Raw genomic sequence first — 56506 nt, forward strand, 5'->3', positions numbered from 1 at the left:
AGCAACATGTGCAAAAAAATAAAATAACCGTAAATCTGTTTAAAACATCTCAGATTCACGGTTATTTGGCGTTTCTGTTTTTAATTTTAGTTGCTTCTATTATAAAATTTCTTAGTTCGGGCTTACACAGTCTGCAGGTAATCAACCTTTTATATAGCTAACAATAATAGTGAAAAGTGAGATTCTTAAAGTGTTCTGACAAGCAAACATCATTCACCCATAGGGAAAGGAGAAAAAAACATGCAAGATAAGATCATCTTAAAGAAAAATGCACGAGAGCGCTTAGTATTGAATAAGGGAGAGCTAAAACTATTGGCTTTTCTTGAACAACAACGAATGTTAACTTTACATCAATCCTATCAGTATGCAGAAAAATTTTGTAAAATGCACATGACAGATTACAGTTTTAAAAACCGAATTCGTAAACTGCAGGAGTATCATCTTATTCGTGGTTATCATTATAGTGAGGGATTTGATGGAGAACGATTTAAATACCTTTGTATCGGAAGTAAAGGTATTGATTTACTAATTGAATACAACTTATTGGAACCATCCTATACTAAGTCTAAAATTTATAAATTTGATAAAAAGAAAAATATCATGCACTTTTTAATGACGCAGCAAGTAGTGATCAATCTTTTAACACAATTAGATGGAGAAATTATTTATTATCCAAACAGCAAGGAGTTTAAATATCTATTGTTTTATGATGAACGTGTATCATCTTACTCTCCAGCAGTTCTTCCATATACAGAATGGATAAGAAAAGAGAAAAATCTACACCGACAAAACAATGGAGCATACCATGCTAAAGTTGCAAAATACATGACAGCAAACAAAACAACAACCGAAATAAATGGAACAACAATGACTATCGTTAAACCTGACTGGATTATCAAAGTAAAAGGTGAAAAAGAAACAAGAAATGCCCTTATTAACATTGAATTGGACATGGGAACAGAACCAATTCAAACAGTAATAGATAAAGTATTTAAGTATGCCATTCTTGCAGAAAAGAATAAGGACGAACTTCACATCATGGATATTGTTATAGCCGATAACAGCTTCTCAAATCGCTCAAAACTTAGCGATGGAATAAAAAGGGGAGAGAATATTGCGAAGCAATTTATATCGGATCCTGCAGTAGTAAATAGAATAAAAGAGTCTGGTTTAAAAATTAAAATTTCTCCTTTAAAATATAACAATCAGGCAGTACTTGATGCACTGCAAAAATACTGACAACTTTCCTAATTAGTATAGTCATTCATGTTGAATGACTAGCATACATAAATTTAAGGTGACAATCATTGGTTCCCCTTATTAGATACCATCGCAAAACTCTGTAATATCAATACTTACCTCTATTTTACCTCCGTTACTTTTCTTCCCAGTTTTACTATTCGTTACGAATATTAGTAACTATTATACAAAGTAATGTACTTATTCAATAGTTACTTACACTAAAAAAACAATTATCATATTAATAGTTACTAATAATAGATAGTATGACAAACACTAGCTGTTCCTGCATTTCTTTGACTTGATTGTTCCATTCTTCTACCTAGTATCTATTATAAGTTACCATTAATCGTTACCATATCCTATTTGACTAGGTGACTATCTTCATTCTTCCTCATAAACAGAATAACTAAAGTCAATATAATCCTCCAGCTTTGCATTTCCAGACTGATTCATGCCCCATCCATATCGCTGGTAATCCTTCCCTCCATCCAGAAAAATAGCCCCACATTTACATCTTTTAAAATCATAAGTATGTATTGATTCAATTATATCGTTACATTTTTTACAACGAACCTTGTTAACTAATACTCTTTTCATCAAATACCATCCTTTCTAACTACTATTTGCGTACGGCTAAATATCCATGATATTAACACTAAATATATAGAAACCATATCACAAAAAGAAGCTTCCTTTTTTGGAAACTTCCTTTTAATCAATACTTTACAGAGTATTTATTATTATGTTCATGTTTTTTAATCCATCTTTGAAATCTGTTCAAATTAGATAAAGTTAAACTAAAGTGCTGGGCAGCGGTACGAGTTCGGTTCTCATCCCAATTCCTTGTTATGCATTCAAAGATTTCATCCATTCGAATACTTTTACGATTATTTGTAGATGCCACATAGTAACATGCAAAGAGGAATGTTACATTTGCTAAGGGCATTGTTCCTCTTCTTATTTCAACCATGATACTTTGGGGAACTGCATAATATCCATATTGTTTTACCAACATAGCCGGTACTTCTTTACCATCATCAATCATATAACGGATAATATATTCACCACGATTAATGCTAACTTCCAAATCTTCAAATAAAGCTTTTGGTATTTCTAATATACTTGTACTTTTAACCATTGCTTTCTTGATATCCCCTTAGTCGATTTTTATAGTTATACGATTTGCCTTATTATAAACTGATTCAGCTCTTCTTATAGATTTCTGCGTTTCTTTTTCAATCAGTTCCAACTCAGCTCATATGCTACACCCTGATTCTCCAATGTAACTCCAAATGATTGACTGATATAACCTTTTGCTCCCAAAAGAGCCATAATCTCATTAGTTAGTTCAGGCTTAAATCCTTCATGCACTTGATCTGTCATAGTTTTTTCATCGCTAGATTTTACAGCTGTTACAATTTCTATAACCAATTTTCCTTTGTATAGATTCATTAACGACAGCATAATTCTAAACAACTCCTTTACTTTCTAGGCATTAATAAAGTATCAACAAAAAAAGAAAATGCATCTTTAAACGCAACACGATAGGTCAACTTACTCTGATGGAATACCTGTTGAAAAATATTTGATTTAAGATCTTCAATAAGGTTATTCTTTGCCTCTTCATCAAGGTCGTTTATGCTTGACGATAGCTTCTGTTCCAAATCTTTATAAATCCCTTCCATAAACATCTCATATTCTTCACTAGTAATAATGTTTTCTAAACGACTTTCAATGAGGTTATTAACCAATCTGGGGAAACCATCAATCATCTGAACCACTCCTTTTATTCATAATATGAATATATTTATATTATGAATATATCATGATATCTATTGATTGTAAAACTAGAAAATAATACGATAAAGGAAATAGAATGAGAAGGGAAATTTATTAATGGACGATTTACAAGCTGGAAAGTTGATACGTAGGTTAAGAAGAGAAAATAAATTAACAATGGTTGATTTTGCAAAGCAAATTGGTCTTTCTCAACCTTCTTTATCACGAATAGAAAGCGGCAATCAAGAGATCACCTTCTCCTTATTAGAAAAAATATGTAAGGCACTTAATATATCAATGGGTGATTTTCTATATGCACTTGAAGGGGAAAGTAAACTACAAAACATTGAATTATGTGAAGAAGACGATGTAAGTACTGAAGAGCAACTAGATACTATACTAATTAAAATGATTTCATCGTTATCCCTTGAACAGAAGAAAGGATTATATACGCTGTTGTTACCATATACTAAGGACTAGGGAGTGACACATTTTTCGTTGCTGAATCTCTACGTATATTTTAGTGTGGTATGGTTGCTAGATAATAGTCTGGTGACTATAATATATATGTCTATTAGTATTACAAGATTGATTAACGCCACGATGAATATTTCTGGTGTTGGTACAATTTGTAGTTCTAGAAAACGGAAGTGTCATAAAATGGCACTTCCGTTTTCTTTTTCAATTATAATTTCTTTTATTTAATTTTTATATTGCATAGGTACTAAAGACAAGGAACCAGATAGACCACCTATATCTTTGGTTTTATCTTTAATAGCATTTCTTTGTCTTCTTCTCTTAAAATATCATCTTGGTGTTTATTTGAATCTTGAATCCAATTTGCTTTTTTCATGGCCCATACATATTCATCTGTTGTTTCATCTAATTCAGCAGAAATGTATTCTTTTATTAGTTTAGAATAAAAATAGTTTACCGAGCTATTCAACAAATCCTGAGTTCTTTTATATTCCCTTTCTCTCCGCTCCCTGAGTAATTTCCTCTCTTGTTCTTCTATTTGTTTTTTCTCTTCTGCAATGATATGATCCCTTTCTTTTTCATCAATGATTTCTGGTAGTGAAAATATATATAAGAATACTCTTCTCAGTAAATCTTCAGGTGTTGTAGTCTTAGTTTGTTTTATTAATTTTTCGTATCTACCCCATATATACCAATAAACTTTATAACCAACTTCAACGTTTATTTTCCCAGTTGTTTCATATTCAAATGTATGATAGTCTGAATAATTTTTATCATCCGGAGAAAGCATTATCTTTTTACAAGGTAGTTTAAAATTCAATGTAAAAGTATATTTTTTATACAATACTTCTGTTTCATCATACTTACTAACAATCTTTGCTCCTGCCTTTTCAAGTGCTTTAAATAAACTATCAATAAAAGGTAAGATTTCTGGAGTAATTTCACCAGAAGCTGAATGTATTCTTAATTTATCTTCTCTATAGGACTGATTTTTTTTGCGATATTTTACTATTTCCCTATGGGGGTTACTAGATAAATTTTTATTAACCTTTAACGTGTTATAAATGTCTGTTAGGTTCTGTTTCTCATTCCCTAAGTATGAAAAATAGGTCGGCTTTTCTTTTTTCTTTATACGTGAAGTGACATTTGTTTCAGTAGAAATACTATTGGATTTTTCGGCATTTACAGTTTTTATAATTTTTCTAGGTGCTGCAGCTTTTTGCTTTTTAGCCTTTGCGAGAGCAATCATACGATTATCTTTTGGATTTGGCAACGCTGGCTGAACTGGCTTCTTTCCCATATATAAGCTACTCCAATAAGAGGCTGTAGGTAGTGGGATATCATTACTAGTACATGCATTTTTCAATTTATTATATGGAACACTTAGTTCTGTTGCTGTCTTAGTAATCCCCATATTCCACAGCTTTTCATATAAATCTTTCCTAGAGATTGATAGCATTCGTTTCCCCTCAATTCATCCTTTACCTCATTTTATATCCACCTAAAATTTCAATCAAATTTATCCAAAATCCAAATAAAATAAAAATATTTTTGATTTCCTCTTAAAATATCATTTTTTCGCGGTTATCATGTTTCAGCAAATGACGAGCCGGCTGTTATTTGTGTCTTAAAATCACAAATAGATAAGGGGAAATCATTAAACTATGATGAAAAACGAAATATTAGATTACGATAAAGATTACAGACTTAGACTTGCAACAAGTAAAGAGTTAACAAAAATAAAAGGCTATGACTTTCTAAATTACTTAACAGACCTAATGGTTAAATACTCTGATTCTATCGGAAAAGGATATTCTATTGAATTGGAGGGGGAAAGATGACAACAAAGATTGAAATGTCAGGGCTGCAAGTTAATATGTCAGTAAAATATATAAGAGCTTATGCTTATGTGCGTGTTAGCACAAACAAACAACTAGATAACACATCGATTGAACAACAAATTGAGGCAATAGAAAAGTATTGTAAGGTAAATAATATTATTCTTGTAAAAATATATGTAGAGGAACCCGCATCAGGAGAAAGCTTTTCAAATAGACCTGAGTTTAAAGAGATGTTTTATAACGTTTTCCAAAAGGAGAATAACATTGATTCCATCATCGTATTTAAACAAGATCGTATATCACGTAATTCTTTAGATTCCCAATATATCTTTAGTCGTCTAAAAAAGGCCAACAAGAACTTAATTTCTATCGCTGATAATATCGACACAAATGATCCAAATTCAAAACTAATCTATCAGATATTAGGTATTATTGCAGAAGTAGAAAAAGATCTAATCGCCTTCCGTACATCACTAGGTATGGAGAAGACATTTGAAAATGGTGACTTTAACGGTGGAATGGTATTTGGGTACAATTTAATAAATAAGAAATTAGTAATTGACGAAGAGGAAGCAAGAGTTGTTAAATACATTTTTGATTGTTACTCCAATAAAATGTGGGGTTATCGAAAAATAGCTAGTAATTTAAATATGCAAGGTATCAAAACCAAAAAGGATAATCATTGGTCAATTACCGCAGTCAGAACTATTCTCAATAATAAAATCTACAATGGTTTTGTTAAATGGAAAGGTAAATATAAAAAAGGTAACCATTATCCTATTATCAGTGAAGAGCTTTGGGAAAGAACCCAAAAACTTTTATCACTACGTAGTTATACCCAAGAAAAAATACACAATGGCTCCTTTCCATTATCGGGTCTATTAAAGTGTCCTACTTGTGGAGGTGCAATGGTACAAGGGAATGCAAACAAAAAGTACAAATATTACGTGTGTGGCCGTTTTAAAAACAGTGGTTCTAAAGCATGTAAGTCGAACCTTGTAAAAAAGGAGTATGCGGAACAAGAGGTCTTATCACAGGTTATGAATTACCTAAACGATTTAAACCTCTCTGTACCATTACAAAGAGTTGTTATTGATAATCTAAAAAGTGAACTTGAACCAATTGAAGAGGAACTTAAATTACTAGAAAAAAATTTAACTGAATTAAAAAGAGAGAAGCAGGATCTCTTGCAACTTTATACGAAAAGAATAATCGACATAGATACACTTAGTGAGGAAATGAATAGAGTTCAGAATCAAGAAAGTGAACAAAAGGAATTTATAAAACTATTAACAAAGCAGATTGAATTAAAGAATAACAATGATCTATTACCAGTAATTAACCGCATAGCTTATGATTTTAATTTACTTTATAATCTACTAGACGACTATGATAAAAAAGAATTACTCCGATTTCTTATCAAGGAAATTCAAGTAAATATCGGAGAAAAGCCTAAAGATCGAACAATCAAGGAAATAGTTTATGAGTTTGACCAAGAGTTATTTGAGGAAATTAGTCATGAACTTATTTAACCACTTGTGTGACATTACATTGTATAATTCTTTGTCTGGAACAAAATTAGCAGTCTATTATCAAACGAATAGACTGCTAATCTTCTTGTCATCAACAGGACGATGTTGATGTGATATCAAGAAGCCCCTTGAGTAAGTAGAAAAACTGAGGGACTTATCTGTAAAAAGGGATATGTACCCAGATACGCTATTCGATTAATAAAGAATTTATAAATACTGCTTCTTTAATTGAGCAATCCATTTTATTACAAGATATCCAATTGGTGAAACCACCAAAGCAGCACCTAATGAATATAAAATGTTAAAAAGAATAACTGCATCCCAGACAAGTCCGCTTCCTTCGATATGAGCAACGGCTCTCCACTGAAAATAATTCCTGATTAAAAAGGTCAGAAAACCAATTATAAAAAGTGCGATGAAGCTATTTACCCAATACACAAGTTTCGATGCATCTGGCTTAATGCGAAATGTTAGAATTACAAAAATCAAAACAGATGGTATAACAGTAGTTAAAAACACTGGGACGAATGGTATCCACGGTACTAAACTGATAATAAAAGACCCAATAAGTGAGATAATTACCCCTGATAACAATCCAAATACGATTAGCACCCTTATCCTCCCCCTTCTAGGCTACATAAACTTATAATCTCATTGGTTTTCCAAGGTGACAAATGTAATGGTAGATAGAACATTTGACATTAAGGCAGGTTTAATATCATTTAATATGACTAAATCAATTGGCTTCTGAAAAAGTTCCCCAAGGGTAATTTTTAAGTCCATGTAATTATCAGATGATAAATCCGCGTCATCAAACTCTACGATCACATCAATATCGCTAGATTCTTTTTGTTCATAACAGCTATACGAACCGAATAAACCAATACGGTTTATACCATAATTTTCAATTCATCAAGGACTTCTTGTTTCGATAACATATCTACGACACCATTCCCCCTGTATTAACTATTTCTCTTCATTAACTTCATATATGAATCCTCTTTGGAACTAATTGGAAATCAAAAGAATTTGAAATTAGTTCCATTCTATAAATAGGTATATTGAGCGTAAAAGCAATATTAACCAATCTAAGAATATGTTCCTCTTTACATTTATAGCCTATATAAATAGCTGATGGATTTGCTTCCATATATTCTGCTCTAGGTACATTAGTAGGTTTCATCACCCTAAATTCTTGTTCGTATCCCCACTTTTTCTCCTTTATATAACAGGAAAATATTATAACCCATAACAACATTAGATTATCTATTAAAATTTCGTTTTGTTTTTCTCTAATTGCCCGTTCATAATTTTCCTCAATGTTTCTTAAAAATCCCTGAAAATAACGAGTTACATCCACCCGACCTTCTAAATATTGAACAGGAAATAATGAAGGTGAAAGTTCTGGATTACTTTTAAAATCAGTTAGATAACTTACACAATAACCCTCGTGATTGTTGGAGTAGTGCGCCCACATCGGTAAATTATTTACTCCTGATTTTGAAAATGAGGCTAATCTTGTTTTATAAATGTTATCCTCTAAGAAGCTTCCATCGAAAAAATAACTAAATTTATATTGCTTCAATCTTTCAATGTCATAATAATAGGAACGATTGTCAAAGGGATCATTAAAATCAGTAGCATAGGACAAATATACCTCACTATTTTCCAATGTTGAGAATTTCATATTATTAAGTTCCTCATTATCTGTTAGAGAGTAATACTTAAAAACTTCTTTTGGCACATATAATTTAATTATTTTGTAGATTGTATTAAATGCATCATTAGAAAAATAAGCTAGGGCTTCTAAAAATTTGACATAATCAATTGGGTTTTCTTTAATATACTTTTCTCTCTGGTCATTAATATCCATAAGACTCCTCCACTATTAAAATATTCCAACTAAGTTGTCCTTTTTTAAATAAGCAAAGTTACTATTGATAATCCATATAAACTATTTGATACTAAACTTCATTTTCCCCATCTATTATTTTCATAGTATTATAAAAGTGAGAGGAGGACAAATATGGTAACAGAAATACAAAGGGTAGCTATCTACGCCCGCGTAAGCACTGAAGAACAAGCAAAAGAAGGATTCAGTATAGCAGCACAGCTTCAAACACTTCGACAATACGCTCAAATTTATAACTGGGAAGTGATTGATGAATATGTCGACGAAGGAATTAGTGGTAAATCAGTAAAAGGACGTCCGGAAATGAAAAGGCTAATTAAGGATGTAGAAAATGAAAGATTTGATGCTGTAATAGTATGGAAAATTTCTAGACTTTCAAGAAATATGTTAGAAACGCTCATGATCCTAGATAAGTTTGAAAAGTACAATGTGAAATTTATATCCTACTCAGAAAACTTTGATACCAGTAGCCCTATAGGTCGTCTAGTGCTTCAAATTATGGCTTCTATAGCTGAAATGGAGCGAAATACATTAGCGGAAAATGTAAAGCTTGGAATGAAACAGAGGGCCATGGAAGGGAGATGGAACGGCGGAGTTGTATTTGGATATGACACCGTTAAAAAGGAACTAGTTATCAATGAAAAGGAAGCTGAAGTAGTACAGTTAATCTATCATATGTATGCAAATGGCAAAGGGCTAAGAGCGATTTCTAACCACTTAAATAAAGCTGGGTATAAAACTAAGCGTAATCGTTATTTCTCCATCAATGGGGTAGCACAAATCCTAGACAATGTATTATATATCGGTAAAATCAGTTGGTTAAAATATGAAAACTGGGACTCCAAACGAAGAAAAGGGAAAAATCCAAATCCCATTCTAGTAGAAGGAAAACATGAACCTATTATTTCAGACGAACTATGGAGCGTTGTACAAGCAAGGAGAAAAAGTAAATCATTTAAGCAGCGTCAATCAAACGAACCATTTTTACTAAGTGGCCTTTTACGCTGTCCTGATTGTGGTCAAGGAATGGTGCCATCGATTACAACACATACACGAAAAGATGGAACGAAACGAAAACATCGTTATTACGTCTGTAGTGATTTCCATAATAAAGGATCTGCTGCTTGTAAAGCTAATTCCATTAAGGCATATGAAGCAGAAGAGACAGTTATCAAGAAAATTGAACAACTTAGTAATAATAAGAAGAGGTTATATAAGATTCTCACAGACATTAGTTCTAATTCCGCTCATTCGATAAGCCAACTCAATAAAGAACTAGTAGAGATTGAAAAGCGGTTAAAGGAAATTGAACAATTACAAGCAAGGTATATGGAAGCCTTTGAGAAAAACACTCTCCCCGTGGATATTCTGCAAGATAGATTGCAAAAGGTATCCAATGAGAAAAGAGAGTTAGAACAGGAGAAAAATGAGATTATAATACAATTAGGTTCTATCGATTCCAAAGTGATTCAACCAGAGTTGATCGAAAAGTTACTAAAAAAATTCCTGTCTGTTTATAGGAATACTTCTAGAGAAAATCAGAAACAATTACTTCAATTGTTAATTGATAATATTACAATCAAGCAAATAGATAAATCCAGAACTATTAAAAACATAGAACTTGAATTTGATTTTACTGAAATGAACATATCGAAGACTTATATACTAATCCACTTGATGTATCGAGAAACGGATAATGAACACACATTTTCAATACCCGCTTCCGACAAAGAATTACCACCTTATCTACAACAATTTTTGCCTCTATTTGTGGTACGGTTCCCCCCTAATAATCCGAAACCCCCGATAAACCTGTTCAAGTAGAACCAACCGCATCAACTGATGAGGAAACGTCATCTTCGAAAAGGACAGCGCATAATCACTCCGCTTCTGCACCGCCTCACTAATCCCAAGTGACCCACCAATCACAAACGCAATCTTACTCTTCCCGTAAGTAGCTAGCTGATCCATCTTATCCGCCAGCTGTTCCGAGCTGATCATCTTGCCATTAATCTCCAATGTAATCACATACGTATCCTGCTGTACATGGGAGAGAATCCGTTCTCCTTCCTTGCGCTTCACTTCCACCATTTCCGCTTCGCTCATATTCTCCGGTGCCTTCTCATCCGCTACCTCCACAATATCCACCTTCGCATAGGCAGATAACCGCTTCAAATACTCCGCGATACCTTGCTTTAAATACTTTTCTTTTAATTTTCCTACCGATATAATCGTTATTTTCATTAATTTCCCGTCCTTTTCGCGTGCTGTCTTCATTAGTGTATCAAATCCAGCCTGTTTTCACACTTATCGACCTGTCTACTTACTATCGTTTTTACTTTCCCATAATATTACGGCTACGTAAAGAATACATTAGATTGATGAAGAAAAAAGGGGAGATAATGACTTGAAGGATTATATAGAGAGTGCTTCATATGAGCATCAATTTTGGCTGCGTGTCCTGCGTGATCATGCAACCTTTATTCATGAGTCGCTATATCCAGAAGAAGAGGAGAACATCGAGAAGGCAGAAGCATTTAAGCACACATTTGATACCTTATTACAGAAGGCGGATGATCTTTCGGATCATAATGTCATTGCCTTTACTAAGGAGGCGGAGACGGGGGCTGAGAGGCTAAGGGAATTTAAGCTTTCTATTTTGAGGAGGGAGCTTTCAGGGGATATCGGCGTCCATCTTACTCCGACACGCTTGAACCATATGGTCAATGAGTTGGATGAATATGTATTGGTGATAAGCAATTTAAAAGAAGGAAAAGCTGCCCCCGTCTTTCATGAATTACATCATCACTTAATCTGGCTACCTGTTGCCTCTGGTCATGCGGGATTAATTCAGGCAGAGCTAGATGGGGTGGAAAAAGGGTTGAAGGGGAAAAGCCAGCAGTTCGCTATGCAGTTTGACCAATTTTACGTAAAGGCTATTGAGCTTACCGGATATTTGCGAACAAACCTCACCACCTTTCCTGCCTTGATGAAGTTCCATGAGGATGTGGAAGTCGAGATGAATTTATTCCGGAACTTTCTTCAAGAACTAAAGGAAATGGTACGATCGGATATGGTATTACGCACCTTCTCCGTGCTTACCGCAGACCATATGGCACGGGAAGTTGGCTACTTTTTAAACAAGCTCGCCCAATCAAGGAAGATGAGCGGTCGCGATAATGACCCAACACCTTAATCGATAAAAGAAAAAGTTTCTATTTAAGGCCATTGGCTAAAACGATTCTAATAGATTCATAGCGTAATTTATTTTAACATTCAAAATAAATATCACAAGCCTTGGTCGAAATGAAACCGAGAACCTTCTATCGTTCCCTCAAATCAGCAAATCTGCACAAAACAGGACGACTTTTAATAAGCTTTCATAGGCCAAGAAAATTAGGGATTGCCCAAAGCAATCCCTTCTAAGCAACGTTTTAATGTACAGCTCCATTCTTTCTCTTTTTCCGAGAATCCACCACCATATGAAACGCCATCGCTAACCCAAATGAAAAAAACACTACAATAACGACGTTTAATACAATGCCTACAAAACTAGTACTCGGTAAATAAGCAAACAGCAACGCCATAGGAATTAAAAATACCAGATCCAACAAGCCCATTCGGTTAAAAACATGTTTCAAATCATCCACGCTCATCACCCATTTCTTGTGAATTTACAGTACGCTTCAAGCTTTATCCTTACCGAAAAGCCCTAATGCTTGGCGAAGCTAGTGACAAACTGCACTATAATCCTCCCCACCCAACTAGGATAGCGCTTTCTTTAATAATAGAGTAAGCAAAAATGGAATAATTTTCAATACTAATGAAAGATGAAATAACGCTTTTTACTTCACTAATAGAATCTCATTTTAATACACGAATAAATACCACTATTCCCAATACCCTCACACCACTTTCCCCACCTCGCATAAGCACCTTTCCATTCCCTAATATCCATTTTACATACCAGAATCCCCCCAACACACGGTTATCCATTGACATTCATCGACATATATTTACAATGAACTTAGAGAATTCTATATTTTCCTGCCGGTATGGCTAGTATCCTAGCCATTTACTAAGCCTTCCTACAGTGACATAACGTCTTACTTCATTTTAAAAGAACCTATGCCGATACAATAGAAGTGCATTTATGAAAAGGAAGGCGCTACATACTAGATTAGGACTAATACTTGATTAGAAAGGGGGATGATCGTGCATCAAGTTAAGCTGCTCCAGTTGATCCGGATTCATAAGCAGGGTGACACACACTATTTACATATCATGCTTCATGCCAACGAGAAGACTACTTATTATTGGCAAGTAGACCGGGAGACAGCAATTCGGCTGCAAGCCATTACTGATTTTTCAAAAGGGTACTTCTACCAGCTATCATGGGAAACGACCCATCGTCAAAGTCACATCACCCAGACATATCGTAACGAAAGCAAGAATTTGGGTTTTATTTGTTCCAAGCGTTATGCAGAACAGCTTACACAGATTCAGCATGCGGAATCTACCGAACAATTGGAGGAGCTAGCCTTTTTATCTCGTAATCTAGCATTTAAACAGGAAACTAGCTTCTCCGGTTCCCGAAAGCAGCGAAAACAAAGCAAACTTCCTTGGCCACTTACTGCTACTTTCATTTTACTACTTGCTATCTTGTCTTCCTTTACTTGCCACGCGATTTTTACCAATGTGAATGCAGACTCAGAAAAACAGGAAGAGACGCCAGAACAGCCTATACAAGAAGAGCCGAAGCCAGAGACCATGCTACCTGAGGATACGATGCCCTTGGAGGAAAAAAGGGCGATTCCTGCAGTCGCATTAAATGCGGAGATTTCCTCGGGGCTTGATGAGGGAATGGTTGCCCTTACGTTCGATGACGGGCCTTCCGACTATTCGAAGCAGATTGTCGATATCTTAATGGAATTCGGCGCTGGTGGGACATTCTTTTTGATTGGGTCCAATATGGACGAGCATCCGGATAGTGTGGAGTATATCCACGACAATAACTTCTCGATTGGCACCCATTCGGTGAATCATATTAATTTTGCCAGCAGCTCTTTAGCAACGCAAAAAGGGGAACTGCAGCAATCCATTGAGATGATAGAGGCTGTCACTGGAGAAGCGGTAACCTTATTCCGTCCGCCATATGGCCAAATGAATGAAGATACAAAGCAGCTTTCGCGTGAATTAGGACAGCGAATCGTCCTATGGAATAATGACCCCAAGGATTGGGAATCACGTAATGCCAGCAACATCCTCCAACAGGTGAAATCACAAGACGTATCTGGCTCTATTATTCTCCTTCATGAGACCGAAGCAACCGTAGAGGCACTACCGGAGATTATTTCCTATTTACAAGAACAAGGCTTACAGCTTGTTTCATTACAATAGATTCAGAAATAAAAGGGAAAGGAGTACAAAAGCTTGAAAAGGAAACGTAACAAGAATCGTTTGCTGACCTTTACAATTCTATCGAATGATGCGAATCAGGTCGTCAAACGATTCCATATGAACAAAGCTTTTTTTTACAGCCTGATGGTGCTTCCCATTATTCCGGTTATCGCACTCATTTACTTCATGACGATGAATCAACATAGTCAGGCTGAAATCGAAGAGCTAACTGCTCACTTACAGCTAGAAACAGCGAAAAGTGAGAAGCTTGAACGAACGGTTTCGATATTAGAGGAAGAAACCGGGGAAACAAAGGAAAGACTCGTGGAGTTAACCGCGCTGGAGGAGCAAATGCGCCAATACATCGATGAATTGCCTACGATCGTAGAACCGAGCGGTGGTCTACAGGTTTTAGCAGATGAAACGAATATGGTCGAAACAGAAGATGGCCTAATGGTTCCGTCGTCTGAGCTACTAGAACGATATAAGCAGACACTTGCCATGGTAGACGAGATTAGTGAGGAGCTACAGTATACACCGACCGCCTGGCCTACGAACCCGAATACCATCACCTCTGATTTTGGCATTCGTAATGACCCACTAAATCGTTCCTCTTCCTTCCATAGTGGTATCGATATTCGTGGTCAGTATGGGACACCAGTATACGCTACGGCTGATGGACGGGTTACGTTAGCGAAGTATTATGGCAGCTATGGAAATACGATCAAAATTAAGCATTCCGACACGTACGAAACCTTATATGGTCACTTAATGAGCATAGACGTGGAGCAAGGCGATATGGTGAAGAAGGGCGATATTATCGGCGAGATTGGTAGTACTGGTCGCAGCACTGGACCACATCTGCATTACGAGGTACTACAGAATGGCGAGCCCGTTGATCCGAAGCCATACTTTAATATTTACGGCGAATTCGATATCGAATAGCCATTCAGAAAGGATGTCATGAGAATATTGAATAAGAAGAAAATGGAAAAGGTAATCGAGACGATTATCGGTTCAGAAACTGTCATTGAAGGAAAAATCACCCTACCGACTAGTCTACGCGTAGACGGTAAAATACTTGGTGAAATTGAGTGTAGTGGCGATGTCTACATCGGGCAAAACGCCTATGTCGAGCCAAGCATTAAAGCAAAGAATATCGTCATTGCCGGGGAAGTAAAGGGCGATATCGAAACATCGGAAAAGATTCAAATCGAGGCAAAAGGAAAACTAACCGGTACTGCCACCTCACGCGGAATCATCATTGAGGATGGTGGGATATTTAATGGAAACAGTGTCATCGTCGATAGCGATGAAAAAGGAACTAATAAGAAAAAAACAGAAAAGATTGTGGCTAATTCATAGAGGGGAGATTGGTAGATGTCAGAAGCTCAGTTTATCGCATTGCAGAATGAACTCTTTCAGCTTTTTCAGGAGGGGAATATCGCTCGCGTTTATCCGCTGATTGAAAAGGCAGAGCAAACCTTTCCCAATCGATTAAATAAAATTATCTTTTGGAAAGCATGTGCCTATGCGACGGAACATAAGCTTACCGATGCCCTAACCGTGCTTCAAGAAGGGTTAGCGAAGGGAATTTGGTGGAATCCCATCCTCCTTACGCACGACCCAGATTTGAAAGAACTGCAAGCATTAGATGAATTTCAAACCATTGTTAGCAGATGTAAAGCGATCGTGGAAAGTACGAAGCAAGTCGCTACTTCTCCACTTTTTACCTATGGGAATGTACGGGCAGAAATTGGCTTATTTTCATTACATATGAGGGGGACGAATGCCGCTGACTTTGCACCGTATTGGCTAGATGAACAGACGTCACAGGACTACTTTTTCGGCTTTCCACAATCCTCACAAGTCTTTGGCTATAATGCATTTTGTTGGGACAATCAAGAGCTCATGCTAGAAGACCTAACAAGGACCTATGCAGAATACAAGGCAAAAGGGAATACAACGGAAGATATACTAGCAGGCGGTTCACAAGGTGGCAAGCTAGCGATTGAATTATCGCTAAAGCAAACATTTCAGACGAAGGGATTTATTGCCGTTATCCCAGCAATACAAGACCTCTCCGGGTTCGAGAGGATAATTGCGGAAAATTCGCGTGACACCGTGCGTGGTGTAATCATTACCGGTGACCAGGATCCATTCTATGAGAAGACGGTTCAATTAGCGGAGCTGTTTAAGCAGCATGGTATACCGTGTAAATTGATTACAATTAAGGGGCTCGGGCACTTTTTCCCAAGTGATTTTACGGGATTGCTGTCCGAGGCAGTGGATTATGTGCTGGATAGATAGGCAGTGGGAAGGGGGAATTTCTATTATTAGGGATTCCTTCCTTTCAGGTCTTTACTAAAATTATTCTCCAACTAATCGTGATTTGCCTTTCCATAAGTCTTTCTAATTCAATATTCCCTGTTTCCGTTCCTACATATTAACATAGTATATGTTTCATGCCACTTACTATAACAGAAATATTACAGAACACGACTTTATATAAGCCTAATAGAAAAGCTGTGATAATAAATCTGACTCACAGTTCATATTATTCAAGATTTTCTGCAATCCTTTTTAGTTCTTTCGCACGAGAGATAATAAAATTTGTCATATACTTTTCTAAAAATAATTTGTCTGCAATAATACCAACTATACCAAGAGGTGACTTATACTTAAAGATATCTATCATTATAGTCCCGCCATTCTCTTCTACGAACCGATGGGTATGTGTAAAAGAATTAAACGCGCCTTTTACCATAACATCAACAAACATGGTGGGCTTTTCCATATGAGTTACTTTTACTGTTAATTTTTGTCTAATACCAAAGTGAGTAGCTTCCCAAGTAACAGTATCTCCCTTTTTTAATAAACCTTGTGTAACCCCACCAACAGCTTTTTCCTTTGTTTTAGAAGTAGTTAGAGTATGTATTTCTACGTTTCTAGCAAGGTCAAAGCATACATCCAGCGATGCTTGAATAAATTGCTCATGCTTAATAATAGGCATTAGCTAGCTCCTTTATAAGAATATTATTATTACCTATATTCATATCCTCTTTCACTTAATTGGATAAGAATACCGAAATCTTATAATAAATGTAACTCTTGCTAAGGCAGATTAACAGTTACATATTCTAGATACCCAATGAAAATCTTTAACAACCTTATATAATCCCAAAGTATCACTATGAGCGATAGTTTAAGAATGGTCAAGTGTGATTGATATTACTATTAACTTTATGGAAACGGTTGAATTTTTACTCAATACCCTCTCTATCGTTTCACCTACTAAAGTAAATTGCGGATAAGTAAAAAGTTAATAAAGTGTGGAAGGCAAAGCGTGTCATATGATGCCTCCAATTAATTCTCCCCTGCGTTTTCATTCCCTCTATAATTGCTAATACATGCAGGAAAAAAAACGCTAGAACAAAGGATATGACGACGTTTGTTTTATTGGGTATCCACATGATGAAAAGCATACTAATGGATACCAATAAGAATAAGCATCGCTGGATTTGAAATCCCTTTTCCTTCCATTGCGCAATTGCTGCTACCCCTGTTAATACGGCATACAGCCCCGCTAAGCTATATGTAATGACTACCATGGAGTTCACTCCTCTCTTTTATTTCATTTATCATAAAAGATGGAGTGAACTCCATGTCAACCTAGGAATATGAACTGCTTTACGATAATTTCCAAACCGGAATTAACGAATGGAAATCAAAAAAATAACTCATGATGATATGAACAATCGTTTGAACTACCCCCACTTAACCTCCTTTCAGGATGTTTGAAGTGGGGGATTCTTGGGAACAGAGCGTACTTGTTCGTGGTCTTTCTTAACTAACAGCGGTTTCTCTTCTTTACCAAGCTATCCCCGTAGTCCCTACGGTTTTATGGGTTGTTTAAGGTGAAGCTACGATTCGTAATCCTTCAGCTAGAATATTTTTACTCGCATTGATATCTCGATCATGATGCATGTGACAAGCTGGACAAGTCCATTCCCTTACCCCAAGCGACTTCTTGCCAGTTTGATGTCCACAAGCAGAGCATCGTTGACTGGATGGGAACCACCTACTTATTTTCACCAGGGTTTTACCATACCAATCCGCTTTGTACTGTAATTTCGTCACAAAACTAGACCATGATACGTCAGCGATAGATTTCGCTAGTTTATGATTGCGCAACATTCCTTTCGTGTTCAAGTCTTCGATACAGATGACATCGTGGTTTTTGATGATGGCTGTACTTAACTTATTCAGGAAGTCGGCACGTTGATTCAGCACTCTTTCATACAATCTTGCTACTTTTCGTTTTTGTTTTTGATAGTTTTTGGCATCGAGTAAGTTGATTCCGTTGTTTCTCGCATGCAAAGCACGTCTGGATAGTTTGCGTTGTTCTCGTTTTAACTTCTTTTCCATGTTGGAAGTAAACTTGTTATTGTCAATCTTGCGACCATCAGAAAGAATCGCAAAGTCCGTGATGCCTAAGTCGATTCCGATAGCCGATTCTGTTTTTGCTAATGGTTGTATGTCTGTTTCTGCCAGTATAGAGATGAAATATTTTCCGCTTGGATTACGTCTAATGGTAACATTGATGATACGACCATGTACTTCACGGCTTTTGGCAAAGCGAACGAGCCCTAATTTAGGTAGTTTGATTTTGTTCCCTTCCATGGAGATATTTCTGTTGGTCTGCTTCGTTGTGTAGGATTGAACCGGATGCTTTTTGGACTTAAATCGCGGGGCTTTATTTTGCTTTTGAAAGAATCTGGAGAAGGCATCAGAGAGGTTTCGGAGGGAAGTTTGGACTGCGATGCTGTCTACTTCTTTTAACCAGCTTAATTCCTTTTTCAATTGAGGTAGTTGAGCAGAACAAGCGTTATACGTCAGTCCTTTTCCTGTTTCTTTGTAGGTGTCGTTCCACTTAGCTAAAAAATGGTTGAAGACAAAACGAGAACAGCCAATGGTTTTCGCAATCTGTCTTTTCTGTTCATTTGTTGGGTAGATGCGGAATTTGTAGGCTTTTTTGACGAGCATTGCTTTCACCTCTCTCGGTATCTGATACCTCTATTATACCATATGTTGCATGGTGGATAGGCCATTTCAGGGAAGAATGGAAGCACTTGAATAGTCGGACAAGAGATGGCGATTCATCTCCCACCTACTCATTTCCCATTCCTTGAGGTGGGAGTCTTCTCGCCTATTGATGATAAAGGCTACCAATTTATTATACGTATTCTAATTGCCCCTTTACTTGCTTAACGGCGATTATTGAGACGTCACTTCCATAGGAAAAACGGAACTTCTTCCTTGCTTCTGCAGGTGATCGTGCTATAACCGTTTTTAACCATTTGGTTCCATTAAGCTCCGCTTCGACTACATACCTTTTAGCACCACATTTCATGTAACTCCCACCTTTTCAGCTATTATCTCGTGAATAATCAAGTTGGTCAAAAGTTTGGATTAAAATGCTGAATGGTAAGTGTTTTACACTACTTCACCTTTAAGGCAATTGCATAGATTGCATTACCATTGGAAACATCTTCGTTACTTTCATCCATCCACCAAACACCAATATCATAATAATAGACTCCTTCTTCTTCCGGTGCTGTAAAAGTAAAATTCGTAACAGCGACATCGTTACTTTTCTTATTACTCGTTTGTGTAAGATGAACTTCATTCGGTAGCGGTTCGAAGTCCATTCCGAATGTCACGGTTTCACCTGCCTCTATCTCAATTGGTTCCTTATCTTTTAGTAATATTTCAGCTCCCGCAACATCCACACATTCAGCAGTTGTCGTCTTCTTCCAGCAATAGGCACCAAGTACCGTTTCATATTGTTGACCAGCAATTTCAACCCACATTTTAGGCGGTTTATCAACCTCCACTCCCTCTTTACTAGCGGCACTAGTATCACAACCCGTGAGTACAATAGCTAACACCACAAAGTAAAATAACAACCTTTTCAATTGAAATCCTCCTTTTTTTATCTATAGGACGTCAGGATGAACGGATTTGTTTCAATAAGCCATTGCTAGAGTAGGTATCTACTTTGTTAGGAGTGATTTCACAGTTTCAGGAAACTTCGGTGAGAAAAGTTAATTCAATCAGGACTTTTATCCTATATAGTCATGTTATCGATTTTTTCCCAGAATGATGGAACATTCCTTAAATCATCTGCATTGACTGGGTTATAAATTTACTATCTAGCATCCAAATATAGATACATTCACCTACTTTTTATGCTAAGATAATGAATGGTAATAATAAAATAAAGGAGATTTCATATGACACTCGAACAATTAAACAACGAAACATTGCGGAAAAAGAATAAAATTATACTCATTATGTTAATGCTTTCCGTTATTCTCGGTACAGTAGTGGAGATGAGCCTTAACAAACCGTTATTGCTTATATGGACAATTGCCATTGGTGGAGGAATATTGTGTGCTATTATTGCCTTCTTACATATAACGAACCGCCTAACCAAATTAATTTCTTATATGTCCATTATCGGTTTAGTCATTCTGTTAGGTGCGATTATTATAATTAGCCCTTCAGAGAATAACCTATCACTAATTTACTTTTTATTAATTTGTTCCGCCCTATATATGAATTTAATTCTATATGCCATTGGAACATGTTGTGGAATCGGATTACTAATCTTCGCTTTCACATTAAATGGTGATATTTATTCATCTGATCTTGGCACGTATTTACTACTATTTTCTTTAGCTATTATTGTATTATTTTTCCAGCAAAAAATTATGGGTAACTTGGAAAGAAACCTTGCTTCTAGCCAAGTGGCCATGCAAGAAAAATTAGAAGCAGAATCCAATCAACGTGTTGTATTAGCAGAAAACTCTAAAGTAATAGCAGATAATATGTACACCATTGAACAGCAGTCAGAAGCTGAGAAAGCAGCAACCCAAGAACTTAATTCTGCTATTCAAGAAATTGCTGCCGGGGCACAGTCACAAGGAAATGCTGTCAACGATATTATGGAAGCAGTAGAAACCACTGCGAAGCAAGCCGTTTCCATGAATGGACAAGTTGAGCAAATCAGTGAATTCACGACACAAATCACAGATCAGATTAATGAAGGTCGTACACAATCACATGTATTGAATGAGCAAATGAATGAGTTCAAGGAGTTTCTTGAGCTTACTGAAGAGAATATGAAACAATTAAGTGAGAAAATTGAATCGTCCTTAAGCTCCATTCAAGCTATTCAAGGAATTACCTCCCAAACTAATTTACTTGCGCTCAATGCTTCCATTGAAGCAGCAAGAGCTGGTGAAGCAGGAAAAGGATTCTCCGTCGTAGCAGATGAAATCCGCAAACTAGCAGAGACTTCTGATAAAACGGCTGTTCAAATTTCTACTACATTACATGAAATACATAGTAACAATGTAGAAACACAGGATAAAATGAATACCGTTGCAAGAAAAATGGATGAAAACATCGAAGGAACAAGGAAAAACCAGTCTATCTTTGATTCTATTCAAGCATCCATTGTCCAATTAAAAGAAGAAGTGAATTCCTTTGGGACACTTGCTAAAAATATCGACAAAGAGACTGTATCCATTGAACGTGCTGTAAATGAATTTGCATCCTTATTACAGCAAGCATCAGCTTCGCTTGAAGAGATTTCAGCTACTGTTCAATCACAGACTAATTATAAGGAACAGCTTGCCGAATTAATTCAAGAGACAAATAAAGCTACCCAAAATCTAAAAGGTTTATTTTAGATAACTCACGTAAAGTAATGCCTCCCAAAAGATAGTTGCTATTCTAGCATTTGAGGAGGCATTACGAAGGTGAGTTTATCTTCTGAAAGGATCTAATGACTTAATCGTTTAAAATAATGGTATATTTTCTCGAGCTTTTTGACTTGTCTGCCCTTTGAACATTCCATATTTCCAAATTCAAAAAACTTTACTCTTTTAATTCCAACAAAGCTAAATAAAGCTCTTTTCATTAACAGTTTATGTGCATTATTCAACCATAGCAATGGATAAAAAGTTGGCCCTTTCATAGTTGATATACAAATGACAGACTTTCCTTTCAATAATCCTTCTGGGAAAAGCCCCCTTTTATCTTTATAAGCAAAATTTGAGGCAAATAAACGGTCGATATACCCCATAAGCATAGCAGGTGGCCTTCCCCACCAAATGGGATATATAAAAACGATTTTATCTGCCCAAGTAATCTGTTTCCTATACTTTTCCAAGTCAGGATCAATATGCATAGCACGCCTCCGCTTTTGCTCATTAAATACTAAAACTGGATTAAATCCCTCTTCATATAAATCCAAAATCTGTATTTCATCAATGTTTGTGTTCTCTTTACTGCCATTAACAATGTGTTGTAAAAAAGCATAATTTAAACTTTTGTGATTCGGATACGTATAAATAATTAGCATTTTCATCGTCATTCCCCCTTTAATTATCATTTGATAACAAAATTATAACGCCGCTGTTTTTATTTATCAAATGATAATTGTTTATTGATAACTATTTTGTTATCTTATTTCTATGAGGTGAAGAAATGGATAAAAAGGAGCTCTTTAACCAATTTATATCATTTATGTCTTCTGTTCATCATGTGTCAAATGAACTCACTAAAGATGCAAAGCACCATTCAATTTCACAAGTTCAATATAACATTCTTGAATTCATCAAAGTAAACCAACCTGTAACCCCTACGGAGATAAATGATTGTCTAAAAATGACTATGTCTAATACCAGTCGTGAGCTTAGTAAATTAAGTGAGAAAAATATGATTGAGAAGGCACCTGATACAAATGATAGGCGTAAGCAATCTATCAAGTTATCTGAAGATGGAGAAGTATTGATGAACGAGGCATTCCACATAATTGAAGTCCGTTTTCTAGATCGAATTAAGGATGCTTCTAATGAGGATTTAAAGGAGATTGAACAAGCTTTTGATGTTTTGAGGGAGAAATTGTTTAAGTAGTCTTCCGAAGTGATTACTCATCTTCCGTAAATACTTATAAAAAGAATCCATTCTGACTAAACATCAAAATGGATTCTCTACTCTATTATCTTTCATATAATCTACTAAATCCTTCTATTCAAATGTAACCATTAACGGTTTAATTAATAAAAATAATGGCAACTAACCTACTGACCTAATTCTCCTCAACCGAAACCGGTACAAACTCAAACTTTGTCACGTCAACAAGCCCCATGTCTGTTATCTTTAATGTTGGAATAACGGCTAAAGACATAAAGCCTAACGTCATGATTGGATCTACATCATCCGATATGCCTAGAACTTCTCGTGCGGCTTTGTTTACTTTGGTTTGCTCCGCTGCTACTTCTTCACCTGATAGATTACTCATCAATCCACCTACTGGAAGTGCCATTCTGGAGATGACTTCACCATTATTAACTAAGACGACACCACCATCTTGTTGTTTTAAATTTTCAATGACGATGGCCATATCCGCATCATTCGTTCCTGTGACAATCAAATTATGGGAATCATGGGCAATGGAAATTCCAATAGCACCTCTTTGAATACCGTAATCCTTAAATAAACCAACAAACACATTTCCCGTATTGTTATGTCTCTCCACAACAGCAATTTTTGCGACTGGTTTTGCAGGATTGTATATAAACTCTCCCGTCTCATCCCGTTCAACCTCTACAATTGCTTCATTCGTCAATGCCTCTGTTGGGACATATTGAATCGCTCTTGCTTTATTAGAAGTTAATTGCAAACGTAGCTTTTCGATCGAAAAATCACCGATATGGACACTAGATTGCACAGAAGAAGTATCTGCTTTCGTATATGGAAGTACATATTCTCCTTGATCTGCTACTAGTTCCCCATTAATATACGTCTGTTCTACTACCAAATTGTCAAGATCTTGAAAAATAACCAAATCTGCTCTCAATCCTGGTGCTACTGCTCCACGATCATGTAACTGGCAGCATGTTGCCGTATTGATCGTCGCCATCTGAATTGCAGTAATTGGATCCATGTTTTCTTCGATACAAATACGGATGGAATTGTCTAGGTGCCCCTTTTCTAAAATCGTCTTTGCTTGTACATCATCTCCGCATAAACAGCAGCGATGCGCATTCTGCGGTGTAACTCCTTTTAACAATGTACGCAAATTATGTGTAATAGTCCCTTCTCTTAAGAAAACATACATCCCTCTTGAAATACGAGCTTGTAATTCCTCTACAGTAGAGCATTCGTGGTCATTTTCAACACCAGCAGCGACATATGCATTTAGTTCCTTACCACTCACCATTGGACTATGTCCATCAATTCGTTTATTTAAATTTCTAGCAACTAATAATTTATCGATAACACTATCTTGGGCTTGAATCACCACAGGAAAGTCCATAAATTCCGCAAGTCCTGCTGCTTTTCCCTCCTCCAAAGGAGCCACCATATCCGATGCCGTTAACACAGCACCAGCGTTTTCCATATTGGTAGCAGGCACACAGGAAGGTAGCATATATTGAATATCTAATGCAGTATGCTTTGCCGCCTCGATCATATAATCCAATCCTTTTAGCCCCGCTACATTCACAATTTCATGAGGGTCTGCCATTACGGTTGTGGTTCCATGTGGTACAAGTAATCGACCAAACTCTTCTGGGGTCACATAAGACGATTCTACATGGATATGCGGATCAATAAAACCAGGTGCAATGTACTTCCCTTCTAAATCAACCGTTTCCTTCCCCTCATATGCTTCACCAATCCCGGCAATCTTTCCATCTATAATTGCGACGTCACCATGTAGGACACTACCTTGATAAACATCGATAATTTTCCCATTTTTTAACACAAGATCCGCAACCTCGCGACCTGCTGCAACATTTATCAATTTTGTTAAGTCACTTTTTTTCATTTTTTCTTCCCCCATCTCTGAATTTGGATCCAATCTGTCTTTAGAAAAAATTAGAAAAACTAGCATTCACTCTTTTTTACCGGGCGTAGTAGTATTTGTTATGCTCTCAAGGAAGATTTTATACTTTCCTAACTACTAAAAAGCTCGAAAGAACACTACACTCTAAAATCTACGAGTATAGCAATTCCTCCGAGCCTTTTATGCCTGAAAAGATAGTAATAGATATGTAAATCTGTTACTATGTAATGCTACTCATAGTCAGTTCATTTACGGTAAACTGGTAGAAACTCGCAAGCCATATTCTTGCTATTATATGAGTGAATAGATGTATGCAATTATTAGTATTATAGCACTACATAATTAGATTTCAACAGAAAAATTCTTTCGATAACTAATCATAAGTAATCTCCATGGATAGATAAAAACCCATACCGAACGAATTTCAGCATGGATTTTTTAAGTTCATAAATTTATTATTGAGCTGTATAGCCACCATCAACAATTAAGCTATTACCAGTCATGAAACTAGAATCATCACTTGCCAAGAATAATACAGCTTTTGCCATTTCTTCTGGTTTACCTAAACGCTTCATTGGTGTTGAATTAGTTAAAAAGCCTCTATCTGTTTCACCTAAGATTGGTGTATCAATAAATCCTGGGCATAGTGCATTGACACGGATGTTACGATCTGCATATTCTAATCCAAGAGAACGAGTTAAGTTAACCACTCCACCTTTTGCCGCATTATATGCTGCACTACCAGGTGATCCAACCCAACCATACATAGAAGCTGTATTGACAATAACACCACTACCTGCCTTCAAGAACTCTTTAATTGCGGCTTGTGCAACTAAAAATACACCGTCTAAATCAACTTCTACTGTTTTTCTCCATTCAGCATATGTTAATTCTTCTGTCGGTTTTACAGCACCGATACCAGCATTATTAAAGAGAATATCTACTTTACCAAAGGTTGATAATGTTTTATCATAAATATTATTTACATCGTCTTCACTCGTTACATCCGCTTTTACGAAGATAGCTTCAGTGCCTTCCGATTTTAATTCTGCTTCAAACGCAGTTCCTTTTTCTTCATTGAAATCTACTAACACTAATTTTGCCCCTTCAGCAGCAAACAAGCGCGCTGTTGCAGCCCCAATTCCAGATACGCCACCAGTGATGATTGCTACTTTATCTTGTAGTTTCCCCATAATCGATGCCTCCTGTTATAATATATTTAGACAATTTTTTATTTAAATGCTTACAATTTAATTGTAGTACGTAACTTTTTGCTATCCAACCATCAATACTGTCCTTATTGTCTATTAGTTATACAGATATTAGTAAACTGTTTATTACAGGGGGTAACGTAATGACTGAACTGCTCTCCACTCCACGTAAAAACCGAACCAAAGAACATTTCCAATTAGCACTTATTGCGTTAATCAAAGAAAAGGGCTTCCAGCATGTCACAATCAAAGATATTGTGGAATACGCCAAATATAACCGAAGCACCTTCTACACCCATTATCGTGATAAATATGAGTTAGCAGAGGATTTACTAGAGACAATGCTCCTCGGGTTACAAGAAGCAGTCGGGAAACCGTTTCAATCTAAAAAAAAGATAAGCACCGTTCATCTCACTAAAAGTTCTTTTAATATTATTTCCTATATTTATCAGAATGGTAACTTCTTTGCATTGATTACCTATCAAGATACGATTCCAGAATTGCATACAAGATTTCCGCAAACCATTCTAAAAATCTATCAAGACAAGTTCCAATTCGAAACTATAGACCATTTACCAGTAGATATGGATTACTTTACACGGTATACGGCGTATGGTTTTTATGGACTAATATCCCACTGGATACATACAGGGTTTGAGGCTTCTCAGGAAGAGTTTATTGAGGAGGTTATCCGGTTAGCGCAGACGCATATGGCTTCCGTTCGATTTGTTGGGACGGATTAGTTAATGTACGGCTATTAATTCGAATTTATTTTCAACAGTACTCTAAATACTAGTGTACAGAATAAAAAAGCTCGGAAAAATGACTACACTCTAAATTCTACGAGTATAACCATTTTTCCGAGCCTTTTATGCCTAAAAAGATACGAATAAGTGACGATATAATGCTACTCATAGTCAGTTTATTTACGGTGAACTGGTAGAAAACTTACAAGCCATATTCTTGCGGCTATATGAGTAAATAGGTACAATTAATTGTTTATTATAGCACTCAATCTATAACCTTTTTCTCTACGTCCTTTGATTCTTTTTCTCTCGAACCATGATGATTAGTAGTGACACCTGCAATATGGATACGAACACCTTTCTTAATTGGAGAAGCTAAAAATCCAACCAGTGCACCAATTAAAAACAGTAAAGATGACAAGAGAATGGTTTCCCTTTTCCTCATTCATAATCCCTCCTACATGCTTTTGATAAACATTCATAAGATAAATAGTAAACAAAGGGTAATAGTTATTTGCCACTAAAGCACTATCTTTATTTAACTAGATCATGCTTAAAGGCATAAATTACTGCCTGTGTTCGGTCCTGAACCCCAAGTTTCCCAAGAATGTTACTTACGTGCACCTTCACCGTCTTTAGTGCAATAAAAAGTTCATCGGCAATTTCTTGATTGGATTTACCTTGCGCGACTAGCAAAAGAATTTCCATTTCCCGATCGGTTAATTGATCATGAAGATGTGTGACAGGCTTTTCACGCATTTTCGTCATAATCTTTCCTGTTACTTCTGGCTCTAGGACGGATTGTCCTTGGTAAGTTGAGCGAATCGCTTTAGCTATTTCTTCCGCTCTCGATGTTTTTAGCATATAGCTTGTCGCACCAGCTTCTAATGCTGGATATACTTTCTCATCATCAAGAAAACTAGTGACGATGATAATTTTTGCTTCTGGCCATTGTTCTATAATTTGTTTCGTTGCTTCAATTCCGTCCATTTCCTTCATTACTAGATCCATTAAAATGATATCTGGCCTAAGCTCTAACGCAAGCTTAACAGCAGGGGCACCATCGCTCGCCTCAGCAATCACTTCAATATCTTGCTGAGCAGAGAGATAAGATGTTACACCAATTCTTACCATTTCATGATCATCTGCGAATAAGACTTTAATCACTATGTTCACCTTCCTTCCGTATGATAGGAACCTTCACTTCCAACTGTGTTCCTTGGTTTGGTAATGAAATAATTTTAATCGTTCCACCGACTTCTAATGCACGTTCTTTCATATTCTGCAGGCCATATGACCCTGTTTTTACTGTATTCATATCAAATCCAACACCATTATCCTTTACCCGCAGAATTGCTATATTATCTCGCTTTATTAGCATCACATGAAGAGTTGTTGCCTTTGCATGTCTTAATGTATTGGACACTGATTCCTGTAAAATGCGAAATAGTTGATCCTCCACCCCTTTATCAAGCTGGAAATCCTCTGCCTTCCAGGAGATGTCCATCGGAACCTTTTGTATAAGCTCCTTCAACAATTCTTCTACACCTTCCAGAAGTGATTTTCCTTTTAGTGCTACAGGTCGTAAATGGAGAAGCAGTGCCCGCATTTCTAGCTGGGATTGTTGAATCATGTTTTCAACTAGTCTTAGTTGCTGTTTTATTTTGCTATCTAATTCGATTGCCGTATCATTTATGGCAGACATCATCATTGAGGCAGCAAATAATTCCTGACTAACCGAATCATGTAGCTCCCTTGCTAAACGATTACGCTCTTGGACAACAATCTCTTGTAAGCTTTGCTCTCTCTCTTCTGCGCGCTTTGTTGCAAGGGTTTGGAAATGCTCTGCTTGCTTATTTATCTTTTCTTGTAATTGCTTTATTTTCTGTTCTAACCTTTTTAATTCCTTGTACGAATCTGTATCTATATCCGTATGTTGACCTTTAATTACGTTATCCAGCTTTCGCTCAACATATTGAATTCGTTGCTTCCAATACCAACCAATTGATATTCCCAGAATCGCCCCAGAGATTGTTGCAATTCCAAGGACGGTTAGTAGAAAGGACACATCACCAATTTGCTTTTCCCAAAGCATGGACCAACTAAATTCATCCTGTAAGAAAAAGGTTAACCCTACCGAGAGTACTACTAATACTAAACTATACATAATCCCGATCATCATATGGCGAAGTACTGTCATCATATGCGCTTCACCTCGATATCACCGGAAAATATAGAGGTTATAATTTTCACTCTAGGATAAGTGGAATCATAATGTTCTGTTTGGAATAAGAGTGACTTATTCACCAATTTCATATCTTTCTCGTCAAAGATGTGCGCCCTACCAAATACCGAGCTATGATGAATACTAACCTCTACTTCATAAGGAACATAAATCTCGATATTGCCAACTAAATGACGGATAGAGATTACCGCTGTATCATTAGGAAGCACCGTATTACTTAGGTCGATCACCCGTTCTCCAATCCCACCATGAATATTAACATCCCGCCATTGATAAGCCATATCCTCGGTTTGCATATCATCAAAGAGCTTATTTTGAAAAAGTGGCTTCATTTTAATGAGCTTATCATTATTAATGACATGGTTAGGGAGAGTCGGTTTTAAGCTTTTACTATTTTTGGACTCATAATAATCTTTAAGCCACAGTACAATGACCACGACAATCAGAAAACGAACTGCCCACAAGTTTAAAATACAGAAGACAAACGAGACGATAAAAATCCAAAATAGAACCTTTCCCCATAAATGCTGGAAGTTTTTCCATCCTATATAAGCAAATATAGCGGAAAATATGGCAGGTATAACAGCCCCACCAAAATGGGAAATAATTTCCAATATAAGGAGGATTACTCCTACGATCATAATCCAGTTGAGTGTATCTGTTTTTAGTTTCTTGAACATAGCAGGAATCCCCCCTATCAACTCACACAGGCCCAATTGCTTGGGCCTGTGTCATGAGTATACCATTTTTAATGCGTTTTTGCGCATTTCAATTAATTCGCTTTTTCCTTTTCCTGCATTTCTTTTTCTAATTTAGCAATCTTACTATCAAATGTGCTCTTATAATAAGCACTATTAACCATGTATTCCAGATTGTCAATGTAACGTTCCATTTCAGCAAACTTAGAGAATGGTTTATCAGATACCTCTTCCATCACGCGATTAATTTGATGATTGGCATGAAGTATATTCTCACGTCCCATCAATTCCATTCGACGAAGACGCATATCTTTAACCCGGTGCTTCATTTCTTCATATTTTTGCTCCAGCTCTTCTAATTGCTCCATCGCTTCCTGGCGAGATGCCTTCATTCTTTCCGCACGCGCTTGATATTCTTCCTTTTCCTTTTGAGCAAAAGCATGCATTTGCTCCTCGCCCGCTTTTTCAGCAATAGAAGCTTGCTTTTCACGTTTCTCAGCCATTTCCGCAGCTTTCAAATATTCCCTTGAAAACTCATCCTTCAACTTATATTGACGCTCAATCAATTTACGCACTTTCTCTACCTCTTGTTCTGCTTGGCGTAAATATTGATTTAACGTTGAAACTGGGTTTTTCTTCTCCTTTTTATCCAGTAACTCATGTAAATCCGCTTCTATAGAATCTTTAATCCGTGTGAAAACATTTGTCATAATAGTTCTCTCCTTTTATTTCAAATTGTAGTCTGAGGGGGCGTGGTTTTGGTGTTTGGGTTCATGTTTGGGATTATCGGGTTCATGTTTGTTAAGCTAGGGCACATGCGCTGGTTTTCCGGGTTCATCTTTCTTGCTTTCGGGTGCATGTACCCTGGCCTCGAGTTTATTTACTCCAAATTCGGGCCCATCTTTCTCAAACTTGGGCTCATTTTCTCCATTTTCGGGCGCATCTCCACAACCCTCGGGTTCATCTTCTTCCTCTTCGGGCGCATGTTCCCAAACCTTGGGCTCATCTTCTCCCTCTTCGGGCGCATCTCCACAACCCCCGGGCTCATCTTCTCCCTCTTCGGGCGCATCCTCCCAACCCTCGGGCTTATCTTCTCCATTTTCGGGCGCATCTCCACAACCCCTGGGCCCATCTCCCCCCAATCCCAAGCACATATTCCAAGCTCCACCACTTATCTATAAATCTTAATTATTCAAATCTGCCCATTGGTGTTCAAAGTTTGTAAATGGATCACCGTCATCAGTAGGAACAACGGGGGAATCTCCATCTTTTTTCCAGTTTTTCACGATCCAATACAATGCAAATGCAGCTGCAATTCCAATGACAGAGTAAATATTGGTAAAACCGACTCCTAGAATAATGAGCCCTAGAATAACCCAACCAATTTTAGCTGCGACTGAATCACTCTTGATGAACTTTTTGAAGACGATATATAGCAACCATACACTAAGACCTAATAAAACCATTGGACCTAAGTTAACTAATAATACAAGTAGGGCAATTAGCCCTCCTACAAACAGCATAAATTTCCTCATCTGATTGCCTCCTTTCTTTATCATGAGTTAAGTTTACCGAGAAAAAGGGTTTTGGATAATGAGCCTCAGCTATATTTTGAACTAGGTCTAGGGGCTTATTTGGGTATAGGGCTTCTAAACAAGAAGAGGCAACCCTAAAGATGTGAACCTTTAGAATTGCCTCTATTACATTTGTAAACTTTCTCTTCTCTCCCGAAAAATTCATAAAATTCCCATTAAACCAAAGCCCCAAATAAAGCTATTTTGGGCTAAAGGGGGATCTAACTATCTCCTAAACCATCCCCAACTATCTCTATTAAACTAATTTGACTCTGATTCAAAAAACGTACTGGATATCCACTTGTTCCGAGACCGCTATCCACGTACAAAAATTGCCCCTGGCCCAAGTCGAATATTCCTTTCTCCCACCTTGGAAAAAGACTTCTTTCTGGGCCTACAACAGCCCCAATGATAGGGAGCCTAATTTGACCTCCGTGTGTATGCCCACTCAAGATTAGATCAGCTGGTATCCCATTGTACTTATCGACAATACTCGGCGAATGGGAAAGTAATATCGTATACTGATTATCCTTTATACCAGCAAATGCCTGGCTTAGATTTTCATGATCGGTGGATGTATTATCAACGCCCACTACATTAATTACGGTGTTATCCTTTGTAAATGTGATGTTTTGATTATCTAAGATAGTAATGCCCCGATCACGAACTCCGGACAAAAATCTCCCTACATTTTCGTTAGCCAACTCATGGTTTCCAGTTACGAAAAACACATGGGGATGAGCTCGTTTTATTTTCTCCATAAAGACATACACATTTGTAAAATCATCTGTATTCCGACTAATAAAATCTCCAGTCAATACTATCATATCAGCATTTGCATGTTTTACTGTCATTATCAACTTTTCATACTGATCTGGATAAACCTTATTGTGAAGGTCTGTTATTTGTAAAATCGATACTTTCGTTTTCACCGGAACTTTTTTCGTTCGAAATTGGACTCTATTTACTTTAAATACATTCGTATCGAAATAGGCCTTCCCCAGTGCCCCAAAGAATAATAATAGATGGAAAATCCATAGGAACCGTTTTATACTGTTGACACTCTTCCGCTTTCTTCTTTGCATTGCGTTCCATCCTTATCACATATACATTTCAACTAATTCTATACATCTATTCTTTGTCATCTCCATAAGCTTAGATGTATAAGCAAAGGATTCCATTGAGCCACCTTTGTAGTTAGCTGCCTCCGCTTCTGCCACTTCATCACGTAAAACAATCCAATTACGCTGTTCTTCTCTTAACGTTTGCATTACTTCATCAGAAAGCTGACTTTGTAAGATACCGTATAATTCATTTAAGTTATTATCCCATGCTTTATACATTTCTCCTGCTGCTTCCTCCATATCGACTTGTGTACCCGTCTCTATGATTTCACGCTGCGCTGCTAGGATAGCTTCTACTACTGCTAGTTTTCTTACGTATTCTGCTTTCGTTACTACCTTCTCTTCTTGAGCACTTACAGATCCATTCCCTTGCTCCTCATTCGTATCAGCATTCCCTTCTGGTTCTTGTTCTTCCTTCGTTTCCACATCCGCATCTTCTGATAAAGGATTATCCTTCACCTTATCTGATTCTGATTGTTCTACAGTTGAATTAGAACAACCTACTAGAATGAGTAATGGTATCATTAGTAACAATAATTTTCGCATGTCATGCTGCCTCCAATTCATTGATTCCCAAATAGTATATCAAATAATTGGTAAAAAGTTACCAAATGTTATGCGTGCAATAATCTCGAAGGCTTGTGACGTTTAGCGTTCCAATGTTGGATGGATTGGAGAATAAAGCCATTAGCACGATCATTTTTCTCCAATGCTTCTTTTGTCTTTTTATGATATTCAGTAGAAGGATTTACAGGATACTCGCCACAAATATCGACACCGATAATAGATTTAGTACGATAGAGCGCCTTTACCATGCCCATCATTTGCTTTAGTCGGAGTGTCCCATGATCCCATGCAGTCAAAGCCTCCTCCTGAAGAAGAACATCCTTATCCATGCTGATATAAATAGATTTAGTTGGTAGATTAGTTAAGATAGATTTGGTAATCGTTGGTAGGTTAGATTGGAGTGAGTGTTCCGTATAGACTGCTACTTTGTTCTGTACGTCTTCCGGGATATGGAGATAGGCGTCTTCACTCACACCAATGATAAATACCTTCTTCAGCATGGGAAGATTATGAATGGACTCCAGAACCCATGAGCCACAAGAAATCAGGCTCTCGCTTGGAGCTGGAAGTGTATCTGTATGATGATCAAATAACACTAATGTATAGGGCTCATTGATCTGGGATTGTAGAATATACGAGATATAATGATAGTTTCCACTACCTAAATAATGAATGTTGCTGCTTGGATGATTCCTCATTCTATCCGCCAGTTCCCATAAGACAGCTTTTTCACAAAACAAACTAATATTCCGCATATATTCCAAATCGATCGATGTATAATTGCTTCTTAGATAGAAAGATTGTCTACGATAAGTCCCATCGAAGTTCCATAAGGTTACACTGCTTTCCATATTCATTCCTCCATGTTCACTAGTAACCTAATCATTTGGTAGATATGATAACCTATTATATTCTTTTTACCGCTTCCTTTCCATCCCTTAAATCCACCATTTTTTGATGCCTTTCCTTAATGCGGATGCATTTATTTAAGTGCAAAAAGATATGTCTCGTAGCAGGCATTAATACCAACCCTGCTATTGTTTTTTTACTCCAATACTCCGCCAACCAGGTAGAATCCTCTGTTACTGCTTTTTCTGTAAATAACCGGTTGATTCGATCTGATTCAACCTTCAACCTGAATGTACCGGCTTCCAATTGCGATATGATTTCTTGGGTATGTTTGCCTACAGCTTGTCTATATAATAGCAGGGCCTTAAAATCGATTTCCTGACTTAATTTCGCAATATCCTCCTCACTCATATCATTTCCCGAATGTTCAAATGGAATATGAAGTTGCTCCAGCCAATTTGCTGTGCTGAGTACTTGTTTTCTACCTGCCACTAAAATATTCATCGTCATGTCTTCAATACGGGTAACATGCCATAAATGCCACGCAATCGAATTTTTTGTATCTGGGCTTTTCACAGGATACTTCCGAAATGTTGTCTCTGTTAAATCATCTAATAACGCAGCTGCTAGGCTTTTCTGATTGGAAAATGTATGTAAAAGCGAATGTTGGGTAAGAAATAGTTGAACTGCCTCCTCATGCTTTTCAGGTCTCCTTATCATTTCTTTTAGCGTTTTGTGGTTTGCATTCCAAGCCTTGCGCTCAGTCTTGTCCATAGTTGGTAATACCCCCCTTTTATTAATCTATCAGGTTAAAAAATAGAATATGTTGAACTCTAGTATAGTATGTTCAGTCAAAATAGACAAAAAACTTATAATAATCTGTTATACTAAGCATACAAATAAGCTGATAAAGGAGCTATAAAATGATTCGAACTCCGGAATCCCTATTTGAAAACATCGCCCAAGATCATGAAGTATTGCAATTGTTTAAGCATCACTCTTTACGTGTTATGTATCTCTCAGCCATGCTTGCAAAAGAAGCTGGTTGTTATGATGATGATTTGCGAGTTGCAGCATTTTTACATGACATCGGAAAAATTGGTATAGCAAAAGAAATATTATTGAAACCTGGAAAGTTAAATCCAATTGAGAGAACCATTATTGAAAGTCATAGCCATATTGGTAACCTGATTCTTCGAAAAGAGCTAGGTAAAACGCGAGCTGCTGCTTTTATTCGTGACCATCATGAAAATTGGGATGGGACAGGGTATCCGAGAAGATTAGTAGGAGAAGAAATCTCGGTTCAAGGGAGAATTATTAGAATCTGTGATTCCTTTGATACGATGACTTACGATGAGAGAAATTACAAGCTATCGAAAATGTCCCATGATGAGGCTTTTGAAGAATTAACGAGATGTGCATGGTCTCAATTTGACGGGAATCTAGTAGAAATGTTCATTCATTTGTTAACGGAGTTAGAGCTACCAGAGAACTGGTATGATACGTATAATATCAATTTTATCGAAAAAATGTATAAGCCATTCGATACGCCTTCAGATTCTTTATAATAGCTAGATTAAAGGATGTAGAGCGAACATAACCTTTTGTTCGCCCTACTTTTATTACCTATAGTCGCTTTAATGCATCTTCAACTGGTGTATCCCCAGACATGATTTCTAATGTCTTCCGGTACGTCTTTTCCTCATCTAAAGCTGCGACCACTGTCCTTGCTACATCCTCACGCGGTATTGATGTTTTTTGAATTTCCTCGCCAACTGCAATTTTCCCTGTACCAGGTTCATTGAGTAGTAGTCCTGGACCTAGGATGGTATAGTTTAAATCGCTTGCTACAAGCATTCTGTCTGCATAATGTTTAGCCACCATGTATGGTTTAATCGGACTATCTTTCCACGATTCACGATCATGCGCCTTATAAGCACTAACCATAATATATCGCTTGATTCCAGCCTTTTCAGCTGCTTCCATCGACTTCACCGCACCATCTAAATCAACGAGCAATGTTTTATCTGGACCTGTATGTCCCCCAGATCCAGCCGAAAAGATTACCGCTTCAGAACCTCGCATCACTTCTGCAAGCTCCTCTACACTACCTTCTAAATTCGCTATAGCCGCCTTCACACCAGATGCTTTCCATTGCTCTGCCTGCTCCTCGCTACGAACCATAGCAGTTAACTCGTGCTTATTACTTTCTTGAAGGAACTTCACAATATGTCTTCCAACCTGACCATTTGAACCGATAAGAAATACTTTCATGTCTGAAAACTCCCTTCACTATGGATAGTTATATTGTTTCAAAAGAAGGCAGTTTTATCAAAGATATTGCTTTCGTATTATGCCCTATCAAAAAACTTCCTGAAAATTTTAAAAAAATAGTATGAAAATAATTTTAAAGCATGTTACATTCGAAATGTACCAAATAATATATGAGGAAAGGAAGAATTAATGATGGAATATAAATTAGAAACCCTCCCCAATTATCGGATTGCTTATAAGAGGCGGATTGGTCCATATGGCCCGGAAAATATTAACGTGATGACCGAATTAAAAGGTTGGGCTAGTGCGAGAAATCTTCTTCAATCATCCATTCTGTATGCAGTCCCATTAGACAATCCAGCGTCTACAAAACCTGAAGACTGTCGATTTGATGCTTGTATCGTAATCGATAACGATTACCTATTAGATAATACCATTAGCGAACGTGAACTTCTTGGCGGAAGATACATTATGTTTAAAATCAAGCATACAACGGAAGCAATAAAAGAGGCATATACTAAGCTACATACTTGGATACAAAAAAGTGGATATCAGATGGATAACAAACCGATAATGGAACGATACAAAGCGGACCTATTGAAAAACCATTACTGTGAAGTATGCGTGCCAATTAAATAGTAGCTTGAGAGGTTTGTCTTCTCTTGACTAGATGACCTCCATACAATAAGAAATTTACCCTTGCATTACAAGATAGTATATGTTATTCTACACATATACTTTGTATTGCAAGGCATTTTTCAATTCCTACAACCCTTGTATTACAATATAGCAAAGGAGGTCACGTAATATGTCAACAACCCAAATGCTAAAAGGCATTTTAGATGGTTGTATTCTTGCCATCATAAAAGATAAGGAGGTATATGGTTACGAACTAACCGAAAAACTTGAGGAATACGGCTTTCAATCCTTCAGTGAAGGTACCATATATCCACTATTAATGCGGATGCAGAAAGAAAAACTGGTCACCTCCACATTAAGAAAATCTACAGCTGGACCTCGCAGGAAATATTATTCGTTGACGCCTAAGGGCGAACTGGAACTGGCAGAGTTTATGGAGCGTTGGGACTACTTACAGTCCAATGTAAACAGAGTACTTAAACATGAATTCAAAGGAGAAGATAACCATGCATGAACTATCAAACAAAAGCAAGACCTTCATAGAAGATCTACGGGTTTATTTATTTTCTAGTGGAAAGAAGTCCAAAGAAATCGAAGCGATTATAGAGGAATTGGAAACACATTTAATTGAAGCAGAAAAAAGAGGAAAACCTATTGAAAAAATAGTTGGTAACTCCCCGAAGGAATATATGCAGATGATTGACGATGAAATGAAGATCGACTTACGGTCATGGCTAAAATACATCTTTATGATCATCGTTGGCTCATTCTCTTTTACTATTTTTAAAGATGCATTAGCAGGGGCAGGTTCGTTATCCTATTCCATACTAGAAATAATTGGTCATATCGTAATTGCAGGAATTTTTATTGTCACTCTTTTTCTAGCATTTCGATATATCGCTAGTCATTATCTTTCAAACCTGAACCAGTTTCTCTTGTTACTGATTGTAACGTTAGTCCCTATCGGATTGTATGTTGGGTTAATTTTTCTTAATCGCTCAGTAGAAACTCCAGTTATGGAATTTGGGCAAACCGGGACAATGATTATAACAGGAATTATGGTGCTATTTATCATCTGCCTTTCCATTTGGGCTAAAACAGCAATTCTAATTGCAATTGTTGCCTTACTTGTTTTACCAGATTATTTACTTAGTAAAACGGCATTAGATGCTGAAATGCAACTAATCGTAAGTAACATTATTTTCATAGTTGGGATAGGCATTTATGTATGGATTAATAATCTTAACTATAAGCATAGCTAATTGACCAGCAATCGGGAAGGTTCCATGTCTATGGGAGCTTCCTCTTTTTCTCTTCCAAGTACATTTTCTGTATAGACAGAAACCTTATAACAAAGCATAAACTATATGTTACCAATTAAGGGGAGTCTTACATGAAAATCCGGTTTGGTTATGTTGCAAATGCACTTGGCTTATGGGATGCTAGCCCATCTAAAACACTGACCTTTAAACGATATTCTGCTCTTCCTAAGCATGAACGGCTAGCTACATTACAAGCAGTCACAGCACAGAATTTACAGCACACAAAGCGAATTCTATACTATAATATTGCACACGAAATTGAGCTCTATCGTTTCTCAAGTATGCTTGTCCCTTTGGCTACACATCCTGAGGTAGGATGGGACTTCATTACACCATTTAAGAATGAGTGGGAAGAATTAGGTCAACTAGTCAAGAAATACCAAATGCGAACAAGCTTTCATCCTGGCCAATACACCCTGTTTACCAGTCCAAGAAAAGAAGTAACCGTAAGTGCTGTGACGGATATGGAATATCATTATAACATGCTTGAAGCAATGGGTATTTTAGAGACATCCATTATGAATATTCATATTGGCGGTGCATATGGAGATAAAGCAAATACTTTAGTAAGATTTCATGAAAATTTACGGTGTCTGCCTGATGACATGAAATATTATATGACATTAGAAAATGACGACAAAACTTATAATATCAAGGAAACATTAGAAGCTTGTGAACGGGAACGAATTCCGATGATTTTGGATTACCATCATTACATGGCCAATCAAGGAGAAGCCGAGCTGGAAGACTATTTAACTCGGATATTTAATACATGGCATCATCGGGATATGCTTCCAAAAGTACATATCTCTTCACCAAAATCAGAATCAGCCTTTCGTTCACATGCTGATTATGTTGATGTTGAATTTATACTTCCCTTTTTAAAAATCGCCAAGGCCCTAAATCGAGACTTTGACATCATGATCGAAGCAAAACAAAAGAATCTTGCTATGCTTCAATTAGTTGATGATATTGCCAAAATCCGTGGAGTAAAGCGAACCTCAGGAGCCTCGATAGTTTGGTAATATATCTAATTTAACTGGGATTATATTGGTTACTTCCTGGACGTTTTTTCACTTCATTCCAAGCCTCGATCGCCTTTTCACGACTTTTCCCTTGATTTTTTGAATCAGCATAATAATCACGAATAAACCGATTGTATTCAAATTGAGGCGCTATTTCTTTTTTATAGGATGGATCTTTCTTTGTTCTTCCTCCTCATACCAAGCATCTACTACATCACGATATGTATTACCAACATTCGTCTTAAAATAGTTTTGGATATGAGTAGAGAAATGAAAATTGGGAATAATCGTCTTAAAGAATGCTCTGACAGCTTGACTACAACGATGATTTTCTGTAATAACTGTTTCTAGAGATAGCTGAGAACTGAGGACTCCCTCTGCCTTTCGTCTCGACTTTCTAACAGGCTTTAGTATCTCCCCTGTACGAAGGAAAGTTTCGATTCGATTGGAAATCTCAAGCTTAGAACCAGTTGCGCTTATCCCATGTTCTCTACAGAATACTTGTAACTCTTCCTTTAGCCAATAAAAGTCTTTAAACCTATCCACATGCAATTCTTTTGATAATTTCGGTCTCAAACTATGCACCTCCACATTTATTATAGAACATTAGTTCCCTTTTAACAATATGTTTTTACAAGAGGTGACACATCATGACACTTGTACGACTTGGTTATGTAGCCATGAGCATGGAATTAAAAAACGCATCTCCATCACAAACAATGACTTTTACGCAATTTCAAAAAATAGCGGACCGAGAGGCAGCCATTCGAAAATTAGAACGAATTGCACGCTCAAACCTAACGAACTACATTGCGATTACTAAAACATACTGTTGCATCCGAAATCCACTTTTACCGATTAACTTCAAGACTGATTCCACTAGCATATCATCAGGAGCTTTTGGACTGGGATTTTATCATGCCAATAAAAGATTTATTAAAGGAACATATATTCAAGAGCACCAGTTACGGGTCGATTTCCACCCAGATCACTTTGTGCTACTTAACACCCCTAATAAAGATGTGTTTCACCAATCCATCCTAACCTTGAAAATGCATTATTTGATTTTAAAGGAAATGAAAATAGACCCTACCCATCGCTGTGTTATACATGTTGGGGGGAAATATATGGATAAGGAAAAATCTTTGGAGCAGTTTATAGAAACCTGGATGGATGTTCCAACAGGTATCCAGAAGCTAATTATGTTAGAAAACGATGATACCTCATTTACATTAGAGGATACGCTTTACCTTTGTCAGAAGCTTAATATCCCACTTGTCTTTGACTACCACCACCATCTAGCCCTGCATCAAGATTCGAATTGGCAGCGGCAATGGGATAGTATCGTACAGTCATGGGAACATTCTCCACTGCCTATTAAGATGCACATATCTAGTCCAAAAAGTGAGAAAAGTTTTCGTCACCATGCTGATTATATCGATAGCAAGCTCTTTTTTGACTTTTTACATGAAATAAGGGGGTCCATCCCTCAAATTGATTGTATGATTGAAGCAAAGCAAAAGGATAAAGCGCTGTTTAAGCTAATGGAGGAAATTAAAAATCGGGATGATGTTGAAGTGGTTGATGGCTCTTCTTTCAACCTAAAGTAAATTGCCTCTTAAGCAATTTTGGGCATTATTTTTAATATGATGGAGCATATGCTATAGTCTAGAGGAAGGTAGGTAAATACGTTGTTCTCCTTCTACCGTTTTGGAATGGAGTGTAAATGGTGATCAAACATGTAATTTTTGACTTTGACGGAACACTTGTCGATTCACTTGGAGTATTAATATCCAGCTGGAATAGTCTTGCTAAGAAACATAATCTAAAAGAAATAAAGCATCATGAAATACCTATCCTCAAACAACTCTCACTTAAGCAAAGGATGAAGCATGTAAACTTTTCGATGTTTAAACTACCTATTATCGCACCGAAATTATATAAATTATATCAAGAATCGTTACACCAACTACGTTTATTTGATGGGATGAAGTCTACCTTACAACAGCTTGATCGTAAAGGCTATAAAACTAGTATCATCTCCTCTAATTCAAGAGATAATATTATCCGTTTCTTAAAACGCAATAAGGTCACAACGATCGAACGTGTTTTATGTTCTAGTAGTATCCTTGGTAAAGATAAGCTCATCGATAAATATCTTAGTGAACATAAGTTACACCCGTCTGAAGTAATTTATATCGGGGATGAACAAAGAGACATCCTTGCCTGTAAAAAATCAGGGATTAAAATTATCTGGGTTGGCTGGGGATATGATTCCATTGAAGCGATTGAAAAGCTAAAGCCCGACTTTCAAGCCAAAACGCCAGATGATATTTTAGCAATAATTTAAGACTTACCCTCAGAGTAGAAGCAGATATATAATCCCTGAGGGTAGCTTTTCTTTCCATTTAAAAACACGCTACATCGAATACTAGCGTGTTCCGTAAGCCCATCCTGCCATAATCTCTTTAATTTGTTCGATATGCCGTTGTTCATGCAATGGTACTGTCTCCACCCACTGGTGTAAGGAAAGTAACCTAAACCTAGGATGGACAACTGATTTTTCATTTAGTACAGCACAATCTTCCAAGCTATCCATCGTTTCATGTAATTTTTTCCTTGTAATTCTCAACATGTCAACCATCTCTTGCACCTCAAACGGTCCACCACCTGGCTCTACTGCCTTTGGTGCATGTGCCTTCTTCGATCGATCTAAAATTAACTTTATATCTTTCGGATCACTCTTCGTACTGTTATCCTCCCGTAATCCATCCTTCACCGCTTTTATCGTAGCAAGTTCGAATAATGCTAGATGATGGCAAATCTGAGCAACGCTCCACTTTTCTTCATTTGGTGTCGCATTAAATTGCTCATAGCTTAATCCTTCAATCAATTGCAGTAGCGCTCCTCTTGTTTCCTGGAAATAATCTGTAATCACCTGACTCATCATAATCCTCCTTGAAGGCGTCTAGTAAAAGTTCCTTCTTGAATCCATTCTAAAATTTTCAGGGGTGACATGATTGCCACCTACATACACATTATTCCAATTAGGATATGTATATGCTTATAAGTTGGATATTGAGTTCGGAGGAGAAAAATAGAGTAGCCCTATAGCTAAAGAGGCTGGGACAAAACTATTTCTACATAGGATAAACCGAACATGAAAGTTAGCGCATCAGACCCGCCCCTGAAATATACTACGCGTCCGTGGGCGGCTGGTGAGCCTCCTCAGAGCTAAAGCTCTTCCGGGGTCTCAGGCAGTGCCCTTTCCTCCCACAGGAGTCTCCGTATATTTCCGGGTAATGATAGTGATGGTTCGTTTTTTATTATCTTTGTTTTCGTTATGTCCCGATCCCTTCCTTAACAAATCGTAATGACAATCTTACCTTGACTATGACCTTCTTCAAAATACATGAGCGCCTCTGGGACTTCTTGTAGTGAAAAGCTTCTATCGATTACTGGCTTCACTTTCCCCGATTCAATTAGCTCCTTCATCCTGATTAGATCCCCCTGGTTCGGTTGTTGCAAAAAAGTAGCCATTTTTTTATTTCCAGTCATCGAAATAAATGGTCCGAAAAGCATGGTTTGATAATTTGGCTTTCCGTACCACCTACATGAATAAATCGGCCACCAGACTGAAGTATTTGTTTATAGGTTAAGAGACGCTGAGAACCATTGACTCCTATGACCAAATCATATAACTGTTCCTTATCGTCCAGTTTTTCCTTCTTGTAATCTATTACATGATCAGCACCTAGTTCATGTGCAATGGCTACATTTCTTGTACTGACAACCGTTGTCACCTCTGCACCCAAAGCTTTTGCAATTTGAACTGCAAATGTTCCAACACCACCTGATCCCCCATGAATTAGCACCTTATGTCCAGCTGTTATGTTGCCACTATCACGGATTGCCTGTAATGCGGTAGTCGCCGCCATCGGTACTGCTGCAGCATCTTGAAATGATAGATTACGAGGTTTATGTGCAACAGCCTTCTCCGGCGCTGTTGCGTACTCTGCAAAAGTCCCCCATCCACAGCTAGACAGATCACCATACACCTCGTCGCCAATCTTAAACTCTGTTACCCTTTCCCCAATGGCCTCTATCGTTCCAGCCATATCCCCACCTGGAATTGGGAATTTTGGCTTACGAAGTCCAAATGCAAGCCTAGCGATATAAGGCTTTCCTCTCTGTAATACAATATTGCCATAATTCACCGATGCCGCATGAATTTTCACCAGTACCTCATCCGCTTTCGGCACCGGTTTTTCCACTTCCTTTAATTCTAGCGTATCTGGTGCTCCGTATTTCGAAGTAATAATTGCCTTCATCTTCATCCACCCTCAATCCTTTTTAAATTATCATAATAGACACTCATCCATCCGGCATTGACTTAAGTTAAGATGAGGGGGATATGGAAAAAAATTATTGCATTCGTTTTTTTATTCTACTTAATGACTCTGGTGTAATCCCGAGATAGCTTGCCAGTTGATGCTGGGGAACACGGGTTATGAGGTCTGGCCTGTTTGTGATGACAGATTTGTAGCGCTCTTCTGGGGATAAACGATAGAATTGAGCAAGTTCGTTTTGAGTCTGACCAAGATATCCTTCCATCATACGCCGTGTCATCGTTTCAAGCTCCGGATAGTCAAGATACATCTCTTCTTCTCTCATAATATCAGAAACAACTAACACGGAATCCTCTACACAGGTTAACGAGTAGTTAGAAACTTGGCTAGAATCACCAAAGTTCGCTAATAATATGGCCTGTTCCTCTGTATAGAAATTGGAGGTGAATTCTCTACCGTCTTCATCAATATAGTATTGCCTCACACAGCCTGCTAGTACGAAATAACAATCCGTCGTGGTGTCTAGTCGATACCCTTGCTTCGTTAAGTCCGTTCCTTTCAAAAAGTGCTCCACCACGATTTCTTTGATAATAGCTTCTTGCTCCGCTTCACTCAGATTCGTATGCTTAGGCATATACTTAGATAGAATTTCCTTCATGGCCATTCTCCTTTACGAATATAATCTCTTCATTTATCTTATCATTATATTCCATTGCAAAATATTAAATTTATATATTTTAGAAAATTACTACGAGCTCGAACGGAAGTTTCACAATGAAACTAGCACAGCTTGATCTATCGTTAATTCGTTCTCCTTCACCACCGTATCATACGCTAAAACTTGTACTCCACATTCAGCCGCGCTTACTAATGCGTTGGCAAATGCTTCATCCATCTTAGAATGAGGGATGAGTCGGTTACATCCTTTCATTTGTATAACGAATATAATAGTCGCCTGATATCCTTCCTCCTTTGCTTTTATCAGCTCCAGTACATGCTTTGTCCCTCTTACTGTTGGTGCATCTGGAAACATGGCTATTCCCTGCTCTTCTAATGTTACTCCCTTGACCTCGATAAACCCTTTCTCACTGCCCTTTTCATAATAAAAATCAAATCGAGAATCGCCATAGGATACTTCTCGCTTCAGTACGCCTACCTTTCCAAGCTCCTTCATTCTTCCCTCCCTAATTGCCTCCAAGACAACTCTATTTGGTGCTTGGGAGTCAATGTTAACTAATCGACCATTCTTCCAAACCGCAATAAGAGAGAATTTTGTTTTTCGATTGGGATTCGTACTTAATTCCATGACTACTTCCGCTCCAGGTACAAGCAGTTCTTTCAAACGACCTGTATTTTTAATATGGACATGCTCCATCACACCATCTATGATGACTTCAGCAATGAATCGATTTACTTTTCTATGTAATACTCCTGTGATTACTGTTCCATACCGCATAACAACACTTCCGCTCCATTTTCCTATTTATGGTTTGAGTATACCATGCCTCTAGGGATAAAGAGGTATTACACATGAGGATTGTATGATGAAATGGGGCTGGGACAAAGAAATTTTTTTAAAGGAAAACCGAATGGTAAGCAAGTATCGTGTATCATTCGGCTTTACATTCTTTTCGTTATATCCCAGCCCCTAGTTATGACTACTTCCTCAACTTAAACACCATAAAGGTAGCACAATTCAAATCCTCTTCATATCCAGGATACTCCTTTAATATCTCCTTTGATGGCTTCGGTTCCACTAAATCCTCAATCGTAAATCCAGCACTTATTATAGCTTTCACATAGCTTGAAAGTGTTCGATGATAATATACGATTGGCTTATTGGACTGAATTGGTAAACGCTGATCATATACCCCTTCATAAAAGTACCTGCTCACCTTCCAGTGTTCTTTCACTCCTTGTTCATTACGAATCCAACCACTATCCGGCGTGATAAAACATGGGTGAAGGATGGAGAAGACGAAGCTTGCACCTGGTTTTAACAGTCGGTACATTTCTTGTAAGCAGCTTTCATAATCCTCTAGATCTTGAATGACCATATTCGAAACAATGGTATCAAATTGCTCATCATCTAGAAAACTAAGATTTTCACAATTTCCGTGATAATAGTCGATTTCCAAATCTTCTCGGGTTCGTGCTTTAGCCAGTTCTAACATTTTTTCTGAATAATCAATTGCCGTTATCCTTGCCCCTTTATCTGCTAAAATTCTGCTCAGATAACCTTCTCCACAGCCTGCATCCAATATCAACTTCCCATCTACGTCCCCTAACAAGGAAAAAATAGTAGGATTTAAAAATAATACACGACTCCAGTCACCAAATTCACTATATCCGGCAGTAAACCTTTCTGCATGCAGATTCCACCGCTTAATGGCTTCCTCTGTTGGCATTGTCCGTTTCATCATAGGACCTCCTTAAGTCAAATAATTTCCGTAACGTTACGTTCCTGTCGACAACTTCATTCTCCCATAGAAAAAAATTAATTATAGACTTATAATTTAATTTTTTGTATCATGTAGATAGAGGCTTACCTACTTTAGAAATGATAATTAAAGCCAGAAATCAAAAAATGATTTCTGGCTTTTTTACGTTTATATACATATCAATCATACGAATTTTACATTCACTTCACGGAAAAGCTCGTCTTAATATGCTTTGTCCAGCATATATTTTTCTTGAGGTGAAGAAAATTGAGAACATCAGTAGATAAACTACACATCTTTGTTATTATGTTTTTCGTTAGCTTGGTGATGAGTGTGCAATCCCCTATCTTTGCACCTTATGCAGCAAGTATGGGAGCATCCGGTGTGCTAATCGGAGTCATGTTGAGTATTGCATCATTTGCTAATTTAACAGGGAATTTAATAGCAGGTCCACTGTCCGATCGGTTTGGTAAGAAAGGATTTATTGCTTTGTCTCTATTCCTATCTGGCTGTCTCTTTCTCGGACATGCACTTGTTTCCGACTCTACTAGTTTACTAGTTGTTCGAACGCTCAATGGGCTATCCTTAGCCTTTTTAATTCCTTCTGCTTTGGCCTTGCTATCAGGGTATGCCAAAAATAGTCACCAACAAGGGAAAAACATCGCGATTATGGGGATTCTTGGTACGATTGCTAGTATTATCGCACCTATTATCGGTGGACAGTTAGGAGCTCAAATTGGCTATGCGAATACGTACTATGTAATCGGGACCTCCCTCTTGCTAACAGCTCTTTATACTGCTCGATTTTTAAAGGAAAAGCAGAGTATTATTAGGGTTAATCATGAACAACAACTAGGTTTTAGACAAGTACTACAGATGCCAAGTTTACAGATGGTATTTCTTACTGCTTTTGCTGTGATGTATATTCATGGGGTCATAATTTATGAGGTTCCGTATTTAACAGTTGAACAAGGGCTTTCCACTGCAACGACTGGTGTATTATTTAGTTTTATGGGGGTGGGAACCTTTGCCTCATCCGTATTATTTTTCATTAATCGCTTTGATCCGACGAAACGGATGCTGTTTGGATTATTTGGCATGGCTCTAAGTATTTTTACCATATTAAATGGCTTAGTCGCCCTTCCGTTATCGTTATTCTTATTAGGGTTCTTTTTGGGAGTGATGATGCCAGCAATGGCAACCGCCATTACTAATGCAGTCTCAAGTGAAGGACATGGTCGGGCTTTTGGTATTATGTCTGCAGTTAATTCACTTGGTATGATAACAAGCTCGTTCATTACAGGGGCTACTCGTGATGTTATTTCTCCTTATTTTGTTGCGTTTTTAATTGGGATGGTCGTACTGATTTTAGTTGGGTATGCAAGACTTAAATTAGCTAATCCTACATCATCCAAGATGCTCCAACGCTATTAATCAATCATCCCCCCTGTACGATACATACAGGGGGGATTTATCTTGTCGTTTATTTTTCTACTTTCTCCAGTTCATTCACAAATGCTGGTTTTCGCTCATAAGTATCTTTTAACTGCTGTACTACGCTAGTGAACTTCTCGTCTCCACAAGCTTCTTTATAGACGACTAGCTTCCTACATACATGACGATATTTCTTTCTATCGGTTGCATCCTCTGCTTCCGATAGGATATGTTGCATAAAAATCTCTTCCACTCTATCCCGATAATCGGCAATCAAATATGGATAAAGCTCGATAATGGTGGATGGCGCTTGCTCCACATACTTTAATATTTTATCACTACGATTCTCAAGCTTTGCGATGTACTCATATACATGGGGAAGGTAATTGGACGATTTCCCTTCCAATAATTCAAATATCTTCTCTAGGGCAGTCTGCCATTCGCTTGGAGAATACAACTCCTTTAGCTTCCCATATGCCTCATATTCATTGTCTAATACAAATTCTATCAGTATATCTTTTTGCTTTTCCATATCTTCTATAATTTCATAGACTTGTAGTCGACATTCTTTCCATTGCTTTACTAGACCTGGATATTTACTGTCATTTTCTTCGCCCTCTTTACAAAGCTGTAAGGCTGTTTCATAATTTTCATTTTCAATTGCTTTTTCAATAGCCATTTTCCGAAATTCATCATATTCTATGTGGTGATGAACAAACTGGCTAGCCTGTTCCATTTCACCATTCCGTTCCATTATCTTTAACTGAAGCTGTAGGATGGCTTGTTTATCATAATCAGATGAAAGAGAAGACATATCGGAAACTTGGCTTAACAGCTTTTCTAATGTTTCCTCTAGCTTCCTTCTTTCTGAAGAACGAGCAGAATAGATTGTACAAACATCTAATAGCTCATAACGAGTATCGTTCCATCCATCATAACGTTTGTGCATCGCTTCCTTTAGAATTAGATCAAAAGCCCTTTCCTGGCCACGATGATTTAAGGAAAGCAGTACGAGGGATGAGGCATCCTGAAGTAGGGTGATACTTTCATTTATAACAAAGCCAATCTCTCCATTAGAATCATCCGTATACTGAAGCATATCGATAACGATTGATAATACTGTAATTCCTAGTTCAATAGCTAGCTCTTCTTCCCCATTTACCAGCTTATCCCGTCCCTTATCAAGCACCATCTCAGCACCCTGTAGAGCAGCATGTACATTACGTCTGGAAATAAAACCTTGCCGTTTATTTTCATTTATATATTTACGAATTAATTGTTTACTTGCTTTTACTTCATCATTAGGCGTAACTAATTTAAATTCGATCTTCTTCGCAATATCCTGATCGCCCTCAACAAGCTCCATAATTAATTCAACTAATTCCTTTTTGGTTAGCTTTGATACTTCCTTCTGTAAATCCAAGCTCTGGACCCCTCTCTAAAACATCCATATAGTTCTAGTGTAGCATAACTCCCCTGTGTAGTTCACATGAGCAATGTAAACTTATGTTCATCACTAGTGAATGCTGTGAATAAACTGCATCCGATGCACGTTTCATTTTATGTACTTATCACTTCCAAAGAACTTATTTTTCAATGGATTTTGCTTTTAAGCAATAGGATGATTCGAAACGGGTACACTAAAGATTACAAAAGTTTGCTACATTTCGTTGACCTAAACTATAGGTCCAAGTACTGGATTAATGTTACAGTATAAAAGAAGACAAAATCTTGAGGAGAACAAATATGATTGAAATCAAAACATCTTCTGTTAGTGACGGAGAGTTTAATAGAGGAGTATTTGCTACACGTGCCATCAAAAAGGGAGAGCTATTACATGAAGCACCTGTTATCGCTTATCCTAACGACCAGCATCAATTTATTGAAAAAACATTACTTGCCGATTATGCCTTTGAATACGGCATAAATCATACAGCCATCCTTCTCGGATATGGCATGCTATTTAATCATTCCTATGAACCAAATGCAATTTATGAAATTAACTTTGATAATCATACATTTGACTTTTATGCATACAAAGATATCAAAGCCGGTGATGAAATTTTAATCAATTACAACGGAGAGGCAGATGACCAGGAGCTGCTTTGGTTTGATCGGGATTGATTAATCCTTGACTTTATAATTTTTCAAAATATCCTTTCGTCCAAATGAACCATTGCCAATATTTTTCATACTATTTTAAGAGGTGATGAAAATGGCAAGAGTGAAGTATAACGATAGTGATATTGATTTAATGGCTAGAATGATGCGTGCAGAAGCAGAAGGCGAAGGAAAGCTTGGCATGCTAATGGTCGGAAATGTCATTGTCAATCGATTAAAAGCGAATTGTTTAGACTTTGTAGATTTACGCTCGATACCGGATGTCATTTATCAAGTGCAAGGTGGAAACTACTCATTTGAAGCTGTGCAAAAAGGGAATGTTTTCTATAATAGAGCAAGAGAATCAGAAAAAAGATTAGCCAAACAAACACTAGACTATTGGAGAGAGCATCCTTCTAAGTATGCGCTTTGGTACTTTAATCCATATGCTCCATGCCCTCCTACCTGGTATGATCAGCCATTTGCTGGCCAGTTTAAACAACATTGCTATTATGAGCCACAGGCTGATACATGTGAGAGTGTTTATATATGGTGATCCCCATACTTATTGTGGGGATATACAAAAGCAGTTCAATTTAAAACAAATTGAACTGCTTATTTTGTACCATTTCCTATTCGAAAGGAAAAAAAACGTATTTATATAGAAGCAGAGTGCTTACTCGACTTCTCCTTCCCAATCCAGCATTCCGCCAACCATATTCGTAACATTATAGCCACGCTCTGTTAGAAAATCCGTTGCGTTCCCACTTCTTGCTCCAGAACGACATACCATATAATAATGGTCATTTTTATCTAATTCTTCAAGACGTTCAGGAATTTGACCTAGTGGGATATGTTTCGCTCCTGGAATTTTCCCCATTGCTACCTCTTCATCCTCACGAACATCAATTATATTCAATGCTTCCCCTGTCGTTAGCTTTTGTTCTAGTTCCTTTGCTGTAATTTCTTTCACGATTACCATTCCTCCAAGTAATTTACTAATAGGTTTATCTTATATAGAATGGAGAGGCTTTGCAATATCTCTGCTTCGTATATAATTTTGGAAATCCTGAAGAGAAGGGGAGAAATCCTGAAAGATGCCTCTCAAATCCTGAAGTGACAGTGTAAAATCCTGAAGAATATGTCAACTAGGATTTTTTTACTGTTTTCCTTGTATAATTGAAAGAACACCTAGCCCTGTAGCGTGGGTGTTCTTATATTAATCAGCCTTACGCATTGCTCTCATAATTAAACTAATCACAAAGATTAGGATAATGGCTCCAATTAGTGCCGGGATAATGTTATATCCACCTATTTCTGGACCCCAATCACCAAGTAAAAACGATCCAATCCATGCTCCAATAATTCCAGCAATAATATTACCAAATACTCCACCTGGTACATCCCTGCCGACGATAAGGCTACCAATCCAACCAAGAATACCTCCAACAATTAAACTCCAAATGAAACCCATGATGAATTCCTCCTATGTCAAAATAGAATTATATCTATTATATGTTTATCCAATATAGAAAAATTTAAACACGACATAATAAATTTTAACGTTCTACTTACTCTCTAGAGTAATTATGGTATTTCATTTTCATCACAAAAAACTACCAAATGTTAACGAAACACTTGGTAGGTAGGACTGATTTTTATATTTTCCTTAATTGCTCTAACACACGCTGTGCCTTAAAGCCGATTTCAAAATCATAAATCTCTGCTTCTTCCCCTTTTGTTGCTTTTACTAACTCATCTATTAGATTGTTATATGGTTGATGTTCAAAGGAAATTTCTTTCGGCTCTTCACCGTTTTTCCCGGCTCTAATAATACCCCAGTTATCTAAGGATAATGAACCTTCTGTACCATAGGCTGTGAATCCAATATATTCCTTACCTGGGATTTGGCTTAACCCCTCAATGAGGACTGGGGTACCATCTGCAAGTTTTGCGGTTGCTATAATACCTGTTTCACATTTAGAAGGATCCTCTGGTAGTTCTAGTTGTGTTCGGATATCATTAACATCGCCAAACATCTTTACTATTTGCTGGATAAAATGAACGCCAACCTCTAATACAAACCCACCTTGTTCACGACCACCTACCCAGTTGTTTTGCTGCCATGCTCGTGGCCATTGTGGGAAGTGCATAGAAAGCTGTAATCGACGTAATTTTCCAATGTATTTTTCTTGCATCATTTCCGCAAATTTATTGGTTGCTGGTTCGTAATTAAGTGGGAAATTCATCGCATGTACAACATTCACCTGTTTGGCAGTAAGGTACATTTCTTCTGCCTCTTCTAACGAATTAGCTAAAGGCTTTTCACAGAGGAGATGCTTTCCTGCTTTCAATGCCTCCATAACGATGGGATGGTGAAGTTTAGGTGGTACTGCCACATATACTAGCTCTACTTTCTCATCTGCAATTAACTGTTGGTAGTCTGTATAAGCGTTAATTCCACCTAAATCATTCGCTGTTTCCATTGCTAATGATTCCATTTGATCACATACCGCAACAATTTCAACTTCCTTATGTTCTGTAAAGCGCTTCATGAGTCGTTGTCCAATTGCACCAAGACCTATAATTCCTATACGCATGATCATTTCTCCTTTACCTGTATGAGACTCTATCTCTTTCGATAATAATAGTACCATAAAGCTGAAATAAGTATGAACTTTTCGTGAATTAGGCAGTACATAGACTCGTAATATAGTAAAATACGTATTAGATGATAAGCAGGAGTTGATAAACATGAAAAAAGCTCTAATCGGCATAAGCAGTATATTACTTGTACTTATACTAGCAGCTTGTGGTGATACATCGCAGGAAGATAAGAAGGATATTAAGGAATTAGTCCATGAGTATAGTGTAGGAAGTCATGAAGATGTATCTGCTTCTATCAATTCACAAGAACTGATTGTGACAGATCATAATCAAAAGAAAGAAACATATCCTCTTCCAGAAGACGAGTTTTTTGTTTCTATTGCTCCATTTGAAGAGTCAACTCATGAATGTGCGATCCATAGCTTAACAGGCTGCCAGGGAGAGTTAGTGGAAAAAGAATTTAATGTTTATATTGAAGATGAAGAAGGCAATGTCGTGGTGGATGATACCCTTACATCATTTGCCAATGGATTTATTGATTTATGGTTACCACGTGACCGAATATATCAAGTGAAGATTGAGTATGATGGCAAAGCCGCTGAATCAACAATATCTACTTTTGACGGTGATAATACGTGTATTACTACAATGCAATTATTGTAAGGTGCAAAAGTATGTAAAAAGTAAACCCGAATGAATACCACGATTTTAATATCGTGCTTCATTCGGGTTGACGACTGCTTAAGTCCTCATTATTACACTTTTATTTATCGCAACAATCTTCGGATATCCCTAACTAACTCAGGTAATCCATTCTCGAATAAATGATCGGATCCATCGAGTATCCTACACGTACTTTGAGGTAATTTCTCTGCTAATACACTATGGTGTGATAAAGGGACAATTTCTTCATCTCTGCTGTGATAAAGGAATATATGAGGTATTTCCTTGAGGTGTTGTTCAAATGTTTCTTGAAGAAAAAAGTCCTTCCGTTGCCAATCATTATCTTTTCCCCAGAATGGTGCTGCTACAATAAACAAGCCCAATACTTTCACATGATAAACTTCCTCAGAGAAATATTTTAATAGAACAGATCCTCCTAAAGAGTGCCCTACTAATACTATCCCTCCAGAGTGTTTAGCCAACGCCTTGTCCAATTCATTCTTCCAGTCACTGTATTTTGGATCTTCTGGTGTTGGCATTTTCGGAGAAATAACCTCAGCGTTATTGCCAAGTCTATTATGTACATATTTTATCAGGTTATAACTCCCTTGATTTTCCCCTTGAGGACCAGCACTATGTATAAACATTAAAGCTGGATTCATGGTTATCCCCCCTTCTTACCTTAAGCTGTTTCCCCTTTTCTCATAACCTTATCAACTAAATATTGCAAGCCGTACAATAAGTACGCTTTATAATGCAAGTAAAAAAAGAACTGTAAATTACTTAACCGCTTAAGTCCCACAATCTTATATTTCTTTAGCACTTCAATCCCAGGGAACGCGAAAAGTGCATCTACAATTGCGTTTACTAGGAAAAAACTTTTTAAAGTTACCATATGTATATTTCAAAATCCACATCGATAGTGGCATATATGGCCCAATACTAAATGGAAGTTCATCCTTATAGAAAGCATCCTTTTTATCAAAAAACTTCCACCATTTTCTGCGATTTCCATACAGATGATTCAGAATCTCAAACCCAATAATGAAAAAACCTCCTATTGCAAACCGCTTAAAACTTTTCTTGCCAATAAACAGTAACGTCATCCAAGGGAAAATAATCATCGCAAGATTAAACCATAAGTGCCGCTTCATAATCATAAACATTCACCTCAACCTACTTTTAATTTCTTTTTTAACTTGTCCAACTATCATCAAAAAAAACTAAAAAATGGTTGAGAATGAATTACCAATTCAACTTACTCCGTGCAATTACATTCAAATTCCTTAAAGTAAAATTCTTTATATAATGTAACATCACCCTTAACATCTGCCGAATTAGCTATAAAAACTTTAACGACTGGGGCGATGTCCTGTTCGGCAATTTCCGCTACTTGTTTTTCCATTTCCTTAGATGAATCGAGCAGATATTGATTCATATCTTCGTATAAGTCGTTGTGTACACATACATCATAGGTTACTGCTAGATAATACGTTTCCATTTTCACTTAACCCACCCCCTAAAGGTTGTTTTGTTCACAATCGATAGTAGTGTCAGTCTCCCTAGCACCAATAACAGAGACTGACACTGTCTAAATAGTAGAAATTAATAACTTGAACCTAACCATAAATCCGTTGCTACATTCAATTCCTCGCTGAGTTCTACTTTTCTATTATACAAATCTTGAAGATGCTGATAGTCAATTTGATCTGCAGCCATAGCTGTGTCAATGTTTTTAATCTCCCTTTCGAGTAATTCTATTTTGACTAGCAGCTTTTCTTTATCGAAAGCCTTCTCTTTTTTAACAGGTTTCCGATCCCTTTTTACTACTTGCTTCGATGGAGGTGCCGATACACCTTGGTTGCTTATTTTTTCCTTTTCCTGTTTATAATAATCATAGTTGCCTAGATAGCTTTTTAGCGCATAGTCCTCCACCACAATGATTCTATCACTCAGTTTATTAATAAAATAACGATCATGCGAGATAAAAAAGATAGTACCTTGAAAATCCTCCAATGCCTCTTCAAGGGCCTCAATGGAGTCAATATCTAAATGGTTGGTTGGCTCATCCAAAATTAATAGATTTATTTCTTGATAAAGTAAAATCGCTAGCTTCAACCGAATTCGCTCTCCACCAGATAAATGTCTAACCCGCTTATATACACTCGATTTATAAAACATAAATTTTGCTAAATACTCCCGTGCTTTTCCTTCTAGTATAGAAATATTTTCACGAAAGACTTCAATTAACATACGGTTTTCCTCTTCAAAGGTAATCTTTTGTGGCAAATAGGCTACCTTAACGCTTGCACCTAATTTAATTTCCCCAGTATCTGGTTGTTCTTCCCCTAGTAGCATCTTTAGAAATGTAGTCTTGCCACTACCATTCGGTCCAATTAACCCTACTCGTTCACCATAATGAACCATAAGCTCCGCCTCTTTAAAAATTACCTTCTCTCCATAGCACTTAGAAAGCTTGGTTGCTTTGATTGTTTCTTTCCCCGAACGTTCGACCTCCTTAAAGCCTAATCTCATATTTTTTCTATCAGTTGATGGTTTATCAAGACGTTCCATTTTCTCTAATCGTTTCTGAATACTTGCAGCCCTTCGGAAAAACTTATTATTATCAGCACGAATCGCCCAGTCTCTTAAATCCTTTACCGCACTCTCCATCGCATTAATTTTTTTCTGTTGCTGGCGATATTGCTCTAGCTGTATCCTTATATTCTCCTCCTTTTGACTGACAAATGAGGAATAGTTACCCTTGTAACTGAATGATCGTTTATCTTCTACTTCCACTATTTTCGTTGCAACATGGTCAAGAAAATAGCGGTCATGCGATACAATGAGCACAATTCCCTGATAACTTTTCAGATAACTTTCTAACCATTCAATTGATTCCATATCTAAATGATTGGTTGGTTCATCCAATAATAAAATGTCGGGATTATGAATAAGAAGTTTCCCTAAAATAACAGTAGTTTTCTCCCCACCGCTTAGGATATCAAATTCTTTATTTAGAAAGCTCTCATCCATTTTTAGCCCCGTACACACCTTGCTTAACTTTTCTCCCCTGTCATATCCACCTTTTAATTCAAAGACTTGAACGACGTTACTGTACTTATTCAACGCTTTCTCTAATGCGGTACCTTGTAATGCTTCCATTTGTTCTTCCAGATCTCGCATTTGCTTTTCTATTGCATCAATTTCTTCAAAGGCTAGATTTAAAATATCGATAACCTTCAAGCCTTTTGGATACTCGGGCATTTGCTCCAAATAAGCAGCAGTCGAGTTATTTGGGACTATCTGAATGACCCCCTCATCGTAACCATAGCTTGAGGTTTGTGGATAGCCTGGGTAATAATTCATTGGCTCTAACCCAGCTATAATCTTTAGAATGGTGCTTTTCCCACTACCATTTACGCCAACTATACCTATTCTATCCCCGTCAAATGCTTCAAACGTAACATCCTCTAATACTAATGTTGCTTCCATAAATTTTTTCAAACCGTTTACTTTAAACTCTAACAT

68 protein-coding genes, 1 pseudogene and 2 riboswitches are annotated in these 56506 nt (G+C 37.2%); of the genes and pseudogenes, 24 read left to right on the top strand and 45 right to left on the bottom strand.

Features of this window, described 5'->3' with window-relative positions; genetic code table 11:
- The first annotated feature begins 240 nt into the window (after window positions 1-240).
- A complete protein-coding gene (locus tag AAIB49_RS12405) occupies window positions 241-1239 on the top strand; it encodes a replication-relaxation family protein (protein ID WP_343458186.1) in 999 nt (332 codons plus the stop codon).
- A 384-nt stretch (window positions 1240-1623) separates the two neighbouring features.
- Here AAIB49_RS12405 and AAIB49_RS12410 read toward each other — a convergent pair whose 3' ends face one another.
- The 4 genes from AAIB49_RS12410 to AAIB49_RS12425 all read right to left on the bottom strand — a co-directional run bounded on the left by AAIB49_RS12410 (window position 1624) and on the right by AAIB49_RS12425 (window position 3014).
- Window positions 1624-1839: a DUF7695 domain-containing protein gene (locus tag AAIB49_RS12410; RefSeq protein ID WP_343458187.1), complete on the bottom strand. Its 216-nt coding sequence runs from the start codon at window positions 1837-1839 to the stop codon at window positions 1624-1626.
- Window positions 1840-1957: 118 nt separating this feature from the next.
- Window positions 1958-2380, bottom strand: coding sequence for a hypothetical protein (locus AAIB49_RS12415; protein ID WP_343458188.1), 423 nt, complete (start codon window positions 2378-2380; stop codon window positions 1958-1960).
- Between the two features lie 101 nt (window positions 2381-2481).
- Window positions 2482-2706, bottom strand: coding sequence for a hypothetical protein (locus AAIB49_RS12420; protein ID WP_343458189.1), 225 nt, complete (start codon window positions 2704-2706; stop codon window positions 2482-2484).
- A gap of 17 nt (window positions 2707-2723) precedes the next feature.
- Complete coding sequence (locus AAIB49_RS12425; RefSeq protein ID WP_146553780.1) at window positions 2724-3014, bottom strand: hypothetical protein; 291 nt, start codon at window positions 3012-3014, stop codon at window positions 2724-2726.
- 124 nt (window positions 3015-3138) lie between these two features.
- Between AAIB49_RS12425 and AAIB49_RS12430 the strand changes: the two genes are divergently transcribed.
- A complete protein-coding gene (locus AAIB49_RS12430) occupies window positions 3139-3501 on the top strand; it encodes a helix-turn-helix domain-containing protein (RefSeq protein ID WP_343458190.1) in 363 nt (120 codons plus the stop codon).
- A gap of 271 nt (window positions 3502-3772) precedes the next feature.
- On the opposite strand, the gene AAIB49_RS12435 is transcribed toward AAIB49_RS12430, so the two are convergent.
- Window positions 3773-4957: a hypothetical protein gene (locus AAIB49_RS12435; protein WP_343458191.1), complete on the bottom strand. Its 1185-nt coding sequence runs from the start codon at window positions 4955-4957 to the stop codon at window positions 3773-3775.
- A gap of 205 nt (window positions 4958-5162) precedes the next feature.
- On the opposite strand from AAIB49_RS12435, the gene AAIB49_RS12440 reads away from it, so the two are divergent.
- Window positions 5163-5339, top strand: a complete 177-nt coding sequence (locus tag AAIB49_RS12440; protein ID WP_343458192.1) for a hypothetical protein — start codon at window positions 5163-5165, stop codon at window positions 5337-5339.
- Complete coding sequence (locus AAIB49_RS12445) at window positions 5336-6871, top strand: recombinase family protein (protein WP_343458193.1); 1536 nt, start codon at window positions 5336-5338, stop codon at window positions 6869-6871. Before AAIB49_RS12440 ends, AAIB49_RS12445 begins: the two co-directional genes overlap by 4 nt.
- A gap of 207 nt (window positions 6872-7078) precedes the next feature.
- On the opposite strand, the gene AAIB49_RS12450 is transcribed toward AAIB49_RS12445, so the two are convergent.
- The 3 genes from AAIB49_RS12450 to AAIB49_RS12460 all read right to left on the bottom strand — a co-directional run bounded on the left by AAIB49_RS12450 (window position 7079) and on the right by AAIB49_RS12460 (window position 8744).
- On the bottom strand, window positions 7079-7483 hold the full coding sequence (locus tag AAIB49_RS12450; RefSeq protein WP_343458194.1) for a hypothetical protein: 405 nt from the start codon (window positions 7481-7483) through the stop codon (window positions 7079-7081).
- 39 nt (window positions 7484-7522) lie between these two features.
- Complete coding sequence (locus AAIB49_RS12455; protein ID WP_343458237.1) at window positions 7523-7780, bottom strand: nucleotidyltransferase family protein; 258 nt, start codon at window positions 7778-7780, stop codon at window positions 7523-7525.
- A 76-nt stretch (window positions 7781-7856) separates the two neighbouring features.
- Window positions 7857-8744 carry a DUF2971 domain-containing protein gene (locus AAIB49_RS12460; RefSeq protein WP_343458195.1) on the bottom strand — a complete coding sequence of 296 codons (888 nt, stop codon included), beginning with the start codon at window positions 8742-8744 and terminating at the stop codon, window positions 7857-7859.
- Window positions 8745-8897: 153 nt separating this feature from the next.
- On the opposite strand from AAIB49_RS12460, the gene AAIB49_RS12465 reads away from it, so the two are divergent.
- Complete coding sequence (locus AAIB49_RS12465) at window positions 8898-10607, top strand: recombinase family protein (RefSeq protein ID WP_343458196.1); 1710 nt, start codon at window positions 8898-8900, stop codon at window positions 10605-10607.
- Here AAIB49_RS12465 and rlmH read toward each other — a convergent pair.
- A complete protein-coding gene (gene rlmH, locus AAIB49_RS12470) occupies window positions 10548-11027 on the bottom strand; it encodes a 23S rRNA (pseudouridine(1915)-N(3))-methyltransferase RlmH (protein WP_343458238.1) in 480 nt (159 codons plus the stop codon). The genes AAIB49_RS12465 and rlmH overlap by 60 nt on opposite strands.
- 163 nt (window positions 11028-11190) lie before the next feature.
- Here rlmH and AAIB49_RS12475 point away from each other — a divergent pair, with 163 nt between their 5' ends.
- Window positions 11191-11979: a DUF2935 domain-containing protein gene (locus AAIB49_RS12475; RefSeq protein ID WP_343458197.1), complete on the top strand. Its 789-nt coding sequence runs from the start codon at window positions 11191-11193 to the stop codon at window positions 11977-11979.
- A gap of 238 nt (window positions 11980-12217) precedes the next feature.
- Here the strand turns inward: AAIB49_RS12475 and AAIB49_RS12480 are convergent, their stop codons facing one another.
- Window positions 12218-12433, bottom strand: coding sequence for a DUF6007 family protein (locus AAIB49_RS12480; protein WP_343458198.1), 216 nt, complete (start codon window positions 12431-12433; stop codon window positions 12218-12220).
- Between the two features lie 565 nt (window positions 12434-12998).
- Between AAIB49_RS12480 and AAIB49_RS12485 the strand changes: the two genes are divergently transcribed.
- The 4 genes from AAIB49_RS12485 to AAIB49_RS12500 are packed head-to-tail and all read left to right on the top strand — an operon-like array spanning window position 12999 to window position 16493.
- On the top strand, window positions 12999-14183 hold the full coding sequence (locus tag AAIB49_RS12485) for a polysaccharide deacetylase family protein (RefSeq protein ID WP_343458199.1): 1185 nt from the start codon (window positions 12999-13001) through the stop codon (window positions 14181-14183).
- A 33-nt stretch (window positions 14184-14216) separates the two neighbouring features.
- A complete protein-coding gene (locus AAIB49_RS12490; protein WP_343458200.1) occupies window positions 14217-15128 on the top strand; it encodes a peptidoglycan DD-metalloendopeptidase family protein in 912 nt (303 codons plus the stop codon).
- An 18-nt stretch (window positions 15129-15146) separates the two neighbouring features.
- The gene (locus tag AAIB49_RS12495; RefSeq protein ID WP_246521245.1) at window positions 15147-15548 is read left to right on the top strand and encodes a bactofilin family protein; all 402 of its coding nucleotides are present in this window, start codon (window positions 15147-15149) and stop codon (window positions 15546-15548) included.
- A gap of 15 nt (window positions 15549-15563) precedes the next feature.
- Window positions 15564-16493 carry an alpha/beta hydrolase gene (locus AAIB49_RS12500; protein WP_343458201.1) on the top strand — a complete coding sequence of 310 codons (930 nt, stop codon included), beginning with the start codon at window positions 15564-15566 and terminating at the stop codon, window positions 16491-16493.
- Between the two features lie 247 nt (window positions 16494-16740).
- On the opposite strand, the gene AAIB49_RS12505 is transcribed toward AAIB49_RS12500, so the two are convergent.
- From AAIB49_RS12505 to AAIB49_RS12525, 5 genes are all read right to left on the bottom strand, one after another.
- Window positions 16741-17196 carry an SRPBCC family protein gene (locus tag AAIB49_RS12505; protein ID WP_211740833.1) on the bottom strand — a complete coding sequence of 152 codons (456 nt, stop codon included), beginning with the start codon at window positions 17194-17196 and terminating at the stop codon, window positions 16741-16743.
- A 274-nt stretch (window positions 17197-17470) separates the two neighbouring features.
- Window positions 17471-17794 carry a hypothetical protein gene (locus tag AAIB49_RS12510; protein ID WP_343458202.1) on the bottom strand — a complete coding sequence of 108 codons (324 nt, stop codon included), beginning with the start codon at window positions 17792-17794 and terminating at the stop codon, window positions 17471-17473.
- Window positions 17795-18095: 301 nt separating this feature from the next.
- Window positions 18096-19229 (bottom strand): IS200/IS605 family element RNA-guided endonuclease TnpB, encoded by a 1134-nt coding sequence (gene tnpB, locus AAIB49_RS12515; protein WP_343458203.1) that lies wholly within the window; start codon window positions 19227-19229, stop codon window positions 18096-18098.
- 190 nt (window positions 19230-19419) lie between these two features.
- Complete coding sequence (locus AAIB49_RS12520; RefSeq protein ID WP_339216427.1) at window positions 19420-19596, bottom strand: hypothetical protein; 177 nt, start codon at window positions 19594-19596, stop codon at window positions 19420-19422.
- An 88-nt stretch (window positions 19597-19684) separates the two neighbouring features.
- Entirely contained in the window at window positions 19685-20161 is a 477-nt protein-coding gene (locus tag AAIB49_RS12525) for a hypothetical protein (RefSeq protein WP_339216428.1), read from the bottom strand.
- A gap of 318 nt (window positions 20162-20479) precedes the next feature.
- Here AAIB49_RS12525 and AAIB49_RS12530 point away from each other — a divergent pair, with 318 nt between their 5' ends.
- A complete protein-coding gene (locus AAIB49_RS12530; protein ID WP_343458204.1) occupies window positions 20480-21943 on the top strand; it encodes a methyl-accepting chemotaxis protein in 1464 nt (487 codons plus the stop codon).
- A 92-nt stretch (window positions 21944-22035) separates the two neighbouring features.
- Here AAIB49_RS12530 and AAIB49_RS12535 read toward each other — a convergent pair whose 3' ends face one another.
- Window positions 22036-22623 (bottom strand): NAD(P)H-dependent oxidoreductase, encoded by a 588-nt coding sequence (locus AAIB49_RS12535; protein WP_343458205.1) that lies wholly within the window; start codon window positions 22621-22623, stop codon window positions 22036-22038.
- A gap of 119 nt (window positions 22624-22742) precedes the next feature.
- Here AAIB49_RS12535 and AAIB49_RS12540 point away from each other — a divergent pair, with 119 nt between their 5' ends.
- Entirely contained in the window at window positions 22743-23171 is a 429-nt protein-coding gene (locus AAIB49_RS12540) for a MarR family winged helix-turn-helix transcriptional regulator (RefSeq protein WP_343458206.1), read from the top strand.
- A gap of 175 nt (window positions 23172-23346) precedes the next feature.
- Here AAIB49_RS12540 and ade read toward each other — a convergent pair whose 3' ends face one another.
- Window positions 23347-25089 (bottom strand): adenine deaminase, encoded by a 1743-nt coding sequence (gene ade, locus AAIB49_RS12545; RefSeq protein WP_343458207.1) that lies wholly within the window; start codon window positions 25087-25089, stop codon window positions 23347-23349.
- 235 nt (window positions 25090-25324) lie between these two features.
- Window positions 25325-25426: riboswitch (purine riboswitch) on the bottom strand.
- Window positions 25427-25562: 136 nt separating this feature from the next.
- Window positions 25563-26300, bottom strand: coding sequence for an SDR family NAD(P)-dependent oxidoreductase (locus tag AAIB49_RS12550; RefSeq protein ID WP_339216441.1), 738 nt, complete (start codon window positions 26298-26300; stop codon window positions 25563-25565).
- Between the two features lie 161 nt (window positions 26301-26461).
- Here AAIB49_RS12550 and AAIB49_RS12555 point away from each other — a divergent pair, with 161 nt between their 5' ends.
- A complete protein-coding gene (locus AAIB49_RS12555) occupies window positions 26462-27061 on the top strand; it encodes a TetR/AcrR family transcriptional regulator (RefSeq protein WP_343458208.1) in 600 nt (199 codons plus the stop codon).
- A 151-nt stretch (window positions 27062-27212) separates the two neighbouring features.
- Window positions 27213-27315, bottom strand: a riboswitch (purine riboswitch).
- 14 nt (window positions 27316-27329) lie between these two features.
- On the opposite strand, the gene AAIB49_RS12560 is transcribed toward AAIB49_RS12555, so the two are convergent.
- The 11 genes from AAIB49_RS12560 to AAIB49_RS12610 form a co-directional block, all read right to left on the bottom strand.
- The gene (locus tag AAIB49_RS12560; RefSeq protein WP_343458209.1) at window positions 27330-27509 is read right to left on the bottom strand and encodes a hypothetical protein; all 180 of its coding nucleotides are present in this window, start codon (window positions 27507-27509) and stop codon (window positions 27330-27332) included.
- A gap of 89 nt (window positions 27510-27598) precedes the next feature.
- Window positions 27599-28231: a response regulator gene (locus AAIB49_RS12565; protein ID WP_343458210.1), complete on the bottom strand. Its 633-nt coding sequence runs from the start codon at window positions 28229-28231 to the stop codon at window positions 27599-27601.
- Entirely contained in the window at window positions 28224-29267 is a 1044-nt protein-coding gene (locus AAIB49_RS12570) for a sensor histidine kinase (RefSeq protein WP_343458211.1), read from the bottom strand. Before AAIB49_RS12570 ends, AAIB49_RS12565 begins: the two co-directional genes overlap by 8 nt.
- Window positions 29264-29989 carry a cell wall-active antibiotics response protein LiaF gene (gene liaF, locus AAIB49_RS12575; RefSeq protein WP_343458212.1) on the bottom strand — a complete coding sequence of 242 codons (726 nt, stop codon included), beginning with the start codon at window positions 29987-29989 and terminating at the stop codon, window positions 29264-29266. Before liaF ends, AAIB49_RS12570 begins: the two co-directional genes overlap by 4 nt.
- Window positions 29990-30081: 92 nt before the next feature.
- Window positions 30082-30717: a PspA/IM30 family protein gene (locus AAIB49_RS12580; protein ID WP_343458213.1), complete on the bottom strand. Its 636-nt coding sequence runs from the start codon at window positions 30715-30717 to the stop codon at window positions 30082-30084.
- A gap of 170 nt (window positions 30718-30887) precedes the next feature.
- Window positions 30888-31118, bottom strand: coding sequence for a hypothetical protein (locus tag AAIB49_RS12585; RefSeq protein WP_343458214.1), 231 nt, complete (start codon window positions 31116-31118; stop codon window positions 30888-30890).
- 73 nt (window positions 31119-31191) lie between these two features.
- Window positions 31192-31542 (bottom strand): lmo0954 family membrane protein, encoded by a 351-nt coding sequence (locus tag AAIB49_RS12590; protein WP_343458215.1) that lies wholly within the window; start codon window positions 31540-31542, stop codon window positions 31192-31194.
- A gap of 260 nt (window positions 31543-31802) precedes the next feature.
- On the bottom strand, window positions 31803-32666 hold the full coding sequence (locus AAIB49_RS12595; protein WP_343458216.1) for a metallophosphoesterase: 864 nt from the start codon (window positions 32664-32666) through the stop codon (window positions 31803-31805).
- 15 nt (window positions 32667-32681) lie between these two features.
- Complete coding sequence (locus AAIB49_RS12600; RefSeq protein ID WP_343458217.1) at window positions 32682-33251, bottom strand: lysozyme inhibitor LprI family protein; 570 nt, start codon at window positions 33249-33251, stop codon at window positions 32682-32684.
- A gap of 68 nt (window positions 33252-33319) precedes the next feature.
- A complete protein-coding gene (locus AAIB49_RS12605; RefSeq protein ID WP_343458218.1) occupies window positions 33320-34123 on the bottom strand; it encodes an arginase family protein in 804 nt (267 codons plus the stop codon).
- 55 nt (window positions 34124-34178) lie between these two features.
- Window positions 34179-34895: a DinB family protein gene (locus AAIB49_RS12610; RefSeq protein WP_343458219.1), complete on the bottom strand. Its 717-nt coding sequence runs from the start codon at window positions 34893-34895 to the stop codon at window positions 34179-34181.
- A gap of 149 nt (window positions 34896-35044) precedes the next feature.
- Here AAIB49_RS12610 and AAIB49_RS12615 point away from each other — a divergent pair, with 149 nt between their 5' ends.
- On the top strand, window positions 35045-35689 hold the full coding sequence (locus AAIB49_RS12615) for an HD-GYP domain-containing protein (RefSeq protein ID WP_343458220.1): 645 nt from the start codon (window positions 35045-35047) through the stop codon (window positions 35687-35689).
- 58 nt (window positions 35690-35747) lie between these two features.
- Here the strand turns inward: AAIB49_RS12615 and AAIB49_RS12620 are convergent, their stop codons facing one another.
- Window positions 35748-36395, bottom strand: a complete 648-nt coding sequence (locus AAIB49_RS12620) for an SDR family oxidoreductase (RefSeq protein ID WP_343458221.1) — start codon at window positions 36393-36395, stop codon at window positions 35748-35750.
- A 192-nt stretch (window positions 36396-36587) separates the two neighbouring features.
- On the opposite strand from AAIB49_RS12620, the gene AAIB49_RS12625 reads away from it, so the two are divergent.
- From AAIB49_RS12625 to uvsE (AAIB49_RS12640), 4 genes are all read left to right on the top strand, one after another.
- Window positions 36588-37034 carry an AraC family transcriptional regulator gene (locus AAIB49_RS12625; protein WP_343458222.1) on the top strand — a complete coding sequence of 149 codons (447 nt, stop codon included), beginning with the start codon at window positions 36588-36590 and terminating at the stop codon, window positions 37032-37034.
- A gap of 169 nt (window positions 37035-37203) precedes the next feature.
- Window positions 37204-37548 (top strand): PadR family transcriptional regulator, encoded by a 345-nt coding sequence (locus tag AAIB49_RS12630; RefSeq protein WP_343458223.1) that lies wholly within the window; start codon window positions 37204-37206, stop codon window positions 37546-37548.
- Window positions 37541-38296, top strand: a complete 756-nt coding sequence (locus AAIB49_RS12635) for an HAAS domain-containing protein (RefSeq protein WP_343458224.1) — start codon at window positions 37541-37543, stop codon at window positions 38294-38296. Before AAIB49_RS12630 ends, AAIB49_RS12635 begins: the two co-directional genes overlap by 8 nt.
- A gap of 131 nt (window positions 38297-38427) precedes the next feature.
- Window positions 38428-39381 carry a UV DNA damage repair endonuclease UvsE gene (uvsE, locus tag AAIB49_RS12640; RefSeq protein ID WP_343458225.1) on the top strand — a complete coding sequence of 318 codons (954 nt, stop codon included), beginning with the start codon at window positions 38428-38430 and terminating at the stop codon, window positions 39379-39381.
- 10 nt (window positions 39382-39391) lie between these two features.
- On the opposite strand, the pseudogene AAIB49_RS12645 reads toward uvsE (AAIB49_RS12640), so the two are convergent.
- Window positions 39392-39957, bottom strand: a pseudogene (locus AAIB49_RS12645) (DUF6434 domain-containing protein).
- A 74-nt stretch (window positions 39958-40031) separates the two neighbouring features.
- Between AAIB49_RS12645 and uvsE (AAIB49_RS12650) the strand changes: the two are divergent.
- Window positions 40032-40991 (top strand): UV DNA damage repair endonuclease UvsE, encoded by a 960-nt coding sequence (uvsE, locus tag AAIB49_RS12650; protein WP_343458226.1) that lies wholly within the window; start codon window positions 40032-40034, stop codon window positions 40989-40991.
- 116 nt (window positions 40992-41107) lie between these two features.
- The gene (locus AAIB49_RS12655; RefSeq protein ID WP_343458227.1) at window positions 41108-41731 is read left to right on the top strand and encodes an HAD hydrolase-like protein; all 624 of its coding nucleotides are present in this window, start codon (window positions 41108-41110) and stop codon (window positions 41729-41731) included.
- Between the two features lie 81 nt (window positions 41732-41812).
- Here the strand turns inward: AAIB49_RS12655 and AAIB49_RS12660 are convergent, their stop codons facing one another.
- The 6 genes from AAIB49_RS12660 to AAIB49_RS12685 form a co-directional block, all read right to left on the bottom strand.
- Window positions 41813-42328, bottom strand: a complete 516-nt coding sequence (locus AAIB49_RS12660; protein WP_343458228.1) for a DinB family protein — start codon at window positions 42326-42328, stop codon at window positions 41813-41815.
- Between the two features lie 413 nt (window positions 42329-42741).
- A complete protein-coding gene (locus AAIB49_RS20005) occupies window positions 42742-42963 on the bottom strand; it encodes a zinc-binding dehydrogenase (RefSeq protein ID WP_445254517.1) in 222 nt (73 codons plus the stop codon).
- Entirely contained in the window at window positions 42936-43712 is a 777-nt protein-coding gene (locus tag AAIB49_RS12670; protein ID WP_343458229.1) for an NAD(P)-dependent alcohol dehydrogenase, read from the bottom strand. The genes AAIB49_RS20005 and AAIB49_RS12670 overlap by 28 nt, the downstream gene beginning before the upstream one ends.
- Window positions 43713-43806: 94 nt before the next feature.
- Window positions 43807-44388 carry a Crp/Fnr family transcriptional regulator gene (locus tag AAIB49_RS12675; RefSeq protein WP_343458230.1) on the bottom strand — a complete coding sequence of 194 codons (582 nt, stop codon included), beginning with the start codon at window positions 44386-44388 and terminating at the stop codon, window positions 43807-43809.
- Between the two features lie 111 nt (window positions 44389-44499).
- Complete coding sequence (gene sfsA / locus AAIB49_RS12680; RefSeq protein ID WP_339216480.1) at window positions 44500-45186, bottom strand: DNA/RNA nuclease SfsA; 687 nt, start codon at window positions 45184-45186, stop codon at window positions 44500-44502.
- A 202-nt stretch (window positions 45187-45388) separates the two neighbouring features.
- A complete protein-coding gene (locus tag AAIB49_RS12685) occupies window positions 45389-46150 on the bottom strand; it encodes a class I SAM-dependent methyltransferase (protein ID WP_343458231.1) in 762 nt (253 codons plus the stop codon).
- Between the two features lie 288 nt (window positions 46151-46438).
- On the opposite strand from AAIB49_RS12685, the gene AAIB49_RS12690 reads away from it, so the two are divergent.
- On the top strand, window positions 46439-47605 hold the full coding sequence (locus AAIB49_RS12690; protein ID WP_339216484.1) for an MFS transporter: 1167 nt from the start codon (window positions 46439-46441) through the stop codon (window positions 47603-47605).
- A 49-nt stretch (window positions 47606-47654) separates the two neighbouring features.
- Here the strand turns inward: AAIB49_RS12690 and AAIB49_RS12695 are convergent, their stop codons facing one another.
- Entirely contained in the window at window positions 47655-49028 is a 1374-nt protein-coding gene (locus AAIB49_RS12695; RefSeq protein WP_343458232.1) for a hypothetical protein, read from the bottom strand.
- A 323-nt stretch (window positions 49029-49351) separates the two neighbouring features.
- On the opposite strand from AAIB49_RS12695, the gene AAIB49_RS12700 reads away from it, so the two are divergent.
- Window positions 49352-49729: an SET domain-containing protein gene (locus AAIB49_RS12700; RefSeq protein ID WP_186870799.1), complete on the top strand. Its 378-nt coding sequence runs from the start codon at window positions 49352-49354 to the stop codon at window positions 49727-49729.
- 91 nt (window positions 49730-49820) lie between these two features.
- Complete coding sequence (locus tag AAIB49_RS12705) at window positions 49821-50261, top strand: cell wall hydrolase (protein WP_186870798.1); 441 nt, start codon at window positions 49821-49823, stop codon at window positions 50259-50261.
- Between the two features lie 120 nt (window positions 50262-50381).
- Here the strand turns inward: AAIB49_RS12705 and AAIB49_RS12710 are convergent, their stop codons facing one another.
- From AAIB49_RS12710 to AAIB49_RS12720, 3 genes are all read right to left on the bottom strand, one after another.
- Complete coding sequence (locus AAIB49_RS12710) at window positions 50382-50678, bottom strand: rhodanese-like domain-containing protein (protein ID WP_339216489.1); 297 nt, start codon at window positions 50676-50678, stop codon at window positions 50382-50384.
- 246 nt (window positions 50679-50924) lie between these two features.
- On the bottom strand, window positions 50925-51179 hold the full coding sequence (locus AAIB49_RS12715) for a GlsB/YeaQ/YmgE family stress response membrane protein (protein WP_186870796.1): 255 nt from the start codon (window positions 51177-51179) through the stop codon (window positions 50925-50927).
- 184 nt (window positions 51180-51363) lie between these two features.
- Window positions 51364-52305 carry a Gfo/Idh/MocA family protein gene (locus tag AAIB49_RS12720; RefSeq protein WP_339216491.1) on the bottom strand — a complete coding sequence of 314 codons (942 nt, stop codon included), beginning with the start codon at window positions 52303-52305 and terminating at the stop codon, window positions 51364-51366.
- A 154-nt stretch (window positions 52306-52459) separates the two neighbouring features.
- Between AAIB49_RS12720 and AAIB49_RS12725 the strand changes: the two genes are divergently transcribed.
- The gene (locus AAIB49_RS12725; RefSeq protein WP_339216493.1) at window positions 52460-52975 is read left to right on the top strand and encodes a CueP family metal-binding protein; all 516 of its coding nucleotides are present in this window, start codon (window positions 52460-52462) and stop codon (window positions 52973-52975) included.
- Between the two features lie 104 nt (window positions 52976-53079).
- On the opposite strand, the gene AAIB49_RS12730 is transcribed toward AAIB49_RS12725, so the two are convergent.
- The 4 genes from AAIB49_RS12730 to abc-f form a co-directional block, all read right to left on the bottom strand.
- Window positions 53080-53637 carry an alpha/beta fold hydrolase gene (locus AAIB49_RS12730; RefSeq protein WP_343458233.1) on the bottom strand — a complete coding sequence of 186 codons (558 nt, stop codon included), beginning with the start codon at window positions 53635-53637 and terminating at the stop codon, window positions 53080-53082.
- A gap of 162 nt (window positions 53638-53799) precedes the next feature.
- Window positions 53800-54135 (bottom strand): hypothetical protein, encoded by a 336-nt coding sequence (locus AAIB49_RS12735; RefSeq protein ID WP_343458234.1) that lies wholly within the window; start codon window positions 54133-54135, stop codon window positions 53800-53802.
- A gap of 98 nt (window positions 54136-54233) precedes the next feature.
- Complete coding sequence (locus tag AAIB49_RS12740; RefSeq protein ID WP_343458239.1) at window positions 54234-54476, bottom strand: hypothetical protein; 243 nt, start codon at window positions 54474-54476, stop codon at window positions 54234-54236.
- 104 nt (window positions 54477-54580) lie between these two features.
- Complete coding sequence (gene abc-f / locus AAIB49_RS12745) at window positions 54581-56506, bottom strand: ribosomal protection-like ABC-F family protein (RefSeq protein WP_343458235.1); 1926 nt, start codon at window positions 56504-56506, stop codon at window positions 54581-54583.

Source organism: Ornithinibacillus proteolyticus, from assembly GCF_039581225.1.
Classification (GTDB): Bacteria; Bacillota; Bacilli; order Bacillales; family Amphibacillaceae; genus Ornithinibacillus; species Ornithinibacillus massiliensis.

Coding starts and splice junctions, on each gene's coding strand:
- AAIB49_RS12405 (WP_343458186.1), top strand. CDS start 241: ATGCAAGATAAGATCATCTTAAAGAAAAATGCACGAGAGCGCTTAGTA.
- AAIB49_RS12410 (WP_343458187.1), bottom strand. CDS start 1,839: ATGAAAAGAGTATTAGTTAACAAGGTTCGTTGTAAAAAATGTAACGAT.
- AAIB49_RS12415 (WP_343458188.1), bottom strand. CDS start 2,380: ATGGTTAAAAGTACAAGTATATTAGAAATACCAAAAGCTTTATTTGAA.
- AAIB49_RS12420 (WP_343458189.1), bottom strand. CDS start 2,706: ATGCTGTCGTTAATGAATCTATACAAAGGAAAATTGGTTATAGAAATT.
- AAIB49_RS12425 (WP_146553780.1), bottom strand. CDS start 3,014: ATGATTGATGGTTTCCCCAGATTGGTTAATAACCTCATTGAAAGTCGT.
- AAIB49_RS12430 (WP_343458190.1), top strand. CDS start 3,139: ATGGACGATTTACAAGCTGGAAAGTTGATACGTAGGTTAAGAAGAGAA.
- AAIB49_RS12435 (WP_343458191.1), bottom strand. CDS start 4,957: ATGCTATCAATCTCTAGGAAAGATTTATATGAAAAGCTGTGGAATATG.
- AAIB49_RS12440 (WP_343458192.1), top strand. CDS start 5,163: ATGATGAAAAACGAAATATTAGATTACGATAAAGATTACAGACTTAGA.
- AAIB49_RS12445 (WP_343458193.1), top strand. CDS start 5,336: ATGACAACAAAGATTGAAATGTCAGGGCTGCAAGTTAATATGTCAGTA.
- AAIB49_RS12460 (WP_343458195.1), bottom strand. CDS start 8,744: ATGGATATTAATGACCAGAGAGAAAAGTATATTAAAGAAAACCCAATT.
- AAIB49_RS12465 (WP_343458196.1), top strand. CDS start 8,898: ATGGTAACAGAAATACAAAGGGTAGCTATCTACGCCCGCGTAAGCACT.
- rlmH (WP_343458238.1), bottom strand. CDS start 11,027: ATGAAAATAACGATTATATCGGTAGGAAAATTAAAAGAAAAGTATTTA.
- AAIB49_RS12495 (WP_246521245.1), top strand. CDS start 15,147: ATGAGAATATTGAATAAGAAGAAAATGGAAAAGGTAATCGAGACGATT.
- AAIB49_RS12500 (WP_343458201.1), top strand. CDS start 15,564: ATGTCAGAAGCTCAGTTTATCGCATTGCAGAATGAACTCTTTCAGCTT.
- AAIB49_RS12505 (WP_211740833.1), bottom strand. CDS start 17,196: ATGCCTATTATTAAGCATGAGCAATTTATTCAAGCATCGCTGGATGTA.
- AAIB49_RS12510 (WP_343458202.1), bottom strand. CDS start 17,794: ATGGTAGTCATTACATATAGCTTAGCGGGGCTGTATGCCGTATTAACA.
- tnpB (WP_343458203.1), bottom strand. CDS start 19,229: ATGCTCGTCAAAAAAGCCTACAAATTCCGCATCTACCCAACAAATGAA.
- AAIB49_RS12520 (WP_339216427.1), bottom strand. CDS start 19,596: ATGAAATGTGGTGCTAAAAGGTATGTAGTCGAAGCGGAGCTTAATGGA.
- AAIB49_RS12530 (WP_343458204.1), top strand. CDS start 20,480: ATGACACTCGAACAATTAAACAACGAAACATTGCGGAAAAAGAATAAA.
- AAIB49_RS12535 (WP_343458205.1), bottom strand. CDS start 22,623: ATGAAAATGCTAATTATTTATACGTATCCGAATCACAAAAGTTTAAAT.
- AAIB49_RS12540 (WP_343458206.1), top strand. CDS start 22,743: ATGGATAAAAAGGAGCTCTTTAACCAATTTATATCATTTATGTCTTCT.
- ade (WP_343458207.1), bottom strand. CDS start 25,089: ATGAAAAAAAGTGACTTAACAAAATTGATAAATGTTGCAGCAGGTCGC.
- AAIB49_RS12550 (WP_339216441.1), bottom strand. CDS start 26,300: ATGGGGAAACTACAAGATAAAGTAGCAATCATCACTGGTGGCGTATCT.
- AAIB49_RS12555 (WP_343458208.1), top strand. CDS start 26,462: ATGACTGAACTGCTCTCCACTCCACGTAAAAACCGAACCAAAGAACAT.
- AAIB49_RS12560 (WP_343458209.1), bottom strand. CDS start 27,509: ATGAGGAAAAGGGAAACCATTCTCTTGTCATCTTTACTGTTTTTAATT.
- AAIB49_RS12570 (WP_343458211.1), bottom strand. CDS start 29,267: ATGATGACAGTACTTCGCCATATGATGATCGGGATTATGTATAGTTTA.
- liaF (WP_343458212.1), bottom strand. CDS start 29,989: ATGTTCAAGAAACTAAAAACAGATACACTCAACTGGATTATGATCGTA.
- AAIB49_RS12580 (WP_343458213.1), bottom strand. CDS start 30,717: ATGACAAATGTTTTCACACGGATTAAAGATTCTATAGAAGCGGATTTA.
- AAIB49_RS12585 (WP_343458214.1), bottom strand. CDS start 31,118: ATGCGCCCGAAAATGGAGAAGATAAGCCCGAGGGTTGGGAGGATGCGC.
- AAIB49_RS12590 (WP_343458215.1), bottom strand. CDS start 31,542: ATGAGGAAATTTATGCTGTTTGTAGGAGGGCTAATTGCCCTACTTGTA.
- AAIB49_RS12595 (WP_343458216.1), bottom strand. CDS start 32,666: ATGCAAAGAAGAAAGCGGAAGAGTGTCAACAGTATAAAACGGTTCCTA.
- AAIB49_RS12600 (WP_343458217.1), bottom strand. CDS start 33,251: ATGCGAAAATTATTGTTACTAATGATACCATTACTCATTCTAGTAGGT.
- AAIB49_RS12605 (WP_343458218.1), bottom strand. CDS start 34,123: ATGGAAAGCAGTGTAACCTTATGGAACTTCGATGGGACTTATCGTAGA.
- AAIB49_RS12610 (WP_343458219.1), bottom strand. CDS start 34,895: ATGGACAAGACTGAGCGCAAGGCTTGGAATGCAAACCACAAAACGCTA.
- AAIB49_RS12615 (WP_343458220.1), top strand. CDS start 35,045: ATGATTCGAACTCCGGAATCCCTATTTGAAAACATCGCCCAAGATCAT.
- AAIB49_RS12620 (WP_343458221.1), bottom strand. CDS start 36,395: ATGAAAGTATTTCTTATCGGTTCAAATGGTCAGGTTGGAAGACATATT.
- AAIB49_RS12625 (WP_343458222.1), top strand. CDS start 36,588: ATGGAATATAAATTAGAAACCCTCCCCAATTATCGGATTGCTTATAAG.
- AAIB49_RS12630 (WP_343458223.1), top strand. CDS start 37,204: ATGTCAACAACCCAAATGCTAAAAGGCATTTTAGATGGTTGTATTCTT.
- AAIB49_RS12635 (WP_343458224.1), top strand. CDS start 37,541: ATGCATGAACTATCAAACAAAAGCAAGACCTTCATAGAAGATCTACGG.
- uvsE (WP_343458225.1), top strand. CDS start 38,428: ATGAAAATCCGGTTTGGTTATGTTGCAAATGCACTTGGCTTATGGGAT.
- uvsE (WP_343458226.1), top strand. CDS start 40,032: ATGACACTTGTACGACTTGGTTATGTAGCCATGAGCATGGAATTAAAA.
- AAIB49_RS12655 (WP_343458227.1), top strand. CDS start 41,108: ATGGTGATCAAACATGTAATTTTTGACTTTGACGGAACACTTGTCGAT.
- AAIB49_RS12660 (WP_343458228.1), bottom strand. CDS start 42,328: ATGAGTCAGGTGATTACAGATTATTTCCAGGAAACAAGAGGAGCGCTA.
- AAIB49_RS20005 (WP_445254517.1), bottom strand. CDS start 42,963: ATGCTTTTCGGACCATTTATTTCGATGACTGGAAATAAAAAAATGGCT.
- AAIB49_RS12670 (WP_343458229.1), bottom strand. CDS start 43,712: ATGAAGGCAATTATTACTTCGAAATACGGAGCACCAGATACGCTAGAA.
- AAIB49_RS12675 (WP_343458230.1), bottom strand. CDS start 44,388: ATGAAGGAAATTCTATCTAAGTATATGCCTAAGCATACGAATCTGAGT.
- sfsA (WP_339216480.1), bottom strand. CDS start 45,186: ATGCGGTATGGAACAGTAATCACAGGAGTATTACATAGAAAAGTAAAT.
- AAIB49_RS12685 (WP_343458231.1), bottom strand. CDS start 46,150: ATGAAACGGACAATGCCAACAGAGGAAGCCATTAAGCGGTGGAATCTG.
- AAIB49_RS12700 (WP_186870799.1), top strand. CDS start 49,352: ATGATTGAAATCAAAACATCTTCTGTTAGTGACGGAGAGTTTAATAGA.
- AAIB49_RS12705 (WP_186870798.1), top strand. CDS start 49,821: ATGGCAAGAGTGAAGTATAACGATAGTGATATTGATTTAATGGCTAGA.
- AAIB49_RS12715 (WP_186870796.1), bottom strand. CDS start 51,179: ATGGGTTTCATTTGGAGTTTAATTGTTGGAGGTATTCTTGGTTGGATT.
- AAIB49_RS12720 (WP_339216491.1), bottom strand. CDS start 52,305: ATGCGTATAGGAATTATAGGTCTTGGTGCAATTGGACAACGACTCATG.
- AAIB49_RS12725 (WP_339216493.1), top strand. CDS start 52,460: ATGAAAAAAGCTCTAATCGGCATAAGCAGTATATTACTTGTACTTATA.
- AAIB49_RS12730 (WP_343458233.1), bottom strand. CDS start 53,637: ATGAATCCAGCTTTAATGTTTATACATAGTGCTGGTCCTCAAGGGGAA.
- AAIB49_RS12735 (WP_343458234.1), bottom strand. CDS start 54,135: ATGATTATGAAGCGGCACTTATGGTTTAATCTTGCGATGATTATTTTC.
- AAIB49_RS12740 (WP_343458239.1), bottom strand. CDS start 54,476: ATGGAAACGTATTATCTAGCAGTAACCTATGATGTATGTGTACACAAC.
- abc-f (WP_343458235.1), bottom strand. CDS start 56,506: ATGTTAGAGTTTAAAGTAAACGGTTTGAAAAAATTTATGGAAGCAACA.